Raw genomic sequence first — 57,671 nt, 5'->3', positions numbered from 1 at the left:
AAATAAACAAAACAGATTTAAGCATAAAAGAGTTACCTAAATCGGAAGCAGAGCAAAATCTATTCGGCTATGGTGAAAAAACAAAACGATTACCAGGTCATAAATATTACAGTTCTTATTAAATATAAACTCATGAAAAAATCTATTCTATACAGCATTTTTATATGCGCTTCGTTTATAGCATGCAAAGCACAAGAACAACAAAAGAAACCGAATGTCATTTTTATTTTTTCAGATGACCAACGGTATAATTCTCTGAGCATGACAGGCGACCCAATAGCGGAAACACCAAATATAGATCAGTTAGCAAAAGAGGGCATCTTTTTTAACAACGCGTATATTACAAGTCCTATTTGCGGTCCAAGTAGAGCCAATATCTTTACAGCACAATGGGAACGAAAAAATAAAATTGGGTTTACCTCTGTTTCTAATAATGTGATTTCAGAAAAGTCATATCAAGACAGTTGGCAGTCGCGATTAAAACAAGCGGGATATTCCACGGCTTTTATTGGAAAACACCATACCAAAATTGGAGATAAAAGAAATACACCGTTAAATAAAGGTACTGACTTTGCTTATTATGGTAATGGTCATTTGGGGTTTTATCCTGCAAAAAGACACAAACAATTTGCTAATCTTAAAAACAAAACACAAATAGAAGGGTTCTTAGAAGCGACCAAAGCTTATTTATCACAAGATGATTCCTATGATTACTTTTACAAAAACGCAGAGCCATCTATTAAAAATCAATTGAAGAAAAGAGATCCGAATAAGCCTTTTTCGGCATGGATTAATTTAAATCTTCCGCATGCCTCTAGTATTGGTGGTATGGGATCGGAAGACACAGATCCAGAGTATTATAAAACAAAATACGATGATGTAAAGCATAAAATGGAATTACCAGATGACTATCCTCAAGATATCAGTTTGCCTAAAGAAGTGTATGCAACATCCGATTTAATGAAATATTATGTCACATCTAATAAAGGCAAGTTATTAAATGAAAAGCTAAAAATGGATCGCGCTAATTATGCTCTCGATTTGATGGTAGGTAATTTACGCGCCTTTTTAAAGGAAATAGGAGAAGCAGACAATACTATTATTGTATTTTGTTCCGACAATGGTTTGTTTTTAGGCGAACACGGATTAGGCGGAAAAACCATTTTGTATGATGAATCGGTGCATGTGCCGATGATTGTGTATTCGCCATTTTTCAAGGATAAAACAAAAGGAAAAGTGATTGAGGAATTGGTTGTTGGTCAAGATATTCCTGCAACTATTTTAGAAATGTGTGGTGTAAAAACACCGGAATCCTATCAAGGTAAAAGTATGCTTCCACTAATTGCCGGTGAAAATACAGATTGGAGAGAAGACATCTTTTTAGAAAACTTATTTACAGATCAAGGTTACCCTAGACAAGAAGGAGTACGCAGTAAACAGTTTAAGTACATTCGTTCGTTTGGTAAGGAAAACGACCGAAATAAATATGTTCCAAATCAATCTATTGAAACGGATGAACAACCGATTTACGAAGAATTATTTGATATAATAAACGACCCAAAAGAACAGAATAACTTGGTTGGGAATAAAGACTATTTAGAGATTTTAAACGTGTACAGACAAAGATGTAAAACCCTTGTATCTGAACTAAATTAGTTTTATAATTAAGTAATAATCATCATGAAAAAAGTATTTCTATTAGGAATGGCTTGTTTAGTTATTTCAAGCAGTTTTGCACAAGAAAGACCAAAAAAGCCAAATGTAGTATTAATTTTAACCGATGATTTAGGTTGGCAAGATGTAAAATGTTACGATATTGACGAGCCTTCTCCATTCGAAACTCCAAACATTGACAGATTAGCTAAAGAAGGAGTTTTATTCTGGCAAGCGTATTCTCCTGCAACGACGTGTTCTCCGTCTAGAGGTGCAATCTTATCTGGCCAACACCCAGTGCGTTTAGAAAGAACTAGCGTAAGAGGAGGTCATCCACCATTGCCTTTTAATCATAGATCCACCTTGATTAGTCCTTGGATGCGCGGTGCTTTAGATGCTTCTAAAGTAACGATTGCCGAATCACTTAAATCAAATGGCTATAAAACAGGACACTCAGGAAAATGGCACGTTGGTATTGCTGTAACAGACTATCCTGAACCTAAAGATCAAGGATTCGATTTTTCAAAACATGGTTTTGGACCTCATAAAAGAATGACCGATCGTACAAAAGGATTTGCAACGACGGATCCTTCAGATCCATTTACACTAGACGAAGATGGTTTTCCTTTTGATGATATCACTCAAGACGGTATTGATTTTATGGACCAAAATAAAAAAGATCCATTTTTTCTTTACTATTGCTCTCGATTAGTACACACGCCTATTCAGACACGAAGTGAAGATTTATTGCGTAAATACTATGAGAAATTAGGTTTAGAGTACCCAAAAAAGAATGATATGTGGGACGAAAAGGGTCAAAAAAATGCCTATTATGCTGCCATGGTAGAAATGATAGATCATTACACTGGTCAACTGATTACATATCTTGAAGAAACAGAAGATCCAAGATGGCCAGGACATATGTTAATCGAAAATACCTATGTTATTTTTACTTCAGATAATGGTGGTATGGAACAACATACAAAAGAAATTATTACAGACAACTATCCTTTAGACAAAGGAAAGATAAATGCAAAAGAAGGTGGTGTAAGAGTACCACTAATCATAACAGGACCAAATATTGCTGCAAATACAGAATCTAATGTTATGGTAAATGGTGTGGATTTCTATCCTACGATATTAAGTTGGACAAACACTCCAAAAGATGCAAATCAAATATTCGATGGTGCTGATTTATCTACATTACTAGATAAAGACCCAACAGATGCTAAATTAGTTTTAGATCCTAAAACCGGAAAACCAAGAAATACGATGATGTGGCACTTTCCAAACAGCGCTATGCAATCTACATTACGAATTGGAGACTTTAAACTTGTACGTGAATATACGGCTACTGAAGAAAAAACAGATTTAGCCTTATATCAATTGTACAAAAATGGTTCTAAACGTGTGGATATTGAAGAATCTCAAAATCTAGCAGAAAAAATGCCAGAGAAAACAAATGAGATGAATCGTCTTTTAACAGAACGATTAGAAAAACTAAATGCAAGATATCCTTATTTAAATCCAACTGGTAAATCTGCGTTACCTAATAAATCTAAAATACCTACTGTTGTTGAGCATGGCATAGATGGTAAAAATGTTTGGTTAAAATATCAAAACAATGGAGCTAAGGTGGTAAAAGCAGAATTAATTTATACAACTAATGGTGGTGTACGTGGTGAAATTTGGTTTCCTGTTTCTATGAATCTTAGAGATGATAATGTTTCTGTAACTTTACCAAAAGGCACAACGCACTATGTTTTTAATTTAATTGACGAAAACAATTACTTAATAGGTTATCCTGATGGTGGCTACCAAAAAACTACTAAAGTATTTGCAACTAAAGCAATTGCCGTTAAATAATTAAAATTATTTCATATTTAAAGAAGCACAATAGGATTTAATTCTATAGTGCTTCTTTTGTTATTTATTCATATTACCTCAACTATATCATTACTAAAACGCAATTCAGAGGCTATTGAAACCACTATGCAAATCTGCTTAATTTAAATAAATGGTCGATTTAAGTCACGCTTTGGTTAAAGAGTTGAATTAAAATATTATATATAAATAATAGCACTATTCCACTGTATAACGTAAAATTGGTAGTATAGAGCAATGATTTAGTGAATGAGAGAAAATTTAGTTAAGTCTCTAATCTTATTTTTACATGGTCTTCAAAAGATGAACATGATGATTCATTTGGAGGCTATTAAATAAATTAAGAAATTACCGTTATGTCAAAGTTTTTATATATTTTTTTATTTTCAATATCATTTGTACAGATTTCTAATGCACAATTTTTGTGGTTAGAAGATGAAACTAATACGCGTAAAATTGAGTTTAAAGCCGAAGAAGATGTACCTACAAATTTAACAGGAAACATTCCAAACCCTAATACTTCAGGAATTAATACACACACTATTGTCTCTAAATTTAATAGAGTTGAAGGTACACAAGATTTTTTGGAATTTAATTTATTCAATTACGTAACAGATTTAACCGATTATACAGTTACGTTTAAAGCCTATATTGATATACCTACTGATGAGCTAACTACAAACAATTCAAAATTAAGAGTGTTTTTTGATAGTTCTGATGAAGGACAACGTGTTTTTGAACAATTGAATTTTACAGTTGGACAAGAATGGGAAACGTTTACGTTTCATTTTGAAAATGTTGTGGTTCCACATGTTGATGGATATGACCTTATGACAATAGGTTTTGCTAATGGCAGTATAGAAGAACCAGCCATGACTTATTATATAGATGAGATATACGGATCAACAGATCAAACCGCTACCGTAGGAAATCATCCAGCTGCTTGGTTACAGGGTTCATGGGGAGTTACATTTCCTGTTTTTGGTGGTGAAAGGTTAGATGCAGAAGTTGCTACAGGCCATGACCCATTAGGAGGTGCACAAGAGGTTGTTGCAGAACTTCCAGCTGTAGGGCACGTTATTACAAACCTTAGTTATTTTGCACACTCTCATTATTTTACAATGAGAGATAATACTAATGTAGATGTAGCTACAGAGATACACGAAAGTTTAGTTCCTACTGCAGAGAATCAACAAATCATGCTGGACGTCTTGCAAACATTTAAAGATGCAGATAAGAAGATTATTTTGTATATATCTTCTAACTATTTAGATAGAGCAAGTGATGAAACGAAAGCGGCTTGGGTAGATTATTATACAGCTAATTTTGAAGGAGATGAATATTTAGCTTACAGAGATTTAGTTCAAGGATTTATTCCTGCGATAGCAGAGTATGCTGATGGATATTGGTTTGATACAACAGGAGTACTTCTTGACGATGGAAATTTAGAAGATTTTGTTCAAATGTTTAAAGATGCCGATCCTGGAGCTGCTATGTCAGTATCTGAGTTTGGTCATAAACATTATATAGATGGCGTATTAGTTGCCGTTGATTCTGATGGAGTTGATGATGAAGATGATAGAGACTATGATGTATCAAACTTTAGAGGAAACAATACTTCTCAAGATTTTACAAGAGGACATGTCTCTGCGTTAGCTGGTGGTGCTCCGCCAAATTCTTGGGGATACGAAGAGTTTACATTACCTGCTATGGTTGGTAACCCTTGGTCAATGTATGAAAAAAAACAAGTATTAAAACATGCATGGTTTCCTATTAGAGATAAATGGCATGTTAGTTCCGCAAATTTAATATTTGGAATAGAAGATGCTTACAGATTTACTAAAATTCTATTAGATGCCAATGCTGGTGTTACCTTTGCAACTACGGTATCTAATGCTAATGCTGATGAAGGCCATATAATGGCTGATGAAATGCTTATTATGAAAGCAATTAACGATAGACTTCTTTCTAGTCCTGTACCCGATTTTGAACCATATGTAAGACCAGATGGGGCTTATCTAGTCGGTGAAACGCTAAGTACAATTTCATATGAATTTACTAATCAATCAGATGTTAAGTTGTATCCCAACCCAGTAGCTGATCGACTCACAATTTCTAGAACAACTACAGATATAAATAACATAACGGTCCTAAACGTACTAGGAACTAAAGTACTGAATAAAACATGGACTAATGGCACGACGACCACACAATTAGATGTGTCTATTTTAAAATCAGGAATTTACCTTATTAAGATTTCGAATGGGAATAATTATAGCATCACTCGAAAAATAATAGTATCCAAGTAAAAATAAGTATTTGTAACTAATGTAATTTTTGATAAAACTTTTTTAAATAAACTAATTTTATGATGAGAAACACAACACTACTTTTATTATTCAGCATTCTTTTTTTACCACAAATAAATGGTCAAGAGATAATTAAACCAAATATTGTTTTTATTTATGCAGATGATCTAGGCTGGCAGGACACTCAGTTAAATGATGTTGGAGATGTTGTTCCTTGGGAAACACCTAATATGTTAGCATTGGCTGAGGATGGAGCTAATTTTTCACAAGCCTATGCTTCAGCACCAACTTGTGCACCGTCAAGAGGAGGTACAATGAGTGGTAGAATGCCTCTTAAAACCAAAATGACTCATGTCGCAGGAGGGCAAATACCTAAAGTTAAACTTTCAAATAAAACTATAGAGTCATATTATCCTGGTAGATTACAACTAGACGAAGTTACCATAGCTGAAGCATTAAATCCTTTAGGATATGTATCTGGTCATGTTGGTAAATGGCATATGGCAGCTAATCACAATATTTATCCAGAAGCTGTAGATCAAGGGTTTGATTATCAGGATACTGATAGAGGAATTACGCGATCCATGGGAGACCGATCAGTGGACTTTGCTACAGATGCTGTAGATGATCCTTATCGATTAGATGCAGATGGAAGACCTTATGATGCTGTAACAGAACTAGCATTGGATTTTATGGATGATAACAAAGAGGAACCCTTTTTTCTATACATGGCTCACTGGTTAGTTCACTCACCAATACAAACAAGAGATTTAGCATTACTAGAATATTATTGTGATAAATTAGGAATTCCTGTGCCTACAACCGATGCAAATATTACGACTTCAGGCCAAACAAATCCCTATTACGGAGCGATGATTGCGAGTTTAGATTGGAGTTTAGGGAGAGTAGTAGATTATTTAAAAGTTACTGATGATCCAAGAAATCCAGGGATGAAATTATTTGATACAACGTATATCATATTTGCTTCAGATAATGGAGGTGCAGAAAATCATGGGTCAGAAATTATTACAGATAACTTTCCTTTAGATTTAGGGAAAACACACACCAAAGAAGGCGGTTTGCGTACGCCATTTGTTATAACTGGACCTGGTATTGTAGAAAATCAAGTATATGATAACATAGTTTCTCATTTAGATTTTTATCCTACAATTATGGAGGTTACTGGCGCAGATGCCGTTCTTGATGCAAATGTTCTGAACAATTTAGATGGTGTAAGTTTATTTCCTTTTTTAAGTGGCACTGAAACAGAAATAAAAAATAGTGATAATACTGAAAGAACAGACCTTTTTTGGCATTACCCACATGGACAAGATGAAAGAGCATCTTCAGCTATTAGAAGTGGAAATTATAAATTGTATAAAATCTATGATAACGGAGATTATTATAAAGCTTACCAATTATATAATGATGATGGATCTGACAGTGATATCGAAGAGATGTTTGATGTTATAGATACGATGCCTGTATCGCTTAAAAATGAAATGATCTTAAAACTAGAGACGCTTTTAGCTGAAAACGATACTAGAATACCACATTTTAATCCAGATTATAATGGTGATCCTTTAGTTAATCAAGATATTGTTCCTTCTATAACTTCAACAGTTTATGATGAGAATACAGGTGTAGCCACAGCAACGCTAACTACTAATCCTGGAGATGCAATTATTGAAACCGCTTATTTGCTTTATAGGATAGAAGAAGTTGACACACCAGAAGAAGAATGGTTTGAACTTCCTGCAACCATAGATGGTAACGTGATTACAGCTGATGTGCCAGAAGTAGCGACAGGAGTTGTGTTTACGTTAATAGATGAAAATAATTTTGTAGTCATATCGGATGCCATATCAATATTTAACCCTCATAAGATAATACTTGCTAACGCTGTTGGAGAACAAGCTTTTAAAGTAGTAGATGAATATGCTGAGTTAATTGGGAATACAACTATAGGTGGTACAGCTTATTTACAAGCAAGGACTGAAGAAGGCGGAGATGGAGCAAAATTTTATGTAAAAGCTCCTGCAGATGTTGAAACTATAATTTGTGATAAAATTACATTAGGAATTATATCTCAATCAGCAGATACTGTAAATGTTGATATTATTATTGATGGAGAAACACAAAGTTTTACGTATACAAGTACAAATAATAATACTCCAGAATTATTTGAATTTGATACTCCAGTGACATTTACACAGTCATCTAAAGAAATACAGGTCATAACAACCTCACTTTCTAATTCAAGTGGGTTAACACCAAGAGTAAGATTTGTAGATCTCTTCTTTAATGTTTTAGGAGCTACACAACCACTTAGTGAAATAACGCTTAATACAACGGAAGAACAACAACAATTTGAACCAGAAAGTACAGATGTATATGCAGAATTGATAGGAAATACCACTACTGGTGGTGCATTTGTACAAATGAGAACAGAAGGCGGAGGCGATGGTTTTAATATCAATGTAAAAGCTACTGAATCTGTGTTATGTGAAAAGATAGTATTTAGAGTGCGGTCACTTGCAGGTGATACGGCAAACTTTGATGTTACCATTGGTGGTGAGACCCAGAGTTTTGAATACACAAGTACGAACAGTACAGCTGATTTATATTATGAATTTGATATGCCAACGACAATTACTGAAACGGCTCAAACAATGGAGTTTTTAGTAACTAACCTTACCAATGCCACCGCAGGTACTACACCAAGATTTAGAGTTTACGCTGTTACATACCATTTAGATTTAAGTACATTAGGAGTTAATGAGGTGATAGAGGCTAGAGAAGCACTTAAGTTATTTCCTAATCCTGTTAAAGGTACTTTTAGTCTTTCAAAATCCGTAGCATCAGGCATATTGTATAGTGTACATGGAGCTAAAGCATACGAATTTAATAATCAGTATCAAGACATCGATATCTCAGAACTCAAAACAGGCTTATACTTTTTGCAAGTCATACATGAAGATGGTAGTAAATCGACTTTAAAATTATTAAAAGAGTAAGGTTCATTTTTTACAATTAAAATCTAACGATTACTTTACTATTAAAGTAATCGTCAGATTTTAAAGTTATTAGACACCTATTTTCTACTCTATATAAATTTATAACCAAATGAAACAACTAGTTTCTAGGTTATTCAATTTGATAGCGTATTAATATGTATTGCAGTTAATAGTTAAAATTATTGCAAATTGAAAGAAGCACAATAGCGTTAAAACCTATTGTGCTTCTTTTATTTATATGAAATGATAGATATGAGAAACGTTTTGATTGAATATAGTAGAATCTAAATCTCTTTAAACTCTATTTTTGGCTAAATTAATTTCATGATGAGAAACACGACGCTACTTTTATTATTCAGCATTCTTTTTTTAACACAAATAAATGGTCAAGAGATAATTAAACCAAATATTGTTTTTATTTATGCAGATGATTTAGGCTGGCAGGACACTCAGTTAAATGATGTTGGAGATGTTGTTCCTTGGGAAACACCTAATATGTTAGCATTGGCTGAGGATGGAGCTAATTTTTCACAAGCCTATGCTTCAGCACCAAGTTGTGCACCGTCAAGAGGAGGTACAATGAGTGGTAGAATGCCTCTTAAAACCAAAATGACTCATGTCGCAGGAGGGCAAATACCTAAAGTGAAACTTTCAAATAAAACTATAGAGTCGTATTATCCTGGTAGATTACAACTCGATGAAGTTACCATAGCTGAAGCATTAAATCCTTTAGGATATGTATCTGGTCATATTGGCAAATGGCATATGGCAGCTAATCACAATATTTATCCAGAAGCTGTAGATCAAGGGTTTGATTACCAAGACACTGATAGAGGAATTACGAGATCCATGGGAGACCGATCAGTTGATTTTGCTACAGATGCTGTAGATGATCCTTATCGATTAGATGCAGATGGAAGACCTTATGATGCTGTAACAGAACTAGCATTGGATTTTATGGATGATAACAAAGAGGAACCCTTTTTTCTATACATGGCTCACTGGTTAGTTCACTCACCAATACAAACAAGAGATTTAGCATTACTAGAATATTATTGTGATAAATTAGGAATTCCTGTACCTACAACCGATGCAAATATTACAACTCCAGGCCAAACAAATCCATATTATGGAGCGATGATTGCGAGTTTAGATTGGAGTTTAGGGAGAGTAGTAGATTATTTAAAAGAGACAGATGATCCAAGAAATCCAGGTATGAAATTATTTGATACAACGTATATCATATTTGCGTCAGATAATGGAGGTGCAGAAAATCATGGGTCAGAAATTATTACAGATAACTTTCCTTTAGATTTAGGTAAAACACACACCAAAGAAGGCGGTTTGCGTACGCCATTTGTTATAACTGGACCAGGTATTGTAGAAAATCAAGTATATGATAACATAGTTTCTCATTTAGATTTTTACCCTACAATAATGGAGGTTACTGGAGCAGATGCCGTTCTTGATGCAAATGTACTGAACAATTTAGATGGTGTAAGTTTATTTCCTTTTTTAAGTGGCACTGAAGCAGAAATAAAAAATAGTGACAATACTGAAAGAACAGATCTTTTTTGGCATTACCCACATGGACAAGATGAAAGGGCATCTTCAGCAATTAGAAGTGGAAATTATAAATTGTATAAAATCTATGATAATGGAGATTATTATAAAGCTTACCAATTATATAATGATGATGGATCTGACAGTGATATCGAAGAGATGGTGGATGTTATAGATACGATGGATACATCTCTTAAAAATGAAATGATCTTAAAACTAGAGACTCTTTTAGCTGAAAACGATACAAGAATACCACATTTTAATCCAGATTATAATGGTGACCCTTTAGTTAATCAAGATATTGTTCCGTCTGTTACTTCAACAGTTTATGATCATGATACAGATGTAGCCATAGCAACTCTTACTACTAATCCTGGAGATGCAATTATTGAAACGGCTTATTTGCTTTATAGAATAGAGGCTGTAGATTCATCAGAAGAAGAATGGTTTGAACTTCCTGCAACCATAGATGGTAACGTGATTACAGCCGATGTGCCAGAAGTAGCTACAGGAGTTGTGTTTACGTTAATAGATGAAAATAATTTTGTGGTTATAACGGATGACATCTCAACAGTTATTGATCCTATAGATGGAACTTATACTAATGCAGTTGATCTTGGAGATGAAACATGGGATACAGCAACTAACTGGACAAATAGCATAATAGCGAATGAAACTGGTATAGCAACTCTTGAAAGAACTATAGACTTAGAAACCAATAGTTATACTGTTGGGCAACTTCAAATGACAGGTAATAGTAATACCAAAACATTTTCTAATGGTACACTAATTCTAAATGGTACTACGTCTTTAAATCCTGATCAAATTATAAGGAATCGGTCTAATAAAGCCATCACCATTACATGTAATGTAACAGTAGATGTTGATGATAAAGAAATTCATATTAGAGAAAATGCTACCACACAACTTATTTTTAATACTGGTACTTTTGCATTAGGTAGCAATACGATTAATGTAGATAATAAAAGTACTGCCACTACTACTATTCCTGTGGAATTTAATGGAGCTGTAACAGGTGATTCAAGTAGTCGTATTAACATCATAAATCAAGATGTGTCTTTAGGAGCTTCATCTGATTTTTCTGGCTTTACTGGGAGTATAACTTTTGGAGGTACTAATGGTTTATTAACTGTAAACGGTGTAAATACTATTGAAGGTTCAATTGGAGTATTAGCTGCGTCAGATGGTAATTCTATTATAGAATTTAATGCTAGCCAAAACGGTTTAGCTAATCTTTCAGTAGATACACAGGCATTAGCAATAGATTTTGATGCTGCAGCAACAGCTGTAGAATTTACGGGATATACGACATCAACTACAGAAGGTGTTGTAGACTTACAAAATTATGTATCTGGTTCTCTTAGAATAGGAACCAATGCTACTACTATTTCTCAAACCATATTAAATACTTGGCTTATTGATGGTGTAGAACCTGCAGATGGTACACTTGTACAAGATGCATCTGGATATATTAATGTACAAACATCTGTACAAAATATTAGAACTTTTTTACAAGCAGCACCTAATGGAGAATGGCAAACTACTACTAACTGGGACACTGGTGTATTACCATTAACAACCGACCAAGCATTAATATTATATGCTGGTGATTTAACTTTAGATCAGGATCGTACAATAGGAAATCTTAAATTTCAAACAAACACAGCTAGGTCTTTTCTTGATGCTGGTTCGACTATATTAACCCTTGATACTCAGTTGGCGTCGAATTCGCGTTTAATTGATAATTCTACCAGTAAAGCAATTACCATTTACCCTAGTATAAACTTTACGACTTCTGGGATTATTTATAATAGAAATAAAACTGGTAATCAACTTACTTTTACAGGTGGTACGATTTATATAAATTCTAATACAATTACTACCGATAGTCGATCTACACATCCAAATAATCAATACATAGTGTTTAATGGACCTGTAGTCGGAGATGGTATAATCAATGTAGATGATTCACAAGCTGCTGGTGCAACACAAGGAATTTCTTTAGGTGCTGATTCAGATTTTTCAACATTTACAGGTACAATTAATGCTAAAAATAATCCAATTGTTTCGTCTACAACGAATGCATTTGGTAGTGCTTTAACTTTAGACGGTATAGCTTCATTTGAAATTAATGTTGCAAGTACTTTTACAGGTTCAATTTCAAGATTAGCTACAACTGCTGGCGCTGCAACTGTAACATTTAATGCAAACCAAAGCATGGGTGCTCTTACAGTAGATACACAGCCATTAGCAATAGATTTTGATGCTGCAGCAACAGCTGTAGAATTTTCGGGATATACGACATCAACTACAGAAGGTGTTGTAGACTTACAAAATTATACAGCAGGTATTCTTAGAATAGGAATAGATAATACTGGAATTTCCCAAACCATTTTAGATACTTGGCTTATTGATGGCTTAGAACCTGCAGATGGTACGCTTGTACAAGATGCATCTGGATTTATTATATTTCCAACGACGTTTACGTCAACCAATGGTCAGAGTCTTAATTGGGAAGATGGATCTTCTTGGGCAGGAGGAATTGCTCCTACAGATCCTACTGAAAATGTAATAATACATGGTTTGATTACCATAAATTCAGACGTCACTGTAAATAATATAACTATTGTAAATGCTGATGGCGCAAGTACTTTAGAAGAAAGAGTAGTTGTAGGACCAGGACATTCTCTTACTGTAGAAGGTAATGCAGTGACAAGAGGTCAAATTTTTGCATCCTCTAATTCTACTAGTTATGGTAGTTTAATTTTTAAGGGAGTTGTAGATGGTCAAATTAGACTGCAAAGATTTGTAAACGGAGTAGCAAATGGCAACGACCTAATAGCGTCACCTGTCACTGAAACTTTTGCTTTTTTCGCTGGTGATAGTCCTAATCTTTTGGAAAACCCTAGCAATACTACAGAAAAGGCATTTGGCCCTTTTGATAATACTACTGGTGCATTTATAAACTGGGATACGGTTATTGATGGAGGAACAAATATCGTTCCTGGTAAGGGGTATAGAGCAGCTTCTAGTAGTGGAAATTTGGTTACATTTAGAGCTGAGCCAGAGTCACCAGCAGTCGATGTACCTGTTTCTATTACAGATGGTGGTGACGCTACTTATGGACTATGGAATTTAATCGGAAACCCTTTTCCATCATATTTAGATTTTGGTGCCTTTTGGACTGAAAATTCAGGCGTACTAAATGGTGGTGGAGGAGTCTACCAAGCGATTTATGGTTATGACGCTGATGATTCTGATGGCAGTAATTATACGATTTGGAATGGATTTAATACGACAGATAAAATAACACCTGGTCAAGGTTTCTTTGTTAGAACTATATCTGGTGGAACCGTAACTTTTAAACCAGAAATGAGAACTGTTGGTTCTTCTGATGATTTTATAGCTGGTAGATCATCTACTAATGGTTTTGTTTTATCTGAGTTGTTTTTATCTAACGGATCATCTACTTATAATACAAAAATATATTTTGCTGAGGATAAAACAAAAGGGCTAGATCCAGGATACGATGCAGCAGATTTTACAGGTGCTACTAATGGTATTTATACCAATCTAGTAGAAGATAATGAAGGTGTAGAATTTGCTATTCAGGCTTTGCCTTATAATGATTTTAATGATGTTGTAGTGCCACTTGGTGTTAATAGTGATGCAGGTATACAATTAACTATTGGTTTAGATGCAACAACTGGCACTATTCCTTCAAATATTAATGTTTATCTTGAAGATAATGTAGCCAATACATGGACATTATTAAATAGTAGTGATTATGTGTTTACACCATCTGCTTCAATAAATGGAACGGGACGTTTCTATGTGCATTACTCATCTACAACATTAACAATAAAGGATGATTTGTTAAACGGATTAAACATTTATACGGAACAATCATCAAAAACAGTAGTTGTTAAAGGAAAATTAACCAATGATACTACAGCTGTAATTTATGATGTACAAGGTAGAAAAGTATTACAACAAGAATTAGATAGTGCTCATACAACAAACACAATTAATGTGAATGCTTTAACTACGGGAATTTATATTGTTCAGCTAGAAAATAATTCACAAGTTAGAACTCAAAAGGTTATCTTAAATTAACTATAGAAATATCAGATTTAAAAAGAGGTTTATACTTTTTAGAAGTGATTAATCTAATGGAAGTAAAGCAACTTTAAAATTGTTAAAGGAATAAGATAGACGTGCTACAACGATTAGATATCTAACTTTTTTGTTTCTGACGGCTACCTAATCTATAGGTGTAACTCAATATGATGTAGCGTCCTAAACTTTCTGATGTGGTTTCTTCAAAATAATTGGTGGTGCTTCGTCTTTCAAAATCTACATTTCTATCTAACAGATCTATTAAAACCAGTTTAAGACTATTATGGCTATTTCCTATATTGTATGAAATAGCCATATTCCATATAGGAAGCTGAAGGTTACTATCAAATTGATTATCTGAAAAAGCGAAATAATCAAATTGCGTATTAAAATTCAGTTTTTCTGTAAAATCATAATCCACGGAAGCATAATAATGTTGCTTTTTATAAGTTCGATTAAGATCTTTTTCTATAGAAAATGTGGTGTTATTAACACTGTAATTGGTTCCAAGCTTTAAATCTATAACATTCTTGTTTGCGTTCTCTATTGACAAACCCATTAGAATATCTTTTGAAACCACATCGTTAAGTTGAAGGTTAATTAATGACGTGGACGAATTATAAAAACTACTGTTCTTTATAGCATAACGAATTCCTAGTCCCTTTATTTTTTTGCTAAAATTAAAATAAGCGGACAATCGTTGTCGCTCTCCACTATTGATATAGCTTCTCGTTTTAACAAAGTCATCGTCTATAGCAATGTTTTGAATAATAGCATCCTTTGAAAACTGGTACTTAATCCTACTTGTAAAGTTTAATGATGATTTGTAGTTGAAGATATTAGCAATTAAAGAAATATCGTCAGTCTTTTCTGTTTTTAACTGAGGATTTCCTTTTCTTATATAGAAAGGATTGAGATCATTGATAACTGTTGAGCTTTCCGAAGTTCGTGGGTTGCGTATTTTTCTATTATAGACCAAACGGTATTTTACACCATTTTGAGGTTTGTATTGCACTATGGAAAACGGATTTACGTAAAATTGATTGCTATTAAAAGGATCTTCTGTAATGACACCAAACGATCTATCGAGCTCTTGAAGCTCAATACCAGAAAATATATTCAATTTTTTAGTGCTATAACTATAGCCAAATCGATTTTGCAAACTACTTTCTCTATGGTTGTATTTATAGCTAAGGAGTTCATCCTCATCGTCATCAGATGCAAAGGTTTTAAATTGATAGATATCTTCATTTTGATTTAAGACTCTTAAAAAGAATTGAAACTTTAGGTAATGATTTCCGACTATGGGCTCTGTAAATTTAAAATTGAAATTATACAAACCATTATTAAACGCTTCATCTCTAAGCGCAAAAATGTCTCTATTTGAAGGATTATCGGTGTTAATATTCCTAGTTATAAAAGTGGCCTGCTCATTGTCCTTACTTTGCTCGTATATTTTGGTTTTAAACCCAATACTAAAACTACGCCCTATTTTAGCTAATTTTTGATAGAAATTGATGTCAAAGTCGAGTGACTTTTTAATGGTGGTATTACTATAATTTTGTTTGTTTGAAGTTACTAAATCACCATCCACTGTAGAATAAAATCCATCTCTCATTGAATACTGTGTCACTGCATCCGAATTTAAACGCCCTTTAATAGTAAGGCTGTTACTCCTACTCGATTTGTTTTTATAATTAAAATTAAAATTGTGATTATTTGACTCTTTATTAAACTTATTATCGGCTTCATAATCATAGTTATTAGTATTGGCAAAAGAAATTCTTTTAGAAAAGGATGTGCCACGATTATCCGAAAGATTATAAAAATAGTCCGCATTTAAAAACTCTTTCTCCTTAAATTCATGACCTATATTAATACCAGCAACACCTGTTTTTAAATACCCACTTAGACTTTTTGATTGAGCAGCAGTACTGTTATCGTCATCAGACTCATTAGCAATACCATCAGCATTTTCTAAGAATCCCTGAATATTAGAGCCTGTAATATTAATGTTATTGTATTTACTAATAACTGCCAACTGTGTTTTTGGCGAAAATTTATTATAGTTAGCATTGCCAAAATAGCGGCTATCTAATCCTATGCCTGCAGATACCTTTCCGAAACCTTGATTCTTTTTCGTCTTTTTCAAGGTAAAATTAATCACAACCTGTTTGTTACCGTCATCGACTCCAGTCAGTTCTGCCTCATCACTTTTTTTATCAATAATTTCAACTTTTGCAATGGCATCTGCCGATAAATTTTTTAATACAAGTGCCGGATCTCCTCCAAAAAATTCTTTACCATCTACAAATATCTTAGTGACTTCATTACCTTGAGCCACTACTTTTCCATTAGGCTCTAATTCTAAACCGGGTAATTTTTTTAAAAGCGTTTCTAGATTATCACTTGGATTAACTTTGAAAGAATTGGCATTAAAAGCAATTGTGTCTTCTTTGATTTGAATAGGAATTACTGCAGATAGCGTTACGGCATCTAATTCATAAGCCTCTTCTTTAAGAATGACATTACCAATATCTATAGGTTGGTTTTTATAATGAATAGTCTCAAAATGCGTTATATACCCTAAATATGAAAATTGTAGCAACAGGGAGTCCTTTGGAGTATCAAAAATTGCAAATTCGCCTTTGACATCTGTAAGCGTGTAATTGATAAATGTAGAATCCTTTTGTTTTAGAAGCGCCACGGAAACCAGGTCTAAAGGTGCTTTATCTTCATCTAAAACAATCCCTTTAATTGGTGGTTCAGACTGAGCAAATAAACTATTAGACAAGACCAGAAAAAGTAGTATTAAAAGTTTTGATGGATCCATGTATTGGTTAAATCACATAAATTTAAAAAAATGGAGCATTATTTTAATGATAAAGGACACAATCTTCTAGTGAGGTTTACATTAGAAATAAGTGCAAGTGACTATTTTTAGACGCTGTAAAAACATAAAAGAGTCCCATAGCTAATGCAACTTAGGAACTCTTTTTTGATTTAATTTTCTATTAATAGAACTCTCTAATTCTTTACAATTCTAATTGTCTTAGAACCAAACTGCGTCTTAATATTCGCAATGTAAATCCCTGTTGCTAAATCACTAATATCATAATTAGCTTCTTCGCGAAATGTTTTTAATAATTGACCCGTAATATTATAGAGTTCTACACGTTCAATACTATTATTAGAATCTATTTGAAAACTGTTAGTTACAGGATTAGGGTAAGCAACAATAGAGGAGTTATTTAATTCAAAGTCATTTACAGGTAATGTGGTTGCAGATGGTCCTTGAAAAGCATCTAAATAATATACATTTCCTGTAGCGAGAAAATCAGCATCTGGTTGATCAAATAATAGGTTTACAGTACTATAAGATACACCATCTGTAAGTGTAACTCCTGTAAAATCAAAGGTGTATTCTTCCCATTGATCATAAACAGTAACATCAATTGTTACGTTCTTTTGTCCTACTGTTTCAATTCCATCTCTCAAAAACAATCTTAACCTTCTACCTGAACTGCCATCTACATTCGTGGACGGTGCATAAGCTCTTATTTTAAAAATAGCAGCTGATTGATTTGCTGAAGTAATCACAGCCGGTAATTGAAACTTTAATTGTGAGTGTACTTCTTCTCCTTTTGTAAATTTAGCAACTAATGGACTGCTGTTTCCTGTAGTTGTTGGTGTCGATACTGCTGATCCTTGTTCTAAAAACTCACCTCCTAGCACCTCATTAAGTGTTACGCTAAATGTATCTGGGCTATAGTTATGATACCACTCATTTCCAGATTCTAAAACGGCTTCTGCATCCAAAGGTGGTTCAGGCACATTCTTATCAGTAACGTTAAATTTATATAATCTTGCTGCAGTAACTCCTCCTGATGTTCCTAAATCTAAATCTGTAATTTCAAATGTAATAGGCGTTGGTGTAGTTGAAAATGTAACAGCTCCAACATAAGTAACAGATAATGCTTGATATGTACCAGTACCACCATCAGTTTCACTATAAGTAAATGTTTGTGGTGTTTCAGTACCAACCGTAATTTTTATAGCCAAAGTATTTCCTTCTTTTTTTCTAAAATCAAATGAAATAGTACCGTCAATAGTACCTGATGACGTTTGAGCAACAAGGTCGAACGTACCAGCAACATCGTTAGAACCAGCTTCATCAGCCACTATTTGAGTACGATTTGGTGTTGCAGGTGCTTCTGAAATAGTAGCAGCCGTACCAGTAGAAACTGAAGTTACCAAAGGTGAAACCATAGTGAAATCTTGATCTGCTGCATCCACCGTTATAATAGCTTGCGCAAATGCGAACGTCGTGGCAAATAAAAAGGACATGATAAAAAGTAATTGTTTTTTCATAATAAGAAGTTTTAATTAGTTAATCAAAGTTAGTTATACAAGGTGGTTTCGCTTTGCTTATTTCAATCAAAAACTTTTCTTTCAAAACTATTATAGTTAAATAATGGGTTTATTGCCTAATGAAGGGCATTCTCAAAATGAGTCTTAAAAGCATAGACATTTCACAGATTAATTAGTGGTTTAAACTGAGACAACAATATTTTGTGACGTTGCGAGAAAACAAAAAAGTTCCTTAGTTAAATTTAACGAAGGAACTTTTTTAAATAAATTTATAACAACAACGTTTGTTGCTTTAAAAACTGGAATACAGAATCTTATTCTTTTACAATCCTCAAGGTTTTAGAGCCAAATTGCGTCTTAATATTTGCAATATAAATTCCTGTTGCTAAATCACTGATATCATAATTAGCTTCTTCGCTATATGTTTTTAATAATTGGCCCGTAATATTATAAAGTTCTACACGCTCAATACTAGTGTTAGACTCTATTTGAAAGCTGTTTTTTGCAGGGTTAGGATAAACTTTAACACTTGTCTCTTGTGTTTCAAAATCATCTACACCTAAAGATACATTAGAAAATCTAAGCCAATAGAATCTAATTCTAGCGCTATTAGAAAGGTCTTGTAAAATATTAATATCCAATGTTATCGTTTTAGGAACAGATGTAATCATTACATTTTGGGAAAATGTTAACGTATCAAATGTCTCAAAACCATTAAGGTTGCTTGCACTAGCGTCAGCAGCTAAAGTAATTGGTGCGTCAGTTGTGCCATCAACAGTCATAGTTACACTCCCAGAATTACCAAATAATTTTCTTACGTGAAAAACAATTGATGTTTCGAAATCTGCTCCAGAAGAAACTACATCAAAACTAATAGATCCATTAAGAACTTCTGGTATAGTTGCATTAAGATGAGCACCATTTCCGTTTGGTGCAAAAGGTCCTCCAGTTTGAGAATAATCTGTACTTGCTATACTGATCTGCTGTGTTTCAGGATCCAATGGATCAAGCACTGTTGCTTGCCCAAATGTAACACCTGTAGCAAAAAGTAAAATTGCTGTAAAAAGTAATTGTTTTTTCATAATTTATATGGTTTTAAAATTAGTTAGTCAAAATTAACTCTATTATTCTATTTTTCTTTGCTAAATTAACCCAAAAGTATGCTCCTTTCTTGCATAAAAACTTAAAAACACTAAAAAACAATGGTTTATAGTTTTATTTTTCAGCTAAAGACAATTGTTGTAAACTTAATAGAAAACTTAATTATTTACTACTTAGAGCATAGCTAGAATACTTCTTTTTCTCCTTTTTAAGAAATTTGATCGTAGGCATTTCAGGATAACTAACTAGGAAATTATTGGCATCAATTACATTAATAATATAATGCGTTGTGCCCTTAGGTAAATTAGCCGTTATGGTGCCATCAGCGTTTATCTTAGCATCTGTTTTAAACCACTCTTCGTAACGGTGGCCTCCATTGGTGGTATAAATTAAATCAGCCTTTATCGCCTCAACTCCATTTTCTTTATATTTAAATGTAACTTGGTTATGGTCTTTTGATGCAGATAACACAGTGGGAATCGTTTCTTTATGCTCCATAGCACTTTTGTTATAGGGATTGTAAGACGGATAGCTCGCTTTCATTTCTGTTAAAACAGAAGTCAATTGCGCGTTCATTTCTTTTGTTTTTTCTGGATAAGACGACGCTAAATTATTTACCTCCTCAATATCCACACGTTCTGCGACTCCATTCTTGGTGGTATATAATTTATATAATTCAAATTCTGGTGTTCTAGGGTTATTTTTATAATCATAATTTCTAATGAATTTATAATCACCCACTCGTAACGTACTTTGGTAAGAAGCATGGGGAAAATGCCACATCATCGTCGTTCTTTCATTGCCGTTTTTATCAAGTACCAATTTAGAATCGGTAGGGTCTTTTAATAACAACGTCGATAAATCAGCACCATCTAAATTTTTATCTTTTGGTTTCTCAATTCCTAATAAGGATAGAATTGTTGGGTAAAAATCCAATCCGTTTACAACAACATCAGACTCTACTCCTTTTTTTATTCCAGGTCCTGAAATCATTAAAGGGACTCTTGTCCCACCTTCTTTAGCGTTTATTTTTCCTTTGTCTAATGGATAATTATCAGTAAAAACTTCTCCTGGATGTCCTTCCATGCCTCCATTATCTGAAGTAAAAATAATATAAGTGTTTTCACTTAATTTATGACCAGGCCAACGTGGATCATCCGTAGTTTCTAAATAATCAAAAACTTGTCCTACATAATAATCTAACATTTCTACCATGGCCGCATAATACGGATTGTTCTGCCCTTCTACCTCCCAATGATCAGGGTCTGTTGGAAAAGGCACGCCTAATTTTTCACAATACTTCTCTAAAAGTGCTTTACTTCTCGTGTGAATTGGCGCATGCACAAGAAACGTCGCATAGTATAAGAAAAATGGATCTTGTTTATTTTCTTTTAAGAAATTTAAGGCATCCTGACTGTTTTGATGGTAAGGAAACCCGTTTTCATCTAATCGGTAAGGATCAGACACTTTAGTTGTTGCAAAATCGGTTAAACGATGTGGTTTTTGTGGACTCGTTGCTCCACGATCTGCAGTAGACACATCAAAGCCTTGATCTGTAGGTTGCGGAAATGCAAAGTGGTTAATAGCCATATGCCATTTCCCTGTATGTCCTGTGGTATAGCCTTTTTCTTGCAATACTCTAGCCAGTGTCATTTCGTTCTCTGGCATACGTCCGCTATACCAAGGATCCATAATACGCTGTGTGTCTTTGTTTCCATAAACCGTGGGTGGTGCACCACCAACCACATGTGTTTTTTGCGCTCTCGCTGGATGATTCCCACTCATTATAGCACATCGGCTAGGCGCGCAAGTAGGCGCTGGAGAATACGCCTGCCAAAACTGGACTCCCTTTTTTGCAAAAGCATCTAAGTTTGGTGTTTCGTATGGAGAAGGCTCGTCAATATCATAAACTTTCACATCTTGCCAACCTAAATCATCTGTAAGTAAAAGTAGAACATTGGGTTTTGGTCTATTTGTGCCCTGAGTATTTTGATGAGTTACTTTTGAATGTTGTGTATTACAGCTAAAACATATTATGCCAGCAATAATACATTTGATATAATCTTTATATGCCATCTCAGTTTTATTAAATTATTTATTTGCTCTTAAGAGCATTATTAGCATTTCATTGACTTCTGCGAAATAACAAAATGATACCGTAATAGTGTTTCTTATATTACTTAAAACCTTGCTTTAATCCACCCATTTATCATATTACTACAATTTGATCTATGGATTGCTAACACCCCTTTCCAAACCGACAAAAACACAAGCAAAACAATAAAGCTATAACATTCTTATTCCCAGATGTTTCTAAAAAAATTATTGTGAAGGATTACAGTAAGAAGCTGACTGATTAGAGAAACCACAATAACGGCCTGTCCATTATCTTTATAAAAAATTAAAAAGCATGATTAACAAAATTAATATAATAATTCTATTTATATTTTTTAGCTTAATTCCAGTTGCAGCACAGCAAGTTTGGTACGAAAATTCAAGTCAAACAAACAACATCCAGTTTTCTAACACGCAACAAGGACTATTTACTACAGATGAAGCAAACCCTGAGACCAATGGTATAAACACCAATGCAACTGTTTCTAAATTTGTAAGAGATGGGCAAGAAAATTCAAGAATTATATTTAATTTATCAGAACCAATAATCGACTTATCTTCTTTAACAATTTCATTAAAAGCATACACATCTATACAAACTTCTGATTTGAACACCACAAACAGTAGAATCCGATTATTTTTTAAAAACTCAAGTATTGGAGGATCGAGCAACCTATACAAACAAGCAAATTTTTCTGTAGGGGAAACCTGGGAAACTTTTACTTACGATTTTGATCAAGAAACAATGCCTTCCGATGTTTTAATTGCTGGAGGTTACGATCAAATTATGATTGTATTTGCTTCTGCAGATACTAGCGGATTAACATCAACTTATTATATTGATACTATTTCTGGGAGTTTTGAGCAACCCTTACGAAATGCATTATTTTTATCTAGTTCTTGGGGTGTGCGGTTTAATCTAGATGGAGGTTATCGGTTAGACAACTCTAGTAATGATGATTGGGTAGCTGGCGCACAAGACATTGTAGATAATTTACCTGCTGTTGGTCATGTCATTACAAATTTCACACATCCAGCACATGGTTATTATTATACCTTAAGAGATAATCCTTATGTAGATATTGCCAATGAAATTCATCCAGATATGGTGCCTACTTTAGAAAATGAACAAATCATTCTTGACGTTATTGATGTTTTTAGAAACTCAGGAAAGAAAGTTATTTTATATCTAAATGGTGCGGGACCAGGACATCTTCAAGGCAATAGTGACAGAGAATTTGAAATTTTAGCAGCATGGGAAAATTATTATAATACTGAATTTGCTGGCGATGAGGCTTTAGCATGGAGAACTTTGGTTAAAGGCTATCTTGAACGTTTTCAAGGCTTGGTAGATGGTTATTGGTTAGATAATTTAGGTAATCTACCCGGAGAATTAAGTGATTTTGTCGCTATGATTAGAGAGGTTGATCCTAATATAGCCATTGCTACAAATAGTAACTCAACATATCTAACGGATGAAAATGGGGATGTTTTATATGTAGATACAGATGCAACTGACGACGAGGACCCAACAGATTATAGAATTAGAAATTTTGCAATCAATAATCCTTATATGGATTTCACTGCTGGTCATCCTACTCCTCTAGGACAAGGAGCGCCTCCAAATTCGTGGGCCTATGAAGAGTTTCTTTTTCCTTTAATTGCTGAAGCACCTTGGGGCTCTTTTGATGGTAGTAAAGACGCTATAAAACATTATTTTTGTCCAATTAGGGAGCGTTGGAGTGTGGCTAATGCTGATTTAGTTTTTGAAGTAGAACAAGCTTATCGTTTTGTAAGAACATTAACAGACGCCGGAGGGACTATTACCTACAGCACCACCATTACAGATGGTTTTATTACTGATGATGAAATGGCAATAATGCAAGACATAAATGATAGAATGGTGCAAATACCAAAACCAGATTACATACCTTATGTAAGGCCAGAAGGCGCTTATTTAGTCGGGGAAGTCTTAAGCGTTGATTCTGAAGATGATTTTTATAAGATTGCTTTATTTCCAAATCCGGTAAAACAACACTTTAGCTTATCAAAAGGAATTTCTTCTGCAATTATTTACAATGCTAATGGACAGGAAATACTAATATTTAAAAGCAATCAAAACTCTTTTGATGTTTCAAAACTCGTTAAAGGCGTTTATTTTGTAAAAGCGTATACAGCAACTAATGAAATTCAGGTTTTTAAATTTATAAAACAATAAAAACCACATTCATAAATATATAACTAAACAACAAACATTAAATCACTCTACTGATATGAAAAACAAATTATTTACTGAAAGAAAAACGTATTATAAATATATCGCTTTTTGCGTGTTGTTACTTATGGCTTCTTTTACCTACGCACAAGTTGGTGTCGGAAATACAAATCCACAAGCCACTTTAGATATTACAGCATCTAATCAAGCAGCACCTTCAAATGTAGATGGCATTTTAATTCCTCGAATTGATACCTTCCCTGCAACAAATCCTACTGCTGCGCAAGATGCAATGCTTGTTTACCTAACCACTACGGTTGGTTTAAATTCTAAAGGTTTTTATTACTGGGATCAAGCAACAACAAGTTGGATTCGGTTTTCAAGTATTGAAAAACTAAACGATCTTTCTGATGCAAAATCTGATGTAGATGGTACTAATGACGGTTCTTCCGTTTTTATTGGGATTGATGCAGGATTAAATGATGATTCTTCTCATAATCAAAATGTTGGCGTTGGTTATAACGCATTAATGACAAATGTAGATGGTGATGCTAATTCTGCTTTTGGATATGAAGCTTTGAAATTAAGTACAGGCATAAACAACTCTGCTTTCGGATTTAAAGCCCTAACAACAAATTCCGCAGGACGAAGAAATTCTGCTTTTGGAAGGGGTGCTTTAGAAGGAAATACGACTGCATTTTTTAATACTGCAATGGGAACACAAGCATTAACTACCAATACAACTGGAGCAAGCAATGTGGCCGTAGGTGAATCCTCATTGTTTTCTAATGACTCTGGAAGTAATAATACGGCAGTTGGTACGAAAGCTTTGTACACTAATACCGGTAACGATAATGTTGCGATAGGTAATTTAGCTTTGTATGATAACGTATCTGGTGATGGCAATACCGCAGTTGGTACAGAAGCTTTAACTAAAGCCACAGTAGATTCTCTGACTGCTGTTGGTTATCATGCTTTATTTAAAAATGTAACTGGAACATCTAATACAGCAGTTGGTTACGAGGCGCTTAATGAAAACGTTAGTGGAAGTAGTAATTCTGCGTTTGGTCATGGTGCGCTTAGATCTAATACATCAGATTCCCTGACTGCCGTTGGTTATCATGCTTTACACACAAATACAAGTGGTGCACAAAACACAGCTGTAGGATACAAGACACTTAATAATGTTGTTACTTCTAATAACAGTTCTGCATTTGGTCATGCAGCACTTAGTGCTAATACATCTGGTAATAATTCTGCCTTCGGTTCATTTGCAGGAGATGAGTCTTCTGGAAACTCTAATGTACTATTTGGTAATAGAGCTGGTAGTAATTTAGCAGGAGATTCGAATGTACTTGTTGGTCAACATTCTGGTCGTGAATTAGAAGGAGATAGCAACGTGTTTATTGGAAAAAGTACTGGTCGCAGAACAACTGGAAATAATAACGTTTTTATTGGCCATAATGCTGGTTTTACTGGTACTCAGACTGCGGTTGACAATACGTTACTAATTGAAAATTCAAGTAGTGCAACACCATTAATCTATGGAGAGTTTGATAACGACATTTTAAGAGTAAACGGAGAGTTACAAGTTGCTGAACCAGGTGTAACCAATGGTTACGCTTTCCCAATTGCAGATGGTACTGCAGATCAAATTTTGGTTACCGATGGTGCTGGTCAGTTAACTTTTGAGGATCAACAAACCATACCTGTTGTACCAGATGTGTCTACGTTTTCACTAATTACAACTACATTCGACGATGCAAATCCACCCCAAACAATAACTATGGCAACAGCAATGGATCCATGGGATAGAATAGATTTTGATACTGTTACTCTAAACGCTACAGGATCTGCAGAACTTAGTTCTGGCAACCAATTTGTTGCAGCAACGGCAGGATACTATAGAGTTAATGCTAGCTATCATACTGTAGGCAGTCAAGACAATACAGAGTATTTTGGAATAGCAGTTTTAAAAAATACAGCTGTTGTACAAGAATTTTCAACAAATCATTATAACAATAGCAACGTTGCACCAGACGTTGATAGTCAAGTAGCTAGACAGATATCAAGTGTAGTATATTTAGCTGTTGGAGATACTGTCGAAATCCATGCTCAAAGTTCTGCGGCAGGAGTAGTGATTGATAAATTTTCTGGCAAAACATATTTTACAATTGAGCGTATTAGATAAAACGTGTTAAAAATTCTTTTTAAAATAGCTTCTTGGTCTTCAAGAAGCTATTTTTTTTTTGTAGATATATACAGAGAATTACTTTTCTAATTACAGACTGAATTTATTGATTAATATAGAATGTAAATCCATATTTACAACTAATAATATTGAGTTTTATGTGTTTTAACTGTACCGCAAAAGCAATAAATCTATAGGTAACGGTATAAGTTCATTTTAATTATTACATGAAAGTAAATGGCTTAAAATAAGCCATAAAAGATATGATTGATTATTAACACTTTTTTAATCTTTATGGTATAAAAAACTCATGCCCTTTAAAAGTAATTCGTTAATGGAATACTTTTAAAGGGCATGAAATCTAATGTCTAATTGAATAGGAATTTCCTATTAAACAGAATTTACTTTTTCTTCTTATTCTTTCTGGATGCCAACTTTATTTCTTTAGCTCTGTCTTTTCCAAAGGCTTTATTAAGAGACTTAGAAAACTCTTTATTACTTTCTTTTCTTTTTTCTTTTATCTCTTCAGAACCTTTTTCATACTTCTCATTAATTTCAAAAGTAGCCTTCACCTGTGCTTCTTTTAATGTTATTAATGTTTCCTTTTCTTCGCTCGTTAGTGTTAACTTGCTTTCTACAGCTTCTACATATGCACTAACTTTTTGGTCTATTTTTTTATCTGCATTATTTTGAGCAAATACAGAACTACACATTGCGATACTAAATACGAGTAGTAAAATTGTTTTTTTCATAATTTTAAAAATTGTTTAAGATTAATTATTTATTTGAATAACAAACTTAATTAATAATAACATTAATGGCGTTCTATCATTCATCATTTCGTTGCTGAAAACTATCATCTTATCGTTTTGAATACTCAGATGGGGACATACCATGTAGCTTTTTGAATGAGGTAGAAAAGTAAGAATTAGATTCTATACCTATTTGATACATCACTTCCGCAACGTTAAAACCACTATTACTATCTAATAATTCCGCTGCCCTTTGTAACCTAAAATTACGTAAGTAAGCATTTGGAACTTGCCCTGTAAGTTGTTTCAATTTTCTATAAAAATGAGAGGAACTTAAGCCTGCTTCTGTAGATAATTCTTCTACTCCAAAATTTGAATTAGATAAGTTCTTCTCGATGATTTCGGTGATGTTCTCTAAGAATTCGAGATCCCTTTTAGAGAATCCTAATTCCTTTTTGTCTTTTGGGGGTAAACTATTCTTTGAAAAATAGTCCTTTATCTTAACATTATTCTCTATTAATTTTTTCAGTCTAAGCTCAAGATGCTTTAAAGAAAATGGTTTACTAATATATTCATCAGCTCCAAACTCTAAACCTTTAATTAAATCCACATTATCCCCTAAAGCAGTTAATAATAAAACAGGGAGTTGGCAAGTTTCAGGATTTGCTTTGATGCGTTTACATAATTCAAAACCATCCATCTCTGGCATCATAACATCACTTATAATAGTACTAAACTCTGTTTTTTTAATTGCTTCTAATGCTTCAACACCATTATTTGCTATTGTGATATTGTATTTGTCCGACAATGCATTATCAAGAAAATCTTGGATATCCAATTCATTTTCGACAACTAAAATACTATGCTGTTTTTCACTTTTCTTAGCATCATTAGGCTGATCAATAGTATTAACTTGTAAAGGCACCCAATTCTTTATGAATGATTTTTTTATACCGGTGTCTTCAATATTAACCTCTTCAATAGTTGAAGATGGAATAATAATTGTGAAACGGGTTTCTTTATTCATTTTACTTTTAACGGAAATACGACCGTTAAATAATTCGACTAAAGATTTACAAAAGGATAGACCAATTCCACCTCCACTAACATTTCCATCTTGGTTTCCTAATTGATAAAACCGTTCAAAAATATTATTTAAACTTTCTTTAGGGATACCTTTTCCTGTGTCAACAACATCTATTTTAATATTCTTAATATCATCTTCAAATACAATGGAAGCTTCTATACTAATAGTCCCTTGAACCGGTGTATTTTTAAAAGCATTAGACAATAAATTAAAAAGTATTCTTTCTAGTTTTTCTACATCAATAACAATCTCTTCATTAGGAGAACTTATTTTGTAATAAAAATTAATGTTCTTTTCTAAGGCATAATTCTCAAAAGCTTCTGTTGTTGGATATAAAAAGTCGCCTAAAGTAGATTTTGTAAAGTTTAAGTTTAAATACCCTTGTTCAGCTTGTCTAAACGTTATTAACTGATCTATTAAACTTAAAAGTCGATGCGTATTTCTCTTAATAATGGCTAAGAATTTTTCACTTTCAGGATTTGTATTATTGTCAATAACTCTATCTAAGGGACCAGAAATTAAAGTTAGAGGTGTTCTAAACTCATGAGATAAGTTGGTGAAATATTTAAATTTACCTTGGTTAACAACTTCCATTCTGTCCTTATCTAATTGCTCATAGATTAGTTTTTGTTTTAATTTTTCATGTTGAACAAAATAGAAAACAATCCCAACACCAACACCTAAAAATACAAGGACCAATAACGTGTAGCTCCACCAAGTTTGATACCAAAGGGGTAAAACAACCAATGTTAATGTCTTCGCTGAATCACTCCAAACACCGTCTCCATTAGCGGACTTTACCTTTAACGTGTAGGTTCCATCTGACAAATTAGTATAGGTGACACTCGATTTTCCTTCATCTGTTTCTACCCAATCCTTATTAAAGCCATCTAATTTATAAGCTATTTTATTTTTCGCAGGAGCAGTTGTATGCTCAGCAACCAAATTAAAGGAAATGATACGCTGACTTTTAGAAACCGTTACGGTATCTGTTTCCGAAATGGCTTTTTTTAGAATCGTAATATTATTTAATTTTTCACCAATCTTTATAGGTTTGTTATTTATTAGTAACGACGTAATTAAAACCTTTGGAGGTTGCCTGTTTAAGGCTATTTTTTGTGGATCGAAAATAGTTAAGCCATTTAAGCCTCCAAAATACATATAGCCAGATGCGCCTAAAGTATATGCAGACTGTCTAAAATTATTTTGGATTAGACCATCACTAACATCAAAGACATTTACTTTGGTTGTATCTGTATTAAACCGAACTAATCCCATATCGGTACTCACCCATAAATTAGCACTGCTCTTTTGTGGTAAAATTCCATAAATAACATCATCTGGTAAGATATTATTTTTTCTAAAATACTCTATTCTCAATGGATTACTGTCAGTATCTAATTCCAATTTATTTAAGCCCCCACCAAACGTACCAATCCAAATATTCTTTTTATCATCTTCATGAAGGGTGAAAACACTGTTGTAACTTAGTTTACTACTCCCTGTTTTATTGTTGTCATATTCTCTAATAACTTCAATTTTTCCACTTTCATATTTACATTGCAGCAAACCATTATCTGTACCAAACCAAAATTGACCATTACTATCATGCAAAAAGCTTTGTACTTTACTAGCTGTTATATTTAAGGTTGATTTAATGTTGATTTTTGGTTCCCTAGATTCATCAATTGCTTTCCAAGGATTTTCTATAACTATAATTCTATTTCCTGCTAAAACAATTTCTGTATCATTTATTTGCGCAATTTTTCGGGTTAAAAAGAGAGGTCTCTTATCTGCTTTTGATAAGAATTCAATCGTTATAAAATCTTTACGTATTGGGCTATAAACAATGACTTTCTTGTCTGTACCAAACCAAATATAATTTCTTTGATCTTGATAAATATATCGTATAACATCAGTAATGCCAATAGGTAATTTACTTTCTAAATCTTCAAATTGAATTTTATCTATATTGCTTTCATTAATGGCTTCTATACTTCTAAACAATTTTTTATTATATCCTGAAACCCAAACCTTACCGTTGTTATCTTCTAAAATTGAAGTGATTAAATTATCTCCAATAGAAAACTTATCATAAGGGTTGTTAGTATAAGAATAAAATGGTTTTTGATAAAGATCTAATTTATTAATTCCACCTTGTGCAGTACCCAACCAAAGTACATCAAAACTATCTTGATAAACCGCGTTGATTTGATGACTACTGATGCTGTTTTTATTCTTTGGATCAAAATTAAAATGCTTATAGGAATTTAGAATGGGGTTAAATTTATAAAGTCCATCACCACTAGTGCCTATCCATATGGCATTATCAATATCCTTAAAAAGGCTATTAACGTAAAACTTAGAATCTTCGTTTGGAACTTCTATTTTCTTGACTAAATAATCTGAGTTGGCATCTAAATTAGAACTGTACAAACCTTCTGCTGTTCCAATCCAAAAGATATTATCTACTTTTATGATTTCAGTAATCTCTTTATCTTTAAAAAAGTCAAAATCATTAAAATCTGGAAGTACCGTTTTTAAAATTGAACCGTCTGATTGGTACATTACTTTTGTTAACCCATCATTTGTACCTAATATAAGCGATGACTTAAGTCCAAATGTAAACGTGTTAATCTCTAGAGGTTTTCCTTTTAAATCAAGAAGATTCTCCGATACTTCAAAAACACCATTGCTAACATCTTTTAATTGGCATCGTATTAAATCCTTTGAAGACGTTATCCAAACATAGCCGTCATCCTGAGAGGCAATCTTATTAACATCGATGTTATAACTAAGTGGCACTTTGAAAAACCGTTCTAACCAAGGGACGTATATATTAAGCCCAACATTGGTACCTATCCAAAGTATACCATCTTTATCGTTAAATAAATACGTAACATTATTACTAGAAATGGCTTGCTCACCTTTAGATTGGGTACTGAATGTTTTAAACTCATAGCCATCATAACGAATTAAGCCATTTGGGGTGGCGTACCATAAAAATCCATATTTATCTTGTTCTATGGAATTAACAGTATTCTGATTAAATCCTTCTTTATTAGAAATTCTTTCAAAATTTTGAGAATAAGCTTGTTTAGTAGAGAGTGTAATTACAACACAAAGAAAGCATATAATTCTAAGCATGTTATATATTTAGTTTGACACAAGAATATACGTATTTTAATCTATTGACGAATAAATTCAAGTAATTTTTTTATCATAGAAGGACTTCCACAATAAAATGGAGCGCGCTCATGGATATGAGTAGGAATAATATCTAATATACTTTGCTCACCATCAGTAGCAATACCATCTGCTTGCTCTGTTAAAAATGCCATAGGATTACATTCGTAAAGTAATCTGAGTTTTCCGTCGGTATTAACGGTACTGTTAGGATATAAATAAATACCTCCTTTTATCATGTTTCTATGAAAATCAGAAACTAATGACCCAATATAACGCTGTGAGTAAGGTCTATCTTCGTCGACCTCCTGACAGTATTTTATATATTTTTTTACAGCTTCTGGAAAATGACTATAATTTCCTTGATTAACAGAATAAATAGAACCATTTTCAGGAAATTTCATATCAGGGTGTGACAAATAAAAAGATCCAATAGCTGGGTTAAGTGTAAAGCCATTAACTCCATCGCCAGTGGTGTAAACAATCATAGTAGATGTACCATACACAATATAGCCAGCACCAACTTGGTTTCTACCGGGTTGTAAAAAATCTTTTTCTTCTACAGGAGTTCCAGGAGGAGTTAATCGTCTATAAATTGAAAAAATGGTTCCGACCGACACATTTACATCAATATTTGATGAGCCATCTAAAGGGTCCATAAGTACAACATACTTACCATTCGATTCTTTATCGCGTCCTTCGACGGTTATAAATTCATCATTTTCTTCAGATACAATACCACAAACAATATTTCTGTTTTTTAAAGATTGAATAAATGTTTTATTGGCAAAAACATCTAATTTTTGCTGATGCTCACCTTGTACATTAACATCACCAGAATCGCCAAAAAGATCTACTAAACCCGCTTTATTTACCTCATGATTAACCACCTTTGCTGCTAAACGCAAGGCATTTAAAAGACTGGATAGTTCTCCACTAGAAAAGGGAAAAGAAGCCTGGTTTTTAATAATAAATTCTCCTAAAGTCGTTTTTTGATGACTCATAATAATCTTTTATTTTTTTTAGATATATGATTTCATCATCAATGCAGCACCTAAAGCACTTTCATTTTTACAATCAGAAATTTTTATTTCAATATCATTCTTTAATAGCTTTAAGAAGGCAATAAATATGAGGTTTTTATTAAATCCTCCCGAAATGTAAACCTCTTTAATAGCTGAATCTTTATCAGAAATTAAATTAATACCTTGAATAACTTTTTTACTAATTTCAAAAACCAATTGGTAATAGGCAGCTTCGTAATTACTGTAATTAGTTAATAAATAAGGATGTGCTTCAAAGTCACTATCAATGCCTTCCGCTAAAAATACGCGTGTATTTGTATTCATAAGCTCACTACACAACGTTTCATTTAACTCTAACTGTAAATGTGTATCGATATCCACTTTAAAATATGTGCTTAAAGCAGCAATATACACTTCATGAATTTTTCCAAGAAACTGCATAGACGATTTTACTTGCTGTTTCTGAGGAGTCATAAAACACAAGCAATTATTTTTTAACTGGTGTTGTGTTAAGGTTTCCTTACTGAAAGGATTCATGGCTATAATCCAAGTTCCTGTAGATAGTAATATAAATTCGTTATCCTTTTCTGTTTCCAACAATGGAATAATAGACGCAGAACTATCATGCAGTCCTGTACCTATTGCTATTTCTTCCCCATTGAAAGTGGTGACTATAGCTTTTTTACCATTTTGTGGTGTAGGCAAATTTAATTTATAATCAGACACCCATTTATGATACTGCATCGTATCAAAATCCCAAGTTGCTGTGTGTGCTCCTACAGACGTAAAGTCTGCGGTAATTTGTTTGGTAAAAAGATAACTTAAATATTGAGGGTAATGTAAAATCGTCTCTACCTTATTCCAAAATTCTGGTTTTTCTTTTTGTAATTTTAATATTTGAAGTCCTGTGTTTAGCATACCATAAGCCGGAGATGCTGTTTTTCTAGAAAACTCTTCCTGTCCTCCATTAGCATCATAAAAATCATGATAGGTATCTAAGCTTAATGGCTTTAAATAATTATATAAAGGTGTAATTCTTTGACCTTGCGCATCCAAGTAAATAAGACTCGCACCATGCGTAGAGAAGTTAATCGCTTTTATACCATACTCGCCTTCAGCTTGTATTCTTTTTATCTCATTTTGAATCCAATTTTCAATAGATTCTATATCATCACAAGGGTAACCGTCTTCATCAGAAACTTCATCAAATCGCGTTGCATTTCTGTATACGACGTCAAACTCTTCATTAAACAAGAGTATTTTTTTATTCGTTTTCCCTATATCTATTACAGCAATTACATTCACCATCACAGTTCAAAAATTAAAAAAAGGGTGTTTAGTTGTTAAGCCAAGCACCCTTTTGAGTTATTCTAATTAGTTTTTAAATCCGTATAACGGACCATAGTTTTCACAAGCTCTATAATCAGCTCCTTCTAAGCCTTCTCCAAAAGCAGACCATGCACTTGGTCTAAAAACGTCATCTTCATTAACATTATGCATGTTAACAGGAATACGTAACATAGCCGCTAAAGAAATTAAATCGGCACCAATATGACCATGTGAAATCGCTCCGTGGTTGGCTCCCCATTTAGCCATTACAGTATAGACATCTTTAAAGAAACCTGTACCTGTTGTTCTCGGCACAAACCAAGTTGTCGGCCAAGTTGGATTCGTTCGCTCATTCAAAATTTCGTGAACATCCTCCGGTAACTCAACACTCCATCCTTCTACAATTTGTAAAACTGGCCCAATGCCTTTTACCAAGTTTAATCTACACATTGTCATTGGTAATTCACCTCTAGTTTTAAATTGTGATGAAAAACCACCACCTCTAAAATATTCTGCAATTGCAGCAGGCCACTTTGTATTATCTAAACATCTTTGAACTTCCTCTTCTGTAATATCCCAAAATGGTTTCATTGTAGGATTTCCTTCAGCATCTTCTTGCTGTGCAGTAGCATCTAATGTTGTAGAACCAGAATTGATTAAGTGAATAATGCCATCCTTAGCAATACCCGTTAATTTTTTACCAGTTACACGCTCTACAGACTCAGGACTCCAGTACGTACGTACATCAGAGAATAACTGAGCTTTGTTAGTCAACAAGTGTCCAAATAACATTGAAATAGCATTTAAACAATCGTTTTCTGTTGCAAATGTGTACGCTTGACGAATTCCATTCCAGTCAAATGAAGAATTTAAAATAGATTCTGTGTAATCTGCATTGGGTTGGTAATCTGTCCACTGACGTTGCCCTTGGAATCCTCCCATAATAGCATTTCTACCTTTAGATTCTTCACCGAATCCCATGTCTTTCAACTTAGGATTTCCGTTCATTAAATCTTTACAGATTAAAGTCATTTTCACAACTTTTTCCCATTCAGCATCTTTTACTTCTGCTGATTTTTGTGTTTCTGGCGTATTATAATCTTTACCTTCGATACAGTTTTCTTTTGTCCAAGCTAATGCTTTTTCGAATTCGTCATGATCGTAAATACCTTCATCAATACGTCTTAAAAGCTCTACAGATTCTACAAACTCGGCTCTTACACCTAAGTAATCTTGCAAAAAGTTAACATCTACCATAGATCCTGCAATCCCCATAGAACTGTATCCTATAGATAAATAAGATTTACCTTTCATTTGGGCAACGGCTAAACCTCCTTTTACAAAACGCAATATTTTTTCAGAAACATCTTGAGGAATGGTTTGGTCACCACCATCTTGAACTTCTTTACCATAAATTCCAAAAGCTGGTAACCCTTTTTGAGAATAACCTGCCAATGCTGCTGCTAAATACACAGCTCCTGGTCGTTCAGTTCCATTAAATCCCCAAACGGCTTTAGGTGTTAAAGGATCGGTATCCATAACTTCTGTTCCATAACACCAACATGGTGTTACTGTTAATGATACTTCAACGCCTTCTCTTTTAAATTTATCTGCACAAGCTGCTGCATCTGCAACACCTCCAATAGTTGTGTCTGCAATTACAACTTCTACTTTTTCTCCACTAGGAAAACGTAACGTGTCTTGTATTAATTTAGCTGCTGCTTTAGCCATGTCCATGGTTTGAACTTCTAAAGACTCTCTTACACCTAATTCACGTCCATCAATCACCGGACGAATTCCTACTTTGGGTAGTCTACCTATTAATCTACTCATGATTATATTTTTTATTATGTGAATTGCTCTAATTCTGTTAATTGATCATTTGAAAGTCCTGCTGGTTGAAAACCTGCTGCCCAACACATCATTAACATTTTAGCTCCTTTATTGGCAACATCTAAAAAGTCCCACGCTTTCATAACATCTGGTGCTGTTGCTGTAGCTCCATGCTTTTCCCATAAGGATACGTTTCTTGTTTTAAACGCTTCCATAGTTACTTCTGCTAGAGCTGCGGTGCTAGATAAAGCATAAGGTGTACAGTGAATTCCTTTAGGAACAAATACTTTTACCTCAGGACACATCATCCAGATTTGTCTGTTTAATTCTTCTTCATTATCAAATAACTCATGATGACTCATACAGATTAATTCTAATGGATGTGTATGCACAACCGCTAAGTTTTCTGGATGATGAATAGAGTTAAATAAATGGATACTCGCATGAGAAATTAACTCGCACGTTGGTCCAAAGTTTTCACGCTTACCTCCCCAAATAACTGAATACGCTGTCGCATCTTCATTGATATATAAGATACAAGACGCTTCTTCAAGCTTATCTACTAAATCTCTTAAATAACAACCTGTACCAGTAATGTAGATTACAAATCCTGCAGCTCCTTTTGGGAATTCAAATGGGATTTCAGTTCCAATGCCTTGTACTTCTTCTTTTGTAAAGTAAGATGTTAAGTTCATTGAAATATTTCCTGCATTTCGCTCTGCCCATTCACGTTGCCATAAATAACCTGCGACTTCAGATACTTTTTTTAATTCTGCTTCTACCTGTACTGGGAGTTTTATCGTTTTCATATCGTTTTAAATAAAATTATTGTAACAAAAATAGAGACCAAATACACCTTATTAAATATTCAAAATCTGTATTTTTGTATCTAATTCAAACATTAGTGTTCAATGAAGTTTGTAAAAGAAATTGAATTAGGCGATCCATCTGCAAATCATCAAAATTTTATTGACCTGAAATTAAAGATGTTATGCTGCCGATACTGGTTGTTAAATTTATGGGATTGTCATGAAATGGTATTTCCGTTTTGGAGACTATATTGGAATAAAAACACAGGTGGCCAATTAATTCATCAGGATACTGTTTTTGAAATGGATCCGAATTATATCTACATTATTCCTCCGTTTACTTCGTTTTCGTCACTATACACTAAAAATCACATTCACTCAGAAGGTATTCATGTTTCAGGAAAACAGTTGAATATTAATCATAACGAAGCGGAATTAGAAAACATGTTCTTAATTCATTTCTTCGCTCACTTTAATTTAGGAGTGCCATTTGATAGTGTTTATCCTGGTATTTTAAAAATAGAATTAACAGATTACTTAAAGGACAGATTAAATTATTTAACCAATCGTTTAAAAGTTGAAAACAAAGATTTCAAACTCACTTTTAATTTAAAGTTACAAGCCTTCATAAAAGAAGCACTTACCAACATTGGTCCCGAATTATGGAAAACCATTAATATAGATGAACGTGTTTTAAAAGTGATCCGCTATATTGAAGTCAATATTGATAAAAAGTTAAGCAACACTAAAATGTCATCGCTGGTTAATATGGCACCAAATTCATTTTCACGATTATTTAAAGAAGAAATGAATGTCACGTTGCATCAGTTTGTTCAAAACAGAAAAATCGCGAAATCTTGTGAGTTATTTGAACACACTAATAAATCTATTGAAGATGTTGCTTTTAATTTAGGTTTTTCAGATCGCTACCATTTTTCACGGGTGTTTAAATCGGTTACAGGATTAACTCCGGCATCCTACAAATCTGGTAAATACACCTAAACTTTCTGTTCTATATAATTGAGTCTTCAGTCTTATTATGTGTGTTTTTAGGCTTATGAGGATTCTGAGCAAGTAATTGACGGATTTGAGAAACGCACTCTACCCTATTCTTTCATTCTTTGTAAAGTCCAATACCAGTAGGTTGTAGGAAAGCAAATTCAAATGGGAACAAACAGAGTTTTCTACACCAAAAATTGTTAAAAATTTAAGCACAGAAATTCTTCTATGTTTAAATTATACATATTATTGATTAATATGGATAAATACTAAATTTACATTATTACATAAGTTTGTTAATCACATTAGCAACTAAGAATTCGAACTATTGTTTATTTATAATAAAAACCTCGAATTTATTAAACATATTACAACATAAACTAAACGTAAACACTCATGAAACAATTTAATCAATTTATAAACGGAAAGTTTGTAAAATCTACTTCTTCAGAAGTAACAAAAGTACTTAACCCTTGTACAGAAGAAGTATTGTCAGAGATATCTCATGGTTCTGTTGAAGATGCAAATAAAGCATTAGAAGCTGCAAAAGAATCACAACACGCTTGGAAATCTCTAACTGCAATTGAACGCGCTGGCTATTTAAATAAAATGGCAAACGTAATCCGTGAAAATCGTGTGTTTCTAGCAGAAACTTTAGCCGCAGAACAAGCTAAAGTAATGGGATTAGCGCAAGTAGAAATTGATGTTACAGCCGATTATTTTGATTATTACGCAGGTTTTGCGAGACGAATAGAAGGTGAAATTATACAAAGTGATCGTAAAAAAGAACACATCTTTTTACATAAAGCACCAATTGGAGTTGCAGTAGGTATTTTACCTTGGAACTTCCCATTTTTTGTAATGGCAAGAAAAGTTGCAGCCTCATTAATTACAGGAAATACTTGTGTAATTAAGCCAAGTTGTATTGCACCAAATACGATAATGGAATGGGTAGATTTAATTCAAAAAATTGAATTACCTGCTGGTGTCTTAAATTTTGTCTGTGGTTCTGGCCCAATAGTAGGGAACGCTTTGTCTAAAAGTCCAGTTACAGGTATTATCAGTTTAACTGGTAGTGTATTTGCTGGTCAGAAAGTTATGGAAGCAGCCTCTGAAAATATTACAAAAGTTTCTTTAGAGTTAGGAGGTAAAGCTCCTGCAATTGTTTGTGCAGATGCAGATCTAGAATTGGCTGTAAATGCTGTTGTTGGTTCTAGAATTATTTATAGCGGACAAGTATGTAATTGTGCAGAACGTGTTTATGTAGAAGAATCTATTCACGATCAGTTTTTAGAAATGGTTACTGCTAAAATGAAGGCTTTAAAAGTAGAAGATGCTTTTTCTGATAACAATCCTGACATGAGTGCATTGGTTTCTAAAGCACAATTAGATAAAGTAGCCGAAATGGTTGAGTTTGCTAAAAAAGAAGGTGCAGAAGTTTTAGTTGGAGGACAAAAATCTAGTCAGTTTGATAAAGGTTATTTTTATCAACCGACATTGTTAACCAATGTAAGACAGGATATGCAAATTATACAAGATGAAGTTTTTGGCCCTGTATTGCCTGTAATGAAATTTAGCACTTTAGATGAGGCAATTGCATTGGCTAATGATTCTGAATATGGTTTAACGTCTTCTATTTTCTCTGAAAACTTTAATAAAGTAATGCACGCAGCAGAAGAATTACAATATGGAGAAACCTATATAAATAGAGAACATTTTGAAGCGATTCAAGGGTTCCATGCAGGATGGAAAAAATCTGGACTTGGTGGTGCTGATGGAAAGCATGGTATGGAAGAATACCTTCAAACCAAAGTGATTTACGCACAGTACAGATAAAAATTAAGATTAGATTATCAAAGCACTATTCATTTTTAGATATTAATTTGAATGGTGTTTTTTTTTCATTGTAACTAAAATACTAAGACTAAATGACGAATTCAACAAAAATACCAGTAGTATCTAAAGAGGTCATCGTGCCATTTGTACTCATCACATCTTTGTTTGCACTTTGGGGTTTTGCTAACGATATTACAAATCCTATGGTAGCAGCATTTGGAACCGTAATGGAAATATCAACGGCAAAAGCCGCTTTGGTACAATTAGCTTTTTATGGTGGTTATGCTACTATGGCTATTCCTGCAGCACTTTTTGTTAGAAAATACAGTTATAAAAAAGGAATTCTTTTAGGTTTAACGCTTTATGCTATTGGAGCTTTGTTATTTTTTCCAGCAGCAAAATTTGAAGTTTTCGGATTCTTTTTAGGATCATTATATATCTTAACCTTCGGATTGGCTTTTTTAGAAACTACAGCAAATCCTTTTATATTATCAATGGGAGATGAACGTACTGCAACCCAACGTTTAAACTTAGCACAAGCTTTTAATCCTATAGGGTCATTGTTTGGAATGTTTGTGGCATCTAAATTTATACTTACCGCTTTAGATTCTGACAAACGTAATGAAGCTGGTGAACTTATTTTCAATACCTTAAACGAAGCTCAAAAAGCAGTTATTAGAACACACGATTTAGAAATTATTAGAAACCCTTATGTTATTCTTGGTTTTGTTGTTATAGCCATGTTAGTGGTTATTTCTATCACTAAAATGCCAAAAAGAAAGGTTAGCGATAATCCAACCAGTGCGGCATCTTCATTTAAAAGATTATTCAAAAACGGAAAATATAAAGAAGGTGTTTTAGCCCAATTATTCTATGTTGCCGCTCAAATTATGTGTTGGACATTTATTATTCAATACGCAGGCAACTTAGGTATACCTAAAGCAGAGGCACAAAACTATAACATTATTGCAATGGCCATATTTTTATGTAGCCGATTTATTAGTACCTTTTTAATGAAGTACGTTAACTCTCGAAAACTACTAATGATTTTTGCATTGTGCGCTATGGTAACTATGTCTGGCGTTATATTAATCGAGGGAATTACAGGACTCTATTTATTAGTAGCCACTTCTGCATTTATGTCATTAATGTTCCCTACCATTTACGGAATTGCTTTAGATGGTTTAAGAGCAGACGATACAGCAATTGGCGCAGCCGGTTTAGTTATGGCTATTGTTGGTGGTGCTTTAATGCCAATATTACAAGGGCTCATGATAGATACTGAAAAGATAGGACCATTTTCTGGTGTTAACTTTTCTTTCATTCTACCATTTATTTGTTTCTGTTTTATTGCGCTATACGGATATAGAACATTAAAAGTTTATAAGGACCAGTAATGAAACGATATTGGTTTTACTTAGATCGCATTAATAATTCCAAATTCTTTTCAGTAAATAAAAAATAAAATGAAAGTATTTGGTCTAAAATTACTAATGGTATTCAAGCTTCAGGTGTTTAGAATTTAGAAAAACCAAAAGTACAAGAGTGCGAAAATTTAATGTGGAAGTATCAGCAAAAACAATCTTTGGCCAAGGCCAATGAAAAATGGATACTGATGGAAAAAATATATGAATTATAAAAGGACATTATGAAAGTAGGATTATTTATTCCTTGTTACATCAATCAATTATATCCACAAGTTGGAATAGCAACATTAGAACTGTTAGAGAAACTAAACGTAAACGTTGCGTATCCTTCTGGACAGACGTGTTGTGGACAACCCATGGCTAATTCAGGTTACGAATATGAATCTGTAGGAGCTTGTAATAATTTTGTGGACAATTTTAAGGATTTTGATTATGTCGTTACACCTTCAGGAAGCTGTGCTTATCATGTTAAGAAACATTATGATATTATACCGCAAACAGAAGATGTTATTAACGTTCGCAACAACGTATACGAACTATGCGACTTTATTGTTAACATTCTCAAAGTCAAAAACGTAAACGCAAAATTCCCTTATAAAATAGGTATACATAAAAGCTGTCATGGTCTACGTGGATTGCGATTAGGATCTTGTTCAGAACTTGTAGGGCCGTCTTTTTCATCAATAGAAGATCTTTTAAACGAAGTTGAAGGAGCTCAATTGATATCATTAGCAAGAAAGGACGAGTGCTGTGGCTTCGGAGGTACTTTTGCCGTTACAGAAGAAGCTATTTCCGTAAAGATGGGCAAAGATAAAATCAAGGACCATTTAGATAGTGGTGCAGAAGTAATCACAGCAACAGATACATCTTGCTTGATGCATTTAGAAGGTTTGATCAATAGAAACAAGCAACCATTAAAAGTATTACACATCGCCGAAATTTTGAATAGTAGTATTTAAATTTAAAGTAAAATGAATCATTCAAAAGCAGCATCTATATTTAACAAAGACGAGAAAAAGGTCGATTGGCACGATAAAGCCTTATGGTTTGTAAGACACAAACGAGATAAAGCAGTACACGCTGTTGAAGGTTGGGAATCGTTGCGAAATTACGGCCATGGCATTAAAGCGCATACACTTTCAAATTTAGATAACTATTTAATTCAGTTTGAAGAAAACGCTTTAAAAAATGGTGTGCAAGTTCATTGGGCAGCCAATGGAGACGAACATAACAAAATTGTACATGGAATTCTCAAAGAGCACAATGCAAAAAAAGTTGTAAAAAGCAAATCTATGCTTACTGAAGAATGTCATCTAAACCCTTTTTTGGAAGCAGATGGTATTGAGGTTATTGACACCGATTTAGGAGAACGCATAGTGCAGTTAGCTAAAGAGTCACCAAGTCATATTGTGTTGCCCGCTATCCATAAAACAAAAGAAGAGGTTGATGAACTTTTTCAAGAACATTTAGGTACAAAACCTTCTGGTGGTGATCCTCAGTATTTAACAGGAGAAGCAAGAAAGCATCTTAGAAAAAAGTTTATAAGTGCAGATGCTGCCATTACAGGTGTTAATTTTGCTATCGCAGAGACAGGTGGTTTTGTAGTGTGTACCAATGAAGGGAATGCCGATATGGGAGCGCATTTAGCTCCTGTTCATATTGCGTGTATGGGAATTGAAAAACTGATTCCAAAACAAGAACATTTAGGCGTCTTTTTAAGGTTGCTCGCAAGAAGTGCTACTGGACAACCTATTACAACTTATTCATCTCATTTTAAAAAGCCTGTTAATGGTAATAAAATGCACATTGTAATTGTAGACAATGGCAGAACCGAGCAGTTAAGTAGACCAGATTTTAGAGCGTCGTTACATTGTATTCGTTGTGGAGCTTGTATGAATACTTGTCCTATTTACAGACGAAGTGGTGGGCATAGCTACGATGCCACTATTCCAGGACCTATAGGTTCTATTTTATCGCCTGGTAAAGATCTAACAAAACATAGCAGTTTGCCATTTGCTTCTACCTTGTGTGGCTCATGTTCGGATGTGTGTCCTGTAAAAATTGATATCCACAGTCAGTTGTACAAATGGAGGCAGATTATAACTAAGGAAACTCCTCAGCCATTTGTTAAGAAAACATCTATGAAAATGATGGGTAAAGTATTTGCAAAACCTATGCAGTTTGAACGTATTGGAAAGGTGGCACGATGGTCTTTAAGAAATTTACCAAAAGGAGTGATTAACTCAAAACCAAATGTTTGGGGAAAAGAAAGAGATTTACCATCAGGACCAACCGAAAGTTTTGATGATTGGTATAAAAAAAGAAAAGATAATGAGCAGTAGAGAACATATTTTATCAAGAGCAAAAGCAAATAAGCCTGACTTATTAGAATTACCAAACCTAGACTTAAACGTGTTTGTCGATGGAAGAGATTTAATTAAAGAATTCAAAACTAAAATTGAAGTGGTTGGTGGCAATGTGGTTGATGTTGTAGTAAAGGAAAACGTTATTTCACAAGTGTCATCTCTTTTTCCGGATACAAAGGCTAATTTTTCGACACTTGAAGGAACGCAAGATTTTAATACTATTTCATTAGAGGCTCTAAACAAACCTCATGAACTTGAAGATTTAGATATACTAATATTAGAAAGTGATATAGGTGTCGCTGAAAACGGAGCGCTTTGGTTGTCAGATAATCAAATTCCCATACGCGTATTGCCATTTATTACAAAGCATTTAGTTTTGGTACTGAATAAAGAAAATATAGTTCCTTTTTTACATCAAGCCTATCAAAAAATAGCTTCTAGTGAAACGGATTTTGGGGTTTTTATTTCTGGACCATCAAAAACTGCAGATATAGAACAATCGTTAGTTATTGGTGCACAGGGAGCCCTAAGTTTGACTGTTTTTATTTATTAAGAATTGGCAATAACAAAGGCAAATAATGCTACTGCCTTCGAGTTAGACGCTACAATAAAGATCTTTACAAAAGGGCAGGAAACTGCTCTTTTCCGTTTTAAACATGTAACAAAAATAAAAAGCCTCTCAATTTCTTGAAAGGCTTTTTTTTGAGTGGGTCATACTGGATTCGAACCAGTGACTTCCACGTTGTCGACGTGACACTCTGAACCAACTGAGTTAATGACCCATATTTTTGTTTTCAAAAACCATTTGAGCCTTTTGTAAATTAAAATAGGATTCCATATCCCTATACAAAACCACTTCTTCAAATATAATCCCGAATCGCTTGAGCAATTCTAGAAATTTTAACTCAAAAAAAGCAATTCAAACCGTTGCCTTGGTACTTTTTAGGAGCTAAAATCCCGATTTACAAAAGTAAATCGGGATTCTCTTTGATGTGGGCGACAAGGGATTCGAACCCCTGACCCCTTGGGTGTAAACCAAGTGCTCTGAACCAACTGAGCTAGTCGCCCTAATAAATGAAGTAACGTATAAAAAAAGTTCACATTTCTGTGAACTTTGTGGGCGACAAGGGATTCGAACCCCTGACCCCTTGGGTGTAAACCAAGTGCTCTGAACCAACTGAGCTAGTCGCCCTATTTATTAGGACTGCAAATATACTCTAGTTTTTAATATCTCAAAACATTTTTTTTAAAAAAAATCAAATAATTTCTGCAACCACAAAAGTACTACCCCCAACATAAATCAAATCTGTTACTTTAGCCTTTGATTTTGCGATACTTAAAGCAAATTCAACACTATTATAAACCTCCCCTTTTAAACCATTATCCCCGAATTTTTTTCTCAAAACTTTAGCATCTAGTCCTCTTTGCACATTTGGTTTGCAAAAATAATAGGTAGCCTGCTTAGGTAATAAAGGAATTATAGAATCTAAATCTTTATCATTAACCACCCCAAAGACAATATGAAGATGATTAAATGACTCTTCATGTAATTGTTTCATCACAGAAGTTAAGCCTTCTTTATTATGAGCTGTATCACAAATAATCTTCGGTTCAGTCCCTAAAATTTGCCAACGACCTTGCAAACCCGTATTTGCAGTGACGTTTAAAAGTGCCTTTTTTAAGTGTTCTTCAGAAATATTAAATCCAGATTCTCTTAAAACATGTACGGATTGTAAAACCGTTTTAATATTGTGAATTTGATAAGCCCCTTTTAAATCACTTTCTAAAACAGTATTAATAATTTGATCTGTGAAATAAATGGGTGATTCTGTTTCCTTTGCTTTATTCTGAAATACAGCTTTAGTATCAACATGTGTTTCTCCGATAACAACAGGAATATTATTCTTTATGATTCCTGCTTTTTCGCCAGCAATCTCTTGAAGTGTATGACCTAAAAATTGAGTGTGATCAAATCCTATATTTGTAATTACAGATAATTTTGGTGTAATGATATTGGTAGAATCTAAGCGACCTCCTAATCCTACTTCAATAATAGCGATATCAACCTTCTGCTTTGCAAAATAATCGAAAGCCATACCAACAGTCATTTCAAAGAAAGACAATTGATTTGCTTCTAGAAAAGCCTTATTTCGTTTTATAAACCCAATAACAAATTGTTTACTAATTACCTTGCCGTTAATACGAATACGCTCTCTAAAATCTTTTAAATGTGGAGATGTATATAAACCTACTTTATATCCTGATTCTTGAAAAATTGAAGCGAGCATATGGCTTGTAGACCCTTTACCATTAGTGCCACCAACATGAATAGATTTAAAGCGATCTTCAGGATGGTTTAAATGCTTCGCTAAATTAATGGTGTTCGTTAAATCCTTTTTAAAGGCTGAGTTGCCTTTATTTTGATACATTGGAAGTTGTTGAAACATCCAATTCACCGTATCTTGATAATTCATTCTATTGACCTACATCAAAGTTAATACTCACAAAACCAACTTGCTCGACAGGAGCTTCAGAATTTGCCGGCCATCTAAATGTTAATGCTGTTTGTTTTGCTGCTTCAAATAAACAACTTGTTCCTGTCGTTCCTTTCTTTCCAGGATATGCATTGATAACTTTACCTTGTCTATTAACTCTTACTTCAACAACCACTAAACCTGTTTCTTGGCAATCTGGAAGTACAATACTATTACTCGGTTTACCTCTACCTCCTAATCCATAACCAACGCCTCCTTTTCCCGGACCTGAACCTCCAAAATAACTTGGTGCATAAGGATCTCCATCTAATTGCCCTTTATTGCCTCCTTGATTATCTGGTCCTTCACCTCCATCGGTATTACCTGAAGCGTTTTTAACTCCACCAATAAGATTGTCGAGTTGTTTCTTTTTCTCAGCTTCTTCAGCGCGTTTCTTTTCTTCAGCTTCCCGTTTCTCACGTTCCACTTTTTCTGCTGCAGCTTTAGCCTCTGCCTTAGCTTTTGCTTCTGCCGCTTTCGCCTTTGCCTCTGCTTCTTTTTGCTTTTTAATAGCAATCGCTTCAGCATTGTCTTGTGTCATTACCTCTTCAGCTTTTGCTGCAGCTTCTGCAGCTGCCACTTGTGTTTCTTCGGGTACGACTTCTTCAACAGCACTTTCTTCGACAATTTTATCTTCAACCGCTTTTTTTGGTTCACTTAGAGGTTTGTTCCCACTGCCAAAATCTGTAGTTCCAAAATTTACTGCTACACCATATTCTTCAGGTGGATCCATATATTGAGGCCCAACAACAAATAATAACAAAAGTAATATCAAAGCAATAAGTGCTGTGATCTTTGCTGAATTACGTTCGTGTTTGGTCTCTAAATATTTCATTTGTTTTATATAATCCTATTCAATAGAATAAACAGTTTTCAAAAATGATGCCGATTAATTAGGCTGTACAGCCAAAATCACTTTAAATTTATTTCGGTTTGCGATATCCATCACCTTAACTACATTCTCTACAGGGACAGATTTCTCTGCTCGCAATACGATGGTAGGAGATTCTTGTGACTCCATTAAAGAAATTAATTGTGTTTCTAAGACACTTTCGCCCACACGATTCTGATCAATATAATAGGTCAAATCTTTTTTGATACTTACAGCTATTGATTTTTTATTCTCTGTCTTACCACTTGCTTTGGGTAAAAGAATATCAATAGCGTTAGTAGTTACTAAAGTTGACGCAATCATAAAAAATATTAATAACAAGAATACAATATCCGTCATAGACGCCATATTGAATTCTGGAGTTACTTTATTTCTTCCTCTAATGTCCATATTAGATAGGTTCGTTTAAGTGATCTAAAAACTCAACAGAGTTCGCTTCCATTTGGTAAACAACTTTATTGGTTTTAACCACGATATGGTTATAAGTTACATAAGCAATAATACCTACTATTAATCCTGCCACGGTGGTTGTCATAGCCGTATATAATCCACTTGCTAAAACATCCATTTGAATAGTTCCACCTGCATTTGCCAATTCGAAAATTGAAATAATCATACCAACTACTGTTCCTAAGAAACCAATCATTGGTGCAACTCCAGAGATAGTTGCTAGAACACTAACATTCTTTTCCAAATTATAGACTTCCAATCGTCCTGCATTCTCAATAGCTGTATTAATATCTTCCAAAGGTTTTCCTATTCTAGTAATTCCTTTTGCAATTAATCTCGAAACTGGTGAGTTTTGCTGAGCACATAACATTTGAGCAGAATCAATTTTACCATTACTGACATGATCTTTAATTTGATTCATGAAGTTTGAATCGACTTTAGATGCTGCTTTAATGGCGAAAATACGCTCGAAATAAATAAAGGTGGCTACAATTAAAAGTAAGAACAATATGAGGATAATCACCATCCCTGATGTTCCTCCACTTGTAATTAATTCTATTATGGATAAAGTTTTTTCTACTGATTCTTCATCAGCTAAAACGCTTACTTCATCTTGAATAGTACTTAATGCTATCATATTCTAAAAATTGAAATTATTTTAACTATTTGTATAACGTCTGTTTTTTGACAAAAGTATGTTTACTAAAATATAGTTCTGGTAAACATAAAAACTATAGCTCCTGCTAAAAATCCTATTAATGCTAACCATGATATTTTTTTAAGATACCAAAAGAAATCTATTTTTTCCATTCCCATAGCAACTACACCTGCAGCAGAACCAATGATTAGCATACTTCCTCCTGTACCAGCAGAATAAGCTATAAAATGCCATAACTCATTATCTATTGGTTCTGTAAACATCCCTAAACTTGCCGCAACAAGTGGTACATTATCAATGACAGCAGAACCTGCGCCTAATAACAAAACAACTAAATCTGAAACACCTTCGTGATGTAATTCAGTTCCTAACATTGGCATATTATCTTGTAAGGTACCCGCAAAACCAAATAAAATACCTAAAGATTCTAGAGCAGCTACTGCCATTAAAATTCCTAAGAAGAATAATATACTTGGTAATTCTATTTTAGATAACGAATAATGCACCGGACTATGATGTGAATGTGCATCGCTTTCTTCTGAATCGTGGTGCGACATACTAAACCTAGTGTTACTATATATTTCTGCAAAAATAGCCACAATACCCAATGCTAACATCATACCTACATAAGGCGGTAAATGTGTTACGGTTTTAAAAATAGGAACTGACACTATACCTCCAAGTCCTAAATATAACATTGTAGCACTGTATTTACTTTTAGGTTTATCGTTTTCATCATCTTCAGATTCAATCTTTCCTTTAAAAGCAGGCAATAACGAAGCAATAAATGTTGGTACCAACATACATATTAATGAAGGTAAAAACAAATACACAAACAAATGACCTGAGGTGACTTTCTTACCAATCCAAAGCATTGTCGTTGTTACATCACCAATTGGAGACCAAGCACCTCCTGCATTTGCCGCAATAATAATTAAACCTGCATACCAAATACGAACATCTCTATCGTTTATCAATTTTTGTAAAATTGATATTAATACTATAGTAGCTGTAAGGTTATCTATTATAGCTGAAAGAAAGAATGCCAAGAAACCAAAAACCCAAAGAATCTTCCTTTTACTTTTTGTCTTTATAAAACCTTTAATCGTTGAAAACCCATCAAAATAATCTATAATTTCTACAATCGTCATGGCTCCTAGTAAGAATACTAGTATTTCGGATGTTTTACCTAAATGATGGAGTAAGGTCTCTTCCATCATATGCATTTTTTCTTCATGCTGAAGTAATCCAAAATTATCCATTAAATGATGCTTCGCCGAATCAAACCATTGGGTAAAGTCGTCAATACCGAGTGAGATTAAAGCCCAACTAACGGCCATCATCACTAAAGCAGGAATTAATTTATCTATTTTAATATTGTGTTCTAATGTAATGGCCAAATAACCAACGACGAATACAAGTATTATTATTGTTTCCATATTTAAAATCTAATAATCGTCTTTTTAGACTAATTGTCTCAGTGCAATTTCGAAAGCAGTTTCGCTAATGCCTGTTTTTGTTGGGTTATTATTATCTACCTCTTGTAAAGCTTTTCTAATCACGTTAGAAGTGTCTGCAAAAATGGCTTCATCAGTCATTTGTACTTTACGTTCCATGAAATAAGCAAATACTCTTGCCATACCACAGTTTGAAATAAAATCTGGAATTAAACTGATTTTTTGATCTGTATACTCCATTATTGATCCAAAGAAAATTTCCTTATCGGCAAAAGGCACATTTGCACCACAAGTTATTACTTCTAATCCTGTACTTATCATTTGATCTATTTGACCTTGAGTCACTAATCTAGAAGCCGCACAAGGTGCAAAAACTTCAGCTTGCAAAGACCAAATTTGTTGATTAATCTCTTCAAAGGGGATGACATTTTCAGCAATAAGTGTATTACCATTTTTCGCTAGATATAAATCATTAATGTCTTTAAATGAAAAACCTTCTTTATTAATTAGTCCTCCATCTCTATCAATAATTCCAACAATTTTAGCTCCCATTTGAGCAAAATAAAATGCAGCAGCAGCCCCAACATTTCCAAAACCTTGAACAATAACGCGTTTTCCGTTTATTGAATCGCCTTTAATATCGTAAAAATGCTTGGCAGCCATAGCTACACCATATCCAGTAATCATATCTGCTACTGTATATTTTCTATTGACACTAGGAGAATAATTAGGGTTTTCAATCACCTTTATTACTCCATGTCTTAACTGACCTATTCTATTAATTTTATCAGCGATTGTTGGTTTAAAGTGACCTTCAAAAACACCTTCTTGCGGATGCCAAACACCGCTTTGTTCTGTAATTGGAATTACTTCATGAATTTCATCTACATTTAAATCACCACCTGTTCCGTAATAACTTTTTAATAATGGAGACACAGCAGCGTACCAACGTTGTAAAACACCTTTTTTTCTTGGATCTTGAGGGTCGAAGTTAATTCCAGATTTTGCTCCTCCAATTGCTGGACCAGAAACAGTAAATTTCACTTCCATGGTTTTAGCAAGTGAAAGCACTTCATTTTTATCTAATCCTTTACGCATGCGTGTTCCACCACCTGCTGCACCACCTCTTAATGAGTTAATAACAGTCCAACCTTCGGCTTCTGTTTCTGCATCGTTCCAATGAAATACGATTTCTGGTTCTTTATTTTCGTATTTGTGAAGTAATTCTTTTATCAATTTTTATTGCTTTTTTTTCTCGTAACAAATATAAAAAACAATCTAAGCGAAAAGCTTAATTAAATTTAATTTTTCGGAATTAATAATTTACCGGATGAATGATTTCGTTTTGCTCCAGTCACGCTTTTTAAACAATTAATTTCGTTCCTTTCTTTAAGCACACCTAGTAATCCAAAAATTAAAGCTTCTTTAAATTCAATAATTTCGTTTTGAAGAATTACAATTTCAACTTGTGAAAAATGCCTTAATCTATCTATTAGAAAACTATTGTAGACGCCTCCTCCTGTAATTAATACTTGCGAACTTGTTTCGACCAAAACTGCGGAGATTTGTATCGCAGCATGCTCAACAAACGTTCTTAATATATCTTCGGTTTTAAGTTGATAAGATTCAATTATTGGAAACATATTAATATCAACCCATTCTAAGCCTAAAGATTTAGGTGGTTCTTCCATATAATAAGGTAAACCATTAAGTTGTAATAATAAATCCTCATCAACGTTTCCTCTTGAGGCTAATTGGCCTTTATCATCAAATTCTAAGTTTAATTTAGAAACATAATGATTCAGTACAATATTGACAGGACAAATATCATATGCGATTCTTTCAGTTTTAAACTCAAAGGAAATATTGGCAAAACCCCCTAAGTTTAAGCAGTACATATAGTCATTAAACAATAACCTATCACCAATTGGTACTAATGGCGCACCTTGACCTCCTAATTCTACATCCTGAACTCTAAAATCACAAATGACTTTTTCCTTTAAAATATCTGCTAATATCTGCTGATTCCCTATTTGATAGGTAATTCCGTCATCTGGTTGATGTAAAGCGGTATGTCCATGAGACGCAATAAAATCTATAGTTTCAATTTTATGTTTATTTATAAATGCTGAAATCACAGTTGCTAAATACTCAGAATATTTTAAATCTATAGCTTGTAGTTGCCCCATAGATTGATTTACTAAGCTACTCAATACTGTTTTCCATTGCTTTGAATACTTAATAGTTTCAGCAAAATGAATTTTAAAATTCCAACTATTATCCAAATGATAAGTCGCATAAATTAGATCGATTCCATCTAACGACGTTCCAGACATTACTCCAATAATATTATAGGTGATTTTTGACATAAGAGTAAAAATAATATTCCTTATTGAAAATACCGCAATAAAAAATTATCTTTGCATCAAATTTTTAAGAAATCAATAAAATAATAATTTATGGACTTTAGCTTAACAGAAGAACATTTAATGATTCGTGATGCTGCACGAGATTTTGCACAAACAGAATTACTTCCTGGTGTTATAGAACGCGATAATGCACAAACTTTCCCTGAAAGCTTAGTTCGTAAGATGGGAGAATTAGGGTTTTTAGGCATTATGGTAGATCCTAAATATGGAGGGAGTGGTATGGATGCTATTTCTTATGTGCTTATTATGGAAGAATTATCTAAAGTTGATGCTTCTGCTTCTGTTATGGTTTCTGTAAATAATTCTTTGGTCTGTTATGGATTAGAATCTTATGGAAACGAAGCTCAAAAAGAAAAATATCTAACAAAATTAGCAACTGGCGAATGCATTGGTGCATTTTGTTTAAGTGAACCCGAAGCTGGTAGTGATGCTACATCTCAGAAAACAACAGCCATTGATAAAGGAGATCATTATATATTAAACGGTACAAAAAACTGGATTACTAATGGAGGGCGTGCAGAAGTTTATTTAGTAATTGCACAAACCGATAAGCATAAAGGATCTCATGGTATTAACGCTTTTATTCTTGAAAAAGGAATGCCTGGTTTTGATATTGGACCAAAAGAAGATAAATTAGGAATTAGAGGAAGTGATACACATACACTACAATTTAATGACGTGAAAGTGCCTAAAGAAAATAGAATTGGCGACGACGGATTTGGATTTAGATTTGCAATGAAAACACTTTCTGGGGGTCGAATTGGTATTGCAGCGCAAGCATTAGGAATTGCTGCAGGTGCCTATGAATTAGCTTTAAAATATTCTAAAGAACGCAAAGCTTTTGGAACAGAAATTTGTAACCACCAAGCCATAGCGTTTAAATTAGCAGATATGCATACTGAAATTGAAGCAGCTAGAATGTTAGTAATGAGAGCTGCTTGGGATAAAGACCAAGGAAACAATTACGACATGAGCAGTGCAATGGCTAAATTATATGCAAGTAAAGTAGCGATGGAACATACTGTTGAAGCTGTGCAAATACACGGTGGAAATGGATTTGTTAAAGAATACCATGTAGAACGTTTAATGCGTGATGCTAAAATCACTCAGATTTATGAAGGGACTTCGGAGATTCAGAAAATTGTAATTTCTAGAAACATTATTAAAGATTAGTAAACAAAACATAATTTTTAATCCTAAACATCTGATAAAAATTATCAGAGGATTCAATTTATAACTTAAAGAGACTGATAAAAAAACAGTCTCTTTTTTTTTGCAATTAATTAAAGGCTAATTTATCTTATTTTCTAATTCTTGTAATACTAATCTTATTTCACCAAATGTAAATTTATCATCAATCTGATGTTTCAAATCTGAAAGCGTTTCAAAAGTTTTAGTTGGGATAACTTTCTTTAATTCTAAATAATTAGCCTTAGACATTAAATCTGTAACTTTTATTTCACCTGATGACGTAAAACTAGCTAAATGCCCAAAGATGGTATTCGAATTTAATTCGCGTTCTAAAGCAATTTGATCAATAGATTTTCCTGCTTTAAATAAATCTAATGATATTTTTTTAGTATCTCCTTTCTTCTTTTTAGGCTCTAATTCTTCAAAAACAGAAACATCATCAGAAAATGCAATGTCGTTTTCATCGCAATAGGCTTTTATAACTCCTAATATTTGATCTCCATATTTTTCAATTCTAGTTTTACCCATACCATGTATTTCCAATAGCTCGGTTTTACTAATAGGTAAAATTTCACACATCGCATAAAGTGACTTTTGATTAAAAATTTGATAATGAATTAAATCCTCTCTATTAGCGATGTCATTTCTGAGTTCTCGTAATAATTCAAATAATTCCACATTGGTTGTACCATCTACAACAGATTTACGTGTCTTTTTGGGTTTATTCTTGGCTAAGAAGACTGACTTTGCTCGTAAGGATAAAAATTCTTGGGAATTGAACCCATCCTTTAATCCTTCAAAATAGGAAAGCTTAGCTTCAAGTAATTCTTCTAATGTATCTAATTGCTTATCAATATCTTTTTTAACAGCTTTGTTATCCGTTGTAAAATTAAATTCTTTAAGTGGAATTTCTATCGTAGATTTAGTTTGCTCAGTAAAATAATCTAAGGCCTTTTTAAACCGTTCTTGAAGAATAGCACTAGATTCAGGTATTTCATTAAGACTAACTAAGCTTTTTATTTGGGATTTAAATCCATTACTTATTTTAAGCAAATGAGTAACACTGTCTTTAATCGTAATTACAGGAGCTTCAACAATACCTTCAACACTTCCTCTATTTTTATAATAAATATCTAATATGCGATTGGCAGGATACATAAATTTGTAAAAATCGAAGATATCTGAAATCAAGTATAATTGAAAATTACGTTTTGATTCTAATAAAATAGATTCATTTGGCTGATTCGCCTCTGCGTTCTTATTAAACTCAATAACATTATAATCACTAATTATTTGATTGGACTCTATTTTACTTTTTAGAACCAATCCTTCTAAGGATTTACAACGACTTAATGCTACATAAGTTTGCCCATGAGCAAAAGCTCCTTGTGCATCAATAATCGCCTTTTCAAAAGTTAATCCTTGACTCTTATGTATAGTAATTGACCATGCTAAACGTAATGGAATTTGAGAATAGCTTCCTATCTTATCTTCAGAAATTGCTTTTGTATCCGCATCAACATTATATTTTATATTTTCCCATGTTTCTAACTTAGCATTGATATTAAAATCATCATCAGGACAATTAACTACAACTTCATCCTTATCCAATAAGATAACCTTTCCAATTTTACCATTAAAATAGCGTTTCTCGGGAGAGCTATCATTTTTAATAAACATGACTTGAGCACCAACCTTTAAGTCTAATGTTTCTTTATTAGGAAAAGAATGCTCAGGAAAATTACCTTGAACTTTAGCTTTGTAAGAAGTGACCTTTCCTTTTAATTTATCTAATTCTAACAAATTAGTTTGCCTCGCTTTATTGTTATGTGTGGTTAGCGATATGTATCCCTCATCTTCTTTAGGTTCAAAATTTGGCAAGTATCTTTTATTTAATTCATGTGCAGAAGAAAGACTTAGGTTGTTATTTCTAATTTCATTGAGAATATTAATAAACAAAGGATTTTCTTGTCTATAGATGTGCTTCAATTCAATGGTAATTGCATTACAATTTTGGTAAGCAAGACTACTAAAGAAGAAGGCATTCTTATAAAATGGCTGTAATAGTCTCCATTCATGATCTTTTATAACAGGAGATAGTTGTTGTAAATCACCAATCATTAATAATTGTACACCTCCAAATACTTCGTTCCTATTCTTGTAACGTCTAAGAGTTTTATCAATACCATCCAATAAATCAGCCCTAACCATACTAATTTCATCAATGACCACTAAATCTAGAGATTTAATGATATCAATCTTAGTTTTACTGAATTTCCTCTTAAATCCAGAAGAAGCCAAATCATCATTGGGTAAAATAGGTCCAAATGGCATTTGAAAAAAAGAATGAATAGTAACTCCTTTTGCATTAATAGCGGCTACACCAGTTGGTGCAACTATTATCATTCGTTTATTAGATTGAAGTTTTAATTTATGCAAGAATGTTGTTTTACCAGTACCAGCTTTTCCCGTTAGAAAAATATTTCTATTGGTTTTAGTGACAAAATTCCAAGCTAATTCTAATTCTATATTTTCTTTCATAATAAAACACAAGTAAAGATTGAAGATAATAAAAAACTAGCTTTGAAGTAGATTAAAAAAGTGATAAAACGAAAAAACCCTTACTAGAATATCTAGTAAGGGTTCTTAAAAAAGGCGGCGACCTACTCTTCCACAGTAAAGCAGTACCATCGGCGCAAACGGGCTTAACTACTCTGTTCGGAATGGTTAGAGGTGAGCCCCGTCGCTATAACCACCTTAAATTTTTATTCTGACTTTGATCAGAACTTGGGTTGTTATAAATAATCAACACTAATATTGTTGACATATTGAAAAAAAGACATGATATGTATCGTAACGTATACTTTATAAAAAAACTGACTCGCTCGTTAACCATTACTGGTTGTCGAGCGAAGTCGAAGTGACAATAAGCCTATGGGTTATTAGTACTACTCGGCTATGACATTACTGCCTTTACACCTATAGCCTATCAACGTGGTAATCTTCCACGACCCTTTAAAGAAATCTCATCTTGTGGTGGGTTTCGCGCTTATATGCTTTCAGCGCTTATCCCTTCCGAACGTAGCTACCCTGCAATGCTCCTGGCGGAACAACAGGTACACCAGAGGTTCGTCCAACTCGGTCCTCTCGTACTAGAGTCAGATCCACTCAAATTTCTAACGCCCACTGTAGATAGAGACCGAACTGTCTCACGACGTTCTGAACCCAGCTCGCGTGCCACTTTAATGGGCGAACAGCCCAACCCTTGGGACCTTCTCCAGCCCCAGGATGTGACGAGCCGACATCGAGGTGCCAAACCCCCCCGTCGATATGAGCTCTTGGGGGAGATCAGCCTGTTATCCCCGGCGTACCTTTTATCCTTTGAGCGATGGCCCTTCCATACGGAACCACCGGATCACTATGCTCTACTTTCGTACCTGATCGACCTGTATGTCTCTCAGTCAAGCTCCCTTATGCCATTGCACTCTACGCACGGTTACCAAGCGTGCTGAGGGAACCTTTAGAAGCCTCCGTTACTCTTTTGGAGGCGACCACCCCAGTCAAACTACCCACCAAGCACTGTCCTTTCTTTGAAAGTTAGACTCTAGATAAGCAAAGGGTGGTATTTCAACAATGACTAACGTACGCCTAGCGACGCACGATCGAAGTCTCCCACCTATCCTACACATTACTTATCCAAAACCAATACTAAGCTATAGTAAAGGTGCACGGGGTCTTTTCGTCCCACAGCGGGTAATCGGCATCTTCACCGATACTACAATTTCACCGAGCTCATGGCTGAGACAGTGTCCAGATCGTTACACCATTCGTGCAGGTCGGAACTTACCCGACAAGGAATTTCGCTACCTTAGGACCGTTATAGTTACGGCCGCCGTTTACTGGGGCTTCATTTGAGATCTTCGAAGTAAACTTCTAAACCCTCCACTTAACCTTCCAGCACCGGGCAGGTGTCAGGCCCTATACATCATCTTTCGATTTAGCAGAGCCCTGTGTTTTTGATAAACAGTCGCCTGGACTTTTTCACTGCGGCCTTCCCGAAGGAAGGCGACGCTTCTCCCGAAGTTACGCGTCGATTTTGCCTAGTTCCTTAGCCATGAATCTCTCGAGCACCTTAGAATTCTCATCCCAACTACCTGTGTCGGTTTAGGGTACGGGCTGCTTCACTCGCTTTTCTTGGAAGTCGATTTGCTAGATTATCACCTTGACCGTAGTCTCAGTGTACTATCGCGGTATTACTACTCGCTTCAACGTACTATTCCGTCAGTACGCACTAACTTTTCGCCTCCGTCACTTTTAGTGTGAGCAGGTACAGGAATATTAACCTGTTGTCCATCCACTACCCCTTTCGGGTTCGCGTTAGGTCCCGACTAACCCTCAGCTGATTAGCATAGCTGAGGAAACCTTAGTCTTTCGGTGTGCGGGTTTCTCGCCCGCATTATCGTTACTTATGCCTACATTTTCTTTTGTAGCTTCTCCAGCATGCCTCACAGCACACCTTCGACGACACTACAATGCTCCCCTACCACTTTTACAAGTCCATAGCTTCGGTAATATGTTTATGCCCGATTATTATCCATGCCGAACCGCTCGACTAGTGAGCTGTTACGCACTCTTTAAATGAATGGCTGCTTCCAAGCCAACATCCTAGCTGTCTAAGCAGTTCAACCTCGTTTATTCAACTTAACATATATTTGGGGACCTTAGCTGATGGTCTGGGTTCTTTCCCTCTCGGACATGGACCTTAGCACCCATGCCCTCACTGCTGATTAACATTTTATAGCATTCGGAGTTTGTCAGGAATTGGTAGGCGGTGAAGCCCCCGCATCCAATC

General features: G+C 34.0%; 33 protein-coding genes, 3 tRNA genes and 2 rRNA genes (2 of these 38 cut by a window edge). 15 read left to right on the top strand and 23 right to left on the bottom strand.

Annotated features, from left to right (window positions below):
- The 6 genes from HM992_RS07075 to HM992_RS07050 all read left to right on the top strand — a co-directional run.
- Positions 1–122 carry the end of a glycosyl hydrolase family 95 catalytic domain-containing protein gene (locus HM992_RS07075; protein ID WP_179319185.1) on the top strand. It extends 2,263 nt beyond the left edge of the window, so the window shows 122 of its 2,385 coding nt (coding positions 2,264–2,385); its start codon lies beyond the left edge, outside the window; it ends in the stop codon at positions 120–122.
- Between the two features lie 10 nt (positions 123–132).
- Positions 133–1,656: a sulfatase-like hydrolase/transferase gene (locus tag HM992_RS07070; RefSeq protein ID WP_179319184.1), complete on the top strand. Its 1,524-nt coding sequence runs from the start codon at positions 133–135 to the stop codon at positions 1,654–1,656.
- Positions 1,657–1,680: 24 nt separating this feature from the next.
- Positions 1,681–3,519, top strand: a complete 1,839-nt coding sequence (locus HM992_RS07065; RefSeq protein WP_229720458.1) for a sulfatase — start codon at positions 1,681–1,683, stop codon at positions 3,517–3,519.
- Between the two features lie 374 nt (positions 3,520–3,893).
- Positions 3,894–5,846, top strand: a complete 1,953-nt coding sequence (locus tag HM992_RS07060; protein WP_179319183.1) for a T9SS type A sorting domain-containing protein — start codon at positions 3,894–3,896, stop codon at positions 5,844–5,846.
- A gap of 59 nt (positions 5,847–5,905) precedes the next feature.
- The gene (locus tag HM992_RS07055; RefSeq protein WP_179319182.1) at positions 5,906–8,863 is read left to right on the top strand and encodes a sulfatase-like hydrolase/transferase; all 2,958 of its coding nucleotides are present in this window, start codon (positions 5,906–5,908) and stop codon (positions 8,861–8,863) included.
- A gap of 324 nt (positions 8,864–9,187) precedes the next feature.
- On the top strand, positions 9,188–14,563 hold the full coding sequence (locus HM992_RS07050) for a sulfatase-like hydrolase/transferase (RefSeq protein WP_179319181.1): 5,376 nt from the start codon (positions 9,188–9,190) through the stop codon (positions 14,561–14,563).
- A 121-nt stretch (positions 14,564–14,684) separates the two neighbouring features.
- Here the strand turns inward: HM992_RS07050 and HM992_RS07045 are convergent, their stop codons facing one another.
- The 4 genes from HM992_RS07045 to HM992_RS07030 all read right to left on the bottom strand — a co-directional run bounded on the left by HM992_RS07045 (position 14,685) and on the right by HM992_RS07030 (position 22,114).
- Positions 14,685–17,399 (bottom strand): outer membrane beta-barrel protein, encoded by a 2,715-nt coding sequence (locus tag HM992_RS07045; RefSeq protein ID WP_179319180.1) that lies wholly within the window; start codon positions 17,397–17,399, stop codon positions 14,685–14,687.
- A 194-nt stretch (positions 17,400–17,593) separates the two neighbouring features.
- Entirely contained in the window at positions 17,594–18,937 is a 1,344-nt protein-coding gene (locus tag HM992_RS07040) for a T9SS type A sorting domain-containing protein (RefSeq protein WP_179319179.1), read from the bottom strand.
- Positions 18,938–19,251: 314 nt separating this feature from the next.
- Positions 19,252–20,019 carry a T9SS type A sorting domain-containing protein gene (locus HM992_RS07035; protein WP_179319178.1) on the bottom strand — a complete coding sequence of 256 codons (768 nt, stop codon included), beginning with the start codon at positions 20,017–20,019 and terminating at the stop codon, positions 19,252–19,254.
- A gap of 181 nt (positions 20,020–20,200) precedes the next feature.
- A complete protein-coding gene (locus HM992_RS07030) occupies positions 20,201–22,114 on the bottom strand; it encodes a sulfatase (protein ID WP_179319177.1) in 1,914 nt (637 codons plus the stop codon).
- Between the two features lie 334 nt (positions 22,115–22,448).
- On the opposite strand from HM992_RS07030, the gene HM992_RS07025 reads away from it, so the two are divergent.
- Complete coding sequence (locus HM992_RS07025; RefSeq protein WP_179319176.1) at positions 22,449–24,371, top strand: T9SS type A sorting domain-containing protein; 1,923 nt, start codon at positions 22,449–22,451, stop codon at positions 24,369–24,371.
- A gap of 55 nt (positions 24,372–24,426) precedes the next feature.
- Positions 24,427–26,559 (top strand): hypothetical protein, encoded by a 2,133-nt coding sequence (locus tag HM992_RS07020; protein WP_179319175.1) that lies wholly within the window; start codon positions 24,427–24,429, stop codon positions 26,557–26,559.
- 401 nt (positions 26,560–26,960) lie between these two features.
- On the opposite strand, the gene HM992_RS07015 is transcribed toward HM992_RS07020, so the two are convergent.
- The 6 genes from HM992_RS07015 to rhaD form a co-directional block, all read right to left on the bottom strand.
- Entirely contained in the window at positions 26,961–27,311 is a 351-nt protein-coding gene (locus tag HM992_RS07015) for a DUF4047 domain-containing protein (RefSeq protein WP_178984314.1), read from the bottom strand.
- A gap of 109 nt (positions 27,312–27,420) precedes the next feature.
- A complete protein-coding gene (locus HM992_RS07010; RefSeq protein WP_179319174.1) occupies positions 27,421–31,545 on the bottom strand; it encodes a hybrid sensor histidine kinase/response regulator transcription factor in 4,125 nt (1,374 codons plus the stop codon).
- Between the two features lie 41 nt (positions 31,546–31,586).
- A complete protein-coding gene (fbp, locus tag HM992_RS07005) occupies positions 31,587–32,588 on the bottom strand; it encodes a class 1 fructose-bisphosphatase (RefSeq protein WP_179319173.1) in 1,002 nt (333 codons plus the stop codon).
- Between the two features lie 18 nt (positions 32,589–32,606).
- Positions 32,607–33,917, bottom strand: coding sequence for an FGGY family carbohydrate kinase (locus tag HM992_RS07000; protein ID WP_229720544.1), 1,311 nt, complete (start codon positions 33,915–33,917; stop codon positions 32,607–32,609).
- Between the two features lie 66 nt (positions 33,918–33,983).
- Positions 33,984–35,771 carry an L-fucose isomerase gene (locus tag HM992_RS06995; protein ID WP_179319171.1) on the bottom strand — a complete coding sequence of 596 codons (1,788 nt, stop codon included), beginning with the start codon at positions 35,769–35,771 and terminating at the stop codon, positions 33,984–33,986.
- Positions 35,772–35,785: 14 nt separating this feature from the next.
- Positions 35,786–36,580: a rhamnulose-1-phosphate aldolase gene (gene rhaD / locus HM992_RS06990; RefSeq protein WP_178984309.1), complete on the bottom strand. Its 795-nt coding sequence runs from the start codon at positions 36,578–36,580 to the stop codon at positions 35,786–35,788.
- A gap of 102 nt (positions 36,581–36,682) precedes the next feature.
- Between rhaD and HM992_RS06985 the strand changes: the two genes are divergently transcribed.
- The 6 genes from HM992_RS06985 (at position 36,683) to HM992_RS06960 (ending at position 43,761) form a co-directional block, all read left to right on the top strand.
- Positions 36,683–37,582 (top strand): AraC family transcriptional regulator, encoded by a 900-nt coding sequence (locus tag HM992_RS06985; protein ID WP_179319170.1) that lies wholly within the window; start codon positions 36,683–36,685, stop codon positions 37,580–37,582.
- A gap of 393 nt (positions 37,583–37,975) precedes the next feature.
- Positions 37,976–39,415, top strand: coding sequence for an aldehyde dehydrogenase (aldA, locus tag HM992_RS06980; RefSeq protein WP_179319169.1), 1,440 nt, complete (start codon positions 37,976–37,978; stop codon positions 39,413–39,415).
- A 92-nt stretch (positions 39,416–39,507) separates the two neighbouring features.
- Positions 39,508–40,812, top strand: coding sequence for an L-fucose:H+ symporter permease (gene fucP / locus HM992_RS06975; RefSeq protein ID WP_179319168.1), 1,305 nt, complete (start codon positions 39,508–39,510; stop codon positions 40,810–40,812).
- A 251-nt stretch (positions 40,813–41,063) separates the two neighbouring features.
- Positions 41,064–41,801, top strand: coding sequence for a (Fe-S)-binding protein (locus HM992_RS06970; protein ID WP_178984305.1), 738 nt, complete (start codon positions 41,064–41,066; stop codon positions 41,799–41,801).
- Positions 41,802–41,813: 12 nt separating this feature from the next.
- On the top strand, positions 41,814–43,184 hold the full coding sequence (locus tag HM992_RS06965; protein WP_179319167.1) for a lactate utilization protein B: 1,371 nt from the start codon (positions 41,814–41,816) through the stop codon (positions 43,182–43,184).
- Positions 43,174–43,761, top strand: a complete 588-nt coding sequence (locus HM992_RS06960) for a LutC/YkgG family protein (protein ID WP_178984303.1) — start codon at positions 43,174–43,176, stop codon at positions 43,759–43,761. Before HM992_RS06965 ends, HM992_RS06960 begins: the two co-directional genes overlap by 11 nt.
- Before the next feature lie 154 nt (positions 43,762–43,915).
- Here the strand turns inward: HM992_RS06960 and HM992_RS06955 are convergent.
- The 10 genes from HM992_RS06955 to HM992_RS06910 all read right to left on the bottom strand — a co-directional run bounded on the left by HM992_RS06955 (position 43,916) and on the right by HM992_RS06910 (position 51,568).
- Positions 43,916–43,990 (bottom strand) — tRNA-Val (locus HM992_RS06955).
- Positions 43,991–44,201: 211 nt separating this feature from the next.
- Positions 44,202–44,276 (bottom strand) — tRNA-Val (locus HM992_RS06950).
- Positions 44,277–44,325: 49 nt separating this feature from the next.
- Positions 44,326–44,400, bottom strand: a tRNA-Val gene (locus tag HM992_RS06945).
- Between the two features lie 64 nt (positions 44,401–44,464).
- Positions 44,465–45,682 (bottom strand): bifunctional folylpolyglutamate synthase/dihydrofolate synthase, encoded by a 1,218-nt coding sequence (locus tag HM992_RS06940; protein WP_179319166.1) that lies wholly within the window; start codon positions 45,680–45,682, stop codon positions 44,465–44,467.
- 1 nt (position 45,683) lies between these two features.
- Positions 45,684–46,577, bottom strand: coding sequence for an energy transducer TonB (locus tag HM992_RS06935; RefSeq protein ID WP_179319165.1), 894 nt, complete (start codon positions 46,575–46,577; stop codon positions 45,684–45,686).
- A gap of 54 nt (positions 46,578–46,631) precedes the next feature.
- Complete coding sequence (locus HM992_RS06930; RefSeq protein ID WP_178984300.1) at positions 46,632–47,024, bottom strand: ExbD/TolR family protein; 393 nt, start codon at positions 47,022–47,024, stop codon at positions 46,632–46,634.
- A 1-nt stretch (position 47,025) separates the two neighbouring features.
- Positions 47,026–47,721, bottom strand: a complete 696-nt coding sequence (locus HM992_RS06925) for a MotA/TolQ/ExbB proton channel family protein (RefSeq protein WP_178984299.1) — start codon at positions 47,719–47,721, stop codon at positions 47,026–47,028.
- 65 nt (positions 47,722–47,786) lie between these two features.
- Positions 47,787–49,181, bottom strand: a complete 1,395-nt coding sequence (nhaD, locus tag HM992_RS06920; RefSeq protein ID WP_178984298.1) for a sodium:proton antiporter NhaD — start codon at positions 49,179–49,181, stop codon at positions 47,787–47,789.
- Between the two features lie 24 nt (positions 49,182–49,205).
- Positions 49,206–50,432: a Glu/Leu/Phe/Val dehydrogenase dimerization domain-containing protein gene (locus HM992_RS06915; RefSeq protein ID WP_179321051.1), complete on the bottom strand. Its 1,227-nt coding sequence runs from the start codon at positions 50,430–50,432 to the stop codon at positions 49,206–49,208.
- Between the two features lie 68 nt (positions 50,433–50,500).
- Positions 50,501–51,568: an anhydro-N-acetylmuramic acid kinase gene (locus tag HM992_RS06910; protein ID WP_179319164.1), complete on the bottom strand. Its 1,068-nt coding sequence runs from the start codon at positions 51,566–51,568 to the stop codon at positions 50,501–50,503.
- Positions 51,569–51,658: 90 nt separating this feature from the next.
- Here HM992_RS06910 and HM992_RS06905 point away from each other — a divergent pair, with 90 nt between their 5' ends.
- Positions 51,659–52,801 carry an acyl-CoA dehydrogenase gene (locus HM992_RS06905; RefSeq protein WP_178984296.1) on the top strand — a complete coding sequence of 381 codons (1,143 nt, stop codon included), beginning with the start codon at positions 51,659–51,661 and terminating at the stop codon, positions 52,799–52,801.
- Positions 52,802–52,918: 117 nt separating this feature from the next.
- On the opposite strand, the gene HM992_RS06900 is transcribed toward HM992_RS06905, so the two are convergent.
- The 3 genes from HM992_RS06900 to HM992_RS06890 form a co-directional block, all read right to left on the bottom strand.
- Positions 52,919–55,360, bottom strand: a complete 2,442-nt coding sequence (locus HM992_RS06900; RefSeq protein ID WP_179319163.1) for a helix-turn-helix domain-containing protein — start codon at positions 55,358–55,360, stop codon at positions 52,919–52,921.
- A gap of 109 nt (positions 55,361–55,469) precedes the next feature.
- A 5S ribosomal RNA gene (gene rrf / locus HM992_RS06895) occupies positions 55,470–55,579 on the bottom strand.
- A gap of 162 nt (positions 55,580–55,741) precedes the next feature.
- Positions 55,742–57,671, bottom strand: a 23S ribosomal RNA gene (locus HM992_RS06890); it runs 896 nt beyond the window's last position.

The sequence above is a fragment of the Winogradskyella helgolandensis genome (assembly GCF_013404085.1).
GTDB classification, from domain to species: Bacteria; Bacteroidota; Bacteroidia; order Flavobacteriales; family Flavobacteriaceae; genus Winogradskyella; species Winogradskyella helgolandensis.
The sequence above is the reverse complement of the archived record's forward strand: the minus strand, read 5'-3'. Positions and strand labels throughout refer to the sequence as shown.

Excerpts from the sequence above, each read along its gene's own strand:
- HM992_RS07070 (WP_179319184.1), top strand. The coding sequence starts at position 133 with ATGAAAAAATCTATTCTATACAGCATTTTTATATGCGCTTCGTTTATA.
- HM992_RS07065 (WP_229720458.1), top strand. The coding sequence starts at position 1,681 with ATGAAAAAAGTATTTCTATTAGGAATGGCTTGTTTAGTTATTTCAAGC.
- HM992_RS07060 (WP_179319183.1), top strand. The coding sequence starts at position 3,894 with ATGTCAAAGTTTTTATATATTTTTTTATTTTCAATATCATTTGTACAG.
- HM992_RS07055 (WP_179319182.1), top strand. The coding sequence starts at position 5,906 with ATGATGAGAAACACAACACTACTTTTATTATTCAGCATTCTTTTTTTA.
- HM992_RS07050 (WP_179319181.1), top strand. The coding sequence starts at position 9,188 with ATGATGAGAAACACGACGCTACTTTTATTATTCAGCATTCTTTTTTTA.
- HM992_RS07045 (WP_179319180.1), bottom strand. The coding sequence starts at position 17,399 with ATGGATCCATCAAAACTTTTAATACTACTTTTTCTGGTCTTGTCTAAT.
- HM992_RS07040 (WP_179319179.1), bottom strand. The coding sequence starts at position 18,937 with ATGAAAAAACAATTACTTTTTATCATGTCCTTTTTATTTGCCACGACG.
- HM992_RS07035 (WP_179319178.1), bottom strand. The coding sequence starts at position 20,019 with ATGAAAAAACAATTACTTTTTACAGCAATTTTACTTTTTGCTACAGGT.
- HM992_RS07030 (WP_179319177.1), bottom strand. The coding sequence starts at position 22,114 with ATGGCATATAAAGATTATATCAAATGTATTATTGCTGGCATAATATGT.
- HM992_RS07025 (WP_179319176.1), top strand. The coding sequence starts at position 22,449 with ATGATTAACAAAATTAATATAATAATTCTATTTATATTTTTTAGCTTA.
- HM992_RS07020 (WP_179319175.1), top strand. The coding sequence starts at position 24,427 with ATGAAAAACAAATTATTTACTGAAAGAAAAACGTATTATAAATATATC.
- HM992_RS07015 (WP_178984314.1), bottom strand. The coding sequence starts at position 27,311 with ATGAAAAAAACAATTTTACTACTCGTATTTAGTATCGCAATGTGTAGT.
- HM992_RS07010 (WP_179319174.1), bottom strand. The coding sequence starts at position 31,545 with ATGCTTAGAATTATATGCTTTCTTTGTGTTGTAATTACACTCTCTACT.
- fbp (WP_179319173.1), bottom strand. The coding sequence starts at position 32,588 with ATGAGTCATCAAAAAACGACTTTAGGAGAATTTATTATTAAAAACCAG.
- HM992_RS07000 (WP_229720544.1), bottom strand. The coding sequence starts at position 33,917 with ATGGTGAATGTAATTGCTGTAATAGATATAGGGAAAACGAATAAAAAA.
- HM992_RS06995 (WP_179319171.1), bottom strand. The coding sequence starts at position 35,771 with ATGAGTAGATTAATAGGTAGACTACCCAAAGTAGGAATTCGTCCGGTG.
- rhaD (WP_178984309.1), bottom strand. The coding sequence starts at position 36,580 with ATGAAAACGATAAAACTCCCAGTACAGGTAGAAGCAGAATTAAAAAAA.
- HM992_RS06985 (WP_179319170.1), top strand. The coding sequence starts at position 36,683 with ATGAAGTTTGTAAAAGAAATTGAATTAGGCGATCCATCTGCAAATCAT.
- aldA (WP_179319169.1), top strand. The coding sequence starts at position 37,976 with ATGAAACAATTTAATCAATTTATAAACGGAAAGTTTGTAAAATCTACT.
- fucP (WP_179319168.1), top strand. The coding sequence starts at position 39,508 with ATGACGAATTCAACAAAAATACCAGTAGTATCTAAAGAGGTCATCGTG.
- HM992_RS06970 (WP_178984305.1), top strand. The coding sequence starts at position 41,064 with ATGAAAGTAGGATTATTTATTCCTTGTTACATCAATCAATTATATCCA.
- HM992_RS06965 (WP_179319167.1), top strand. The coding sequence starts at position 41,814 with ATGAATCATTCAAAAGCAGCATCTATATTTAACAAAGACGAGAAAAAG.
- HM992_RS06960 (WP_178984303.1), top strand. The coding sequence starts at position 43,174 with ATGAGCAGTAGAGAACATATTTTATCAAGAGCAAAAGCAAATAAGCCT.
- HM992_RS06940 (WP_179319166.1), bottom strand. The coding sequence starts at position 45,682 with ATGAATTATCAAGATACGGTGAATTGGATGTTTCAACAACTTCCAATG.
- HM992_RS06935 (WP_179319165.1), bottom strand. The coding sequence starts at position 46,577 with ATGAAATATTTAGAGACCAAACACGAACGTAATTCAGCAAAGATCACA.
- HM992_RS06930 (WP_178984300.1), bottom strand. The coding sequence starts at position 47,024 with ATGGACATTAGAGGAAGAAATAAAGTAACTCCAGAATTCAATATGGCG.
- HM992_RS06925 (WP_178984299.1), bottom strand. The coding sequence starts at position 47,721 with ATGATAGCATTAAGTACTATTCAAGATGAAGTAAGCGTTTTAGCTGAT.
- nhaD (WP_178984298.1), bottom strand. The coding sequence starts at position 49,181 with ATGGAAACAATAATAATACTTGTATTCGTCGTTGGTTATTTGGCCATT.
- HM992_RS06910 (WP_179319164.1), bottom strand. The coding sequence starts at position 51,568 with ATGTCAAAAATCACCTATAATATTATTGGAGTAATGTCTGGAACGTCG.
- HM992_RS06905 (WP_178984296.1), top strand. The coding sequence starts at position 51,659 with ATGGACTTTAGCTTAACAGAAGAACATTTAATGATTCGTGATGCTGCA.
- HM992_RS06900 (WP_179319163.1), bottom strand. The coding sequence starts at position 55,360 with ATGAAAGAAAATATAGAATTAGAATTAGCTTGGAATTTTGTCACTAAA.